This window comes from Maribacter sp. 4G9 (genome assembly GCF_002742265.1).
Taxonomy (GTDB): Bacteria; Bacteroidota; Bacteroidia; order Flavobacteriales; family Flavobacteriaceae; genus Maribacter.
In genome coordinates, this window is record NZ_MDGL01000035.1 from 1 (window position 1) to 57671 (window position 57671).

Consider the following 57671-nt stretch of genomic DNA (forward strand, 5'->3'; position numbering starts at 1 on the left):
CGATGCGGTGATGAAATCCGTATATTTGGCAACAAGGGAGGCCACCAAGAAGTGGTCCATGCCCATCAGGAACTGGGGCATAATTTTAAACCAGTTCCTTACAATCTATGAAAAAAGGGTCAGACTTTAGATAAAAGTCCAACCCTCGTTATTTTTAACTTACACACTTGGTGGGATAGTGTCGATGTTTCTTTTTAAGTAAGTCCGGACGTTCAAAAAAATACTCTGAAGCAACCGCAAAGAATTCAGCTTGATTAGTGCCACCATATTTTCTGATATCAGAGTGGTTATCATTTATCGCTTCCATTTCTTTATGGATTAAGTTTAACCAAGGTATGGCATATTGATGTTCCAATAGCCGTTCTGGCACACCGTCTGTTCTATCGTCCAACTTATCTATAAGATGTACGAATTCGTGTATGCCAGTATTACTTTTATCGGTTGTATTTATAAAGCCGTGGTATAATGCTTTTTTGGAAAGTATCATTTGCTTCTCGAACCTTCCATTACCAACTATTCCACCAATATTCCGTGAGTTATCCTTACTGCTAAATTGCATATCCTCATTAAAATTATCTGGATATAACAGGATTCCGCTTAAATTGGTGTAGTGCCATTCTTTGAAGCCAAAAACAGGGATTACTGCACTTGCTGCAATTAAAATCTTGTCCAATTCTTCTAGTTCAAACTGCACAGCATCGATATAGACCTCACTTAAAAATTGCATCATTTTTTGCTGAAAAATAAGCTGCCTATCTTTTGAAAGGTTTCTATAAAACAGCACATTATCCATCAGTAATTTGTGCCAATCCTCTGGAAATGGCTTTACACTATGGCGTTTTGCTTTTCTATAAAAATGAACAGCAAAGAGAACAATAACAACTGAAATTAAAATGTAAGCCATATTAAAAAAACGTATTAGTCTACAGGTTCCGCCTTAAATCCTACTTTTTGCAAAGTCGATTTTACGTCTTCTTCGGTTGCACCATCGCTTTCAATGGTTAGGATTTTATCAGGATTAGAGGTATCTACTTCCCAACTTTCTACACCTTCTTGTTTGTTTAAAAAAGGGGTTACTTTTGATACACACCCACCACAATTGATATTTGTTTTAAATTTTAAAGTTTTCATAGTATTAAATTTATTAATTATTAAAGTTTTACTCGTTTAAGTCTTAAGCTGTTTGCTACTACAGATACACTACTAAATGCCATTGCTGCGCCTGCAATCATCGGGTCCAATAAAAACCCGTTTAGGGGGTACAAAACTCCTGCCGCAATTGGAATACCAATGATGTTGTAAATGAATGCCCAGAAAAGGTTCTGACGTATGCCCAACACGGTTCTTTTTGATAGTTCCAATGCTTTTGGGATGGATTGTAAATCTGATGTTATCAAAGTCATTTTTGCTACATCCATTGCTATATCCGAACCTTTACCCATTGCAATACTAACATTGGCTTGCGCCAATGCGTGCGAATCGTTGATACCATCGCCCACCATTGCTACTATCTTCCCATCCGCCTGTAATTTTTCGACAAAAGCCGCTTTGTCCGAAGGCATTACTTCGCCTTGGTAATTTGTTATTCCTACCTGATTTGCAACAGCTGATGCGGTTTTATTGTTATCTCCCGTGAGCATATAGACCTCGATGCCCCTTTCTTGAAGCATAGCTATAGCTTTTTTTGAAGTTTCTTTAATCTTGTCTGCAATGGCCAGTATCGCGAGCACTTGATTTTCGTTACCAAAGAATATGACTGTTTTTGCTTTTTCTTCGAGACTTTCTGCTGTTTGCATTAAAGTAGCGTCGATTTGAATATCCTTTTCGACCATTAGTTTATGGCTGCCTACATAATATTTTGTACCATTCTCTGATTGCGCCTTTACGCCTTTGCCTGTAATGCTTTCGAAGGAAGTAATTTCTGCTTGTTCAATATTTTCTTCTTTCAAATGATTGACGACCGCTTCTGCCAAAGGATGTTCTGATTGTGCTTCGATAGCCAAAAGAATTTCCTTGTTTTCCTTTTGATTTTGAAGTTTATCCTTCCAGAGTATATCGGTTACCAGTGGTTTTCCTTCTGTAATCGTACCTGTTTTATCAAGGATTACCGCATTCACTTTATGGCCGAGTTCTAAACTTTCGGCATCCTTTATCAGAATATTATTTTCGGCTCCCTTGCCGATACCTACCATTATGGCGGTAGGTGTTGCCAAACCCAAGGCACAGGGGCAAGCGATAACCAACACTGCTACAGAGGTCAATAGGGCTTGTGAAAAGGCGTTATCGCCTCCTACCAGCATCCAGACGATGAAGGTGACAATGGAAATACCCAATACCACCGGAACAAAAATACCTGCAATCTTATCGACCAGTTTTTGAACGGGTGCCTTACTCCCTTGCGCTTGCTGAACCATTTTAATGATTTGGGAAAGCAGGGTTTCCCCGCCCACTTTTTCAGCGGTAAACTGAAAGCTTCCTTTTTGATTAACGGTGCCAGCGAACACCTTTTCCCCTTGGGATTTCTGAACTGGAACGGGTTCTCCCGTAATCATACTTTCATCTACATACGAGCTTCCCTTGGAAACTTCGCCATCCACGGGAATCTTTTCTCCGGGACGTACCAAAATGGTCTGACCAACCTGTACGGATGAGATAGGGATTTCCCTCTCTTCCCCATTCTCAATAATTTTAAGGGTTTTAGGCTGAAGCCCCATTAGTTTTTTAATGGCTGAAGATGTATTTGATTTTGCCTTTTCTTCCAATAGTTTCCCCAAGGAAATAAAGGTGATAATCACAGTTGCCGCTTCGTAATATACGTGAGGCTCGATGCCACGACTTAACCAAAATTCAGGAAAAAAGGTATTGAAAACACTAAAGAGGAAGGCAATTCCGGTACTCAACGCCACCAAGGTATCCATATTGGCTTTACCGTGTTTGGCCTGCTTTAATGCATTGATGAAAAAGCTACGCCCAAACCAAAAAAGAATTGGAAAGGCCAATACCAATGAAATCCATTTGCCTGGTTCCCATTGCATATAGAACATTCCCAACACAAAAATGGGTAGCGTAAGTATAGCCGACCAAATGGTACGGCTTTTTATGTCCTGATAATACTTTTGCTGAAGTTCTTGCTGTACTTCCGAAGGGTCTTCGGCATCAATTATAATATCGTAACCGACCTCACGAAGCGCGTTTTGAAGTTGAGTAGTGCTCAACCCCTCATCATACTCTACCAGAACAGAGCTACTCGCGAAATTGACACTTGCATCAAACACACCTTCTGTGTGTTTTAATACAGATTCGACACTTGCTGCACAAGAGGCGCAAGTCATGCCCGTAACAGGAAATGATTCCTTTATTCCTTTTTTAGTATTCCTTTCTTTAGTTTCAAATATGTTGATTGTCTCCATAAATCCATTCTTATTTGTATGTTACAAATTTCAGGATTAAAAGACTTTAATGTGTTATGTTATATGCTGAATGATTTGTAGAATTTACTCTTCACGAATTATTACTACCAATTGGAATAGTTTATGTCTCTTATAATCATAATGGGGACGTGTCTATCGGTCTTTAGTATTTGTAATCAAATACCCTTTTGATTGGATGACCTTTTTTATCTCATCGATATTCGTTTTAGTGGTATCAAATTCTATAATTGAAGTCCCTTCTTCAAAAGACGTAGATACATTTGTAACCCCGTCAATTTTATTTACAGAATGATTGATATTTTCTTCACAACCAGAGCATACCATCCCTTCAATATTCAACTTTACAGTTTGAATATGTGTATTGTTTGTTGCAACAATTCCTTTTGTGGCCATTGGGTGAAATATTTGCGGATAATAAGAAACCAATGTCATTACAACAACAAACACTGTAACCAACCACAAATAGAATTTTGATTTAAAAAATGATGGTTTAGCAGTATCACAGCTGCCACAATCAACCTTCTTCTTTTTATAAACTTGATAAAAAGCAAAGCCCAATGACAAAAAGGCAATTCCTAACAAATAAGGTTTTAGGACAATGAGCCAAGAGAAATAGACAGAACTCCCACTAATACCAACTACACTTGTAAGTAGTAAAGGACCCCAGCAGCATAGTTTAAGGGAAACTGCTGAAAATACAGCAGTACCCATAGATGCTTTTTTGTTCAATTTGGTAAGTGCCATACCTAACAACTTCCTATTCCAGCATTTACCAAATCATCTTTTGTGATTTCGATTTTGGTGCAGCAATTCAGTAGTTTTCCGTTAACAGCAATGGCAGGAACTCTTGTAACCCCATATTCCTTCATTTTTGAAACACATATTTTACTTTCGCATTGCTCAGACAGATTATGAAGTGTGATTTCGCAGTCCTTTCCTGCTGTCTCTTTTACTAATTGCACCACAGGCTCGCATACTGGGCAACCTGCTGTAAAAATCTCGATTTGTCGTTTCATCTTATTTAAGTTTAAATTAATAATGGAACAAAGATGAGAACGTGAGGTAGGGGGTCACCAAAATTTTTTAACCTTTTTTTTCGTTGTAGTTTTTTAATCTGGTTTCAATAGTTTGGATTTCTTTTAAGCGATTGGTCAAATCGGATAATTCCAAATTGGGGAATTCACTTTTTAAATATTCAATTTTATCTTCATTGCCACAATTTCCTGGGCAAGAGTCCACGGCCTTTACAATTCCAATAGCAAGTGCTTTTCGATAGACTTCATCCAGCAGTAAGTAATGTGCTTTTTGAATCCCCTTATCAATGGATCTGAACTGTATGTTTATTTGTTCGGGGTCCTTTCCTTCATCAAGCATTTTAACAATGCCGTTTATTTGACCACTCAAAGTTTTTAATCTGGATTTAATATCCAAGATTAAATCAGTAGGTAATTTGTACTGTTCTCCTTTCATAACTCAAACTTAACTCGCGCAGCAACTTAATTTGGAAACATCTTTCCCAAAGGTAATCGCTGCCAGTTTAACAGATTCTCCTAAAGTTAAATATGGATAAAAGCTTTCTGCTAAATCTTTTACAGTGATTCCAAATTTAATAGCCATACTTAATTGTTGGATGAGTTCTCCACCTTCTGGCGCAACTACTCTTGCGCCAATGAGTTTATCGGTTTCAGTGTTACGTATCAGTTTTATAAACCCTCTGGTATCTTGAGCTGCCAAGGCTCTTGGAACGTGAACTAAATCCAGTTTACTGACCTCAAAAGGGATTCCCTTTTTTTCTGCTTCTATTTCATCTATCCCTGCTCCCGCAATTTGAGGGTCCGTAAAAACCACCCAAGGCAATGAAGCGTAATCCATACTCTGTTTTGATAAAGAAAATGCATTGTTTACCGCAGAATTCCCTTCAGTTGCCGCTGTATATACAAATACTGGTGTAATGGTAACATCTTTGGTTTTCTTTTTAAATATATTTTTCAACTGTTTGAAATTTTATAGTTCACTGAAAATGAAGAAACTAAAAATTTCTACACATTACTCACGTAATGCTATTTGAAGCAATCTATGTTCGTGAATCTTCGATTTCAGTAATTCGCATAAAAAATTTAATCATGTCGTTCCGATAACTATCGGGAGGTATGCAATGATGAAATTTGTTTATGCTCATTTCATAAGTTTTGTTTTTAAAGTACTTTACTTTTAATTACCATTAATTTTTCTCTTGTCATTTCGCGCATGGAATATTGGATTCCTCCCATTCCAATTCCAGAGGTATCTCTTCCACCAAAAGGCATCCAATCTACCCTAAAAGCGGTATGGTCATTTACCATTACTGCCGTTGCGTTTAACTTCTTTACACAATCCAACGCTACATCTAAATTTTTAGTAAAAACAGCTGCTTGAAAATGAACGTCTAAACTATTGGCAATTTCAATGGCTTTTTCTCTTTCAGAATATGAATATATACAAACAACAGGGCCAAATATTTCTAAAGTAGAAACTTTTGCATTTGCTGGTGGATTTAATAAAACCGTTGGCTGGTAACATGTATCAGAAATTCGTTTTCCTCCTGTTAGTAATTTTGCGCCTCCTTCTACAGCCTCATCCACCCATTGTTCTACGCGATCTACTTCTCGAGGTAAAATAAGTGGGCCTACTTCTGTTTTTTCATCCATTTGATTACCTACAACTAGTTTATTTGCCATTGCTGCCAATTGATCAGCAACATCATCGCAAATGCTTTCATGAACAAAAACTCTTTGTACCGAAACACACACCTGTCCTGCATGATAAAAACCACCTTTTAATAAAGAAGGAAGCATTTTAGTGAAATCTGCATCTTTTTCAACAATAACTGCAGCTGATCCTCCATGTTCTAATGCACATCGTGTACCTGGAGATAGTTTAGATTTTAAATACCAACCTACTTTAGATGAGCCTATAAACGAAAAATAATTAACTCTGCTATCAGTAACCAATTGTTCAGCAGCTTCGTTTTCGCAAATAATTGCTTGACACCAACCCTCTGGTAAGCCTGCTTCTTTTAAAATGTCAACTAATGCCAAACATGATAAAGGTGTTGTTAGCGCAGGTTTAACAATTACTGGACAACCAGCAGCAACAGCTGTAATCACTTGGTGTACAATTAAATTTAATGGATGATTAAATGCACTTATAGAACTTACTACACCGATGGGTTCACGAGTAGTAAATCCTAATCGGTTTTCTGATGCTTTGGTTAATCCCATCGGGATTTGCTCGCCTTTTAATTGCCCAATATGCTCTGTTGCTATTTTAACACCGTTTATAGCACGCAAAACTTCAACTTTAGAATCGATATAAGGTTTGCCGCCTTCTTGCGCTGCTGTAAGTGTTAACTCTTCAATTTGAGAATTCATTATGGCAGTTGTTCGCTCTAAAATGGCTATGCGTTCATGGGCTGATATCCATTTGGATTGATTTTGAAATAAGTCATGAGCGATAGTCAGTGCTTTTTCGACTTCTTTTTCTCCAACCAATGGTAGCTCTTTGATTAAACTTTGGTCGTAGGGTGATTTTACTTGTAACATATAATTGCTTGTTTTGAAAACGAAGTGCCTGTATTCCGGATTTGGCAGCCTACGCTTATAGTTTGCATGTTTTTTCTTTTAATAGAACATTGAGTATGGGATGGTTAAGCGAGTAATCAACAGCCAAATCTATAACGTGAACGCCATCCATTTTTAAACATTTTGATAATATGTCTTTAAAGTTTTCATCACTTGTTGGTCTGTGTCCTTTGGCTCCATAACTTTCTGCATATTTTACAAAATCAGGATTGTTATAATCCAAACCAAAATTATCAAAACCCATGCCTTCTTGTTTCCATTTTATCATTCCATAAGCACTATCATTTAAAATGACAACAATCATATTTAAACTTAACCTAACTGCTGTTTCTAATTCTTGAGAATTCATCATAAATCCACCATCACCACTAACTGAAATTACTTTTTTAGTTGGGTTAATCAATTTAGCACATATTGCAGATGCTAATCCTGCTCCCATTGTTGCTAATGCGTTATCTAATAACAAAGTATTTGATTGATAACATTTGTAATTTCTTGCAAACCAAATTTTATACATACCATTATCTAAAGTTACAATGGCATCATCTGGTAATTCTTCTCTAACAATGTGTACTAACCGCTGCGGTAAAATTGGAAAACGATTATCTTGTGAATATTTGGTTAAATGAGCTTCTACCTCTTTTTTAATTCTTGAGTAATATGATAAGTCCCAATTACTTTTGTTTTCAATATGTTTTGCAATATGAATAATTGAAGTAGAAATATCTCCAATAACATTTAACTGTGGAAAATAAACCTCATCTATTTGTGCTGGAAAAAAGTTAATGTGGATGACTTTTGTTCCGTCTTCTTCCATAAAAAATGGTGGTTTTTCAATTACATCATGACCAACATTAATAATTAAATCGGCTTTACCAATAGCACAGTGAATAAAATCGTGAGAAGAAAGAGCAGCAGTACCTAAAAAATTAGGATGACGTTCATCAACAACACCTTTTCCCATTTGTGTATTAAAAAACGGAATTCCAGTTTTATTAATAAACGTAGCTAAAGCTTTACTTGTCCTTTTTCGGTTTGCTCCCGCACCAATCAATACTAATGGCATTTTTGCTTCTTCAATCATTTTCACTGCCTCTTGAATAGCCATTTCATCTGCATCTGGTCTTCTATGTCCAACAACCTCAAATATTCTTTCCTCACATTCTTCTGCTGCAATATCTTCTGGCAATTCTAAATGAACTGCTCCGGGCCTTTCTTCCATAGCCAATCTAAAAGATTCTCTAACCATAGCCGGAATGTTATTTCCATTTACAATTTGGCGCGTATATTTTGTGATGGGATTCATCAATTCGACAATATCTACAATTTGAAAACGACCTTGTTTTGATTTTTTAATGGGTTTTTGACCAGTAATCATCATCATTGGCATTGCTCCTAATTGTGCATAAGCTGCAGGTGTGGTAAAGTTAGTTGCTCCCGGTCCGAGGGTTGATAGACAAACACCTGGTTTTCCTGTTAATCGTCCATATGTAGCAGCCATGAAACCCGCTCCTTGTTCATGACGCTTTAGAATTAGCTTAATTTTTGAGTCTTTTATAGAATCTAAAAAATCAAGATTCTCTTCTCCTGGAATTCCGAAAATGTATTCAACACCTTCGTTTTCTAATGCTTTAATAAATAAATCGGATGCTTTCAAATTTTTTGTTATTCCAATAAATAAAATAAGAATGTGCGTTTTATTTCACCATATTCTAATGGCTATGCCTGTATTTGTGCCATGAGCAAATATAAGAAACTTAGTCATGTTATATATAAATACGATTATCATATAGTTTGGGCTCCGAAAGATAGATTACGCATATTGAAAGGGGAGATAAAATCTCAAGAAGGTGTGACTTTTACCTATTTAAGCATTTTATAATATATATTGTTTTGTTGGGACTGAAAAATAAATATGTTAATTTTAAAAGTGTATGTGATTTTTCTATAGATAAACCTAAGAAGTTGACAATTATTACTATAATAATCAACTCGCACAACAACTCAATTTAGACACATCCTTCCCAAAGGTAATCGCTGCCAGTTTAACAGCTTCACCTAATGTTAAATAGGGATAAAAACTTTCGGCTAAATCTTTTACTGTAATACCAAACTTAATGGCCATACTCAATTGTTGTATCAGTTCTCCACCTTCTTGTGCGACTACCCTTGCACCAATGAGTTTATCGGTTTCTGTGTTACGTATCAGTTTTATAAACCCTCTGGTATCTTGAGCTGCCAATGCTCTTGGAACGTGAATTAAATCCAGTTTACTGACCTCAAAAGGGATTCCCTTTTTTTCTGCTTCTATTTCATCTATACCTGCTCCTGCGATTTGAGGGTCTGTAAATACTACCCAAGGTAATGATGAATAATCAATACTTGTTTTTGTTGATGAAAACGCATTGTTCACTGCTGTACTACCTTCGGTTGCTGCTGTATAAACAAATGCCGGTGTAATGGTGACATCTCCTGCTGCATAAATATTGGAAATATTGGTTTCCATTTTTTCATTTACAATAATATGGCCGCTTACTGTTAACTTTAGGCCGATATTCTCAAGCCCTAATTTAGAGGTGTTAGGCTTCGTCCCTGTAGCCACCACAATATGTCCTTTTTCAACAATTTGAGTTGTGGAACCATCAGGACAATTACAATGAATAATTGTATCGTTACCTTTCTTTTCAAATTTAAACGCTCTAAAGTTTGGAAGGATTTCAATCCCTTCACTTTTCATTTGTTCTACCAAAACATCTGTAATATCTTTTGTTTGACTGCGTAATGGCCTGTCGGTAAATTCAATGATACGTACTTTTACACCCAATCTGTTGTAAGCCATCGCAATTTCCAAACCAATATAACCAGCTCCCATAATGGTCAAACTTTCAGGTTTTTCCTCTAAATCGAACAAGGTCACATTGGTTAAATAACCAACCTCATTCAGTCCTTCAATATTTGGAATATTGGTAGTTGCTCCTGTGGCAATTATCATGTTTGCTGCAGTATAAGTATCTTTTCCATCTACAATAATAGAATTGGTATCTACAAATTCAGCCCATCCTTTTAACATGGTTAAATTTTCAAAATCGCTTACCACATCCAGATATTTTTGTTGTTGCAACGAAGCCACGAGGACTTTTTTATCTTTTATGATTTGTGCAAAATCAATGTCTACACCTTTAAGTTTTATGCCTTTAAAATTGGAATGTGTAGCATGATATACTGTTTCGGCAGCTCTAATTAGGTTTTTAGAAGGCACACAACCTACGTTTACACAGGTACCGCCAAAATCCAGTCCATCATTTACCATAAGTGTGGTAAGCCCTAAACCTTCCGCTTTTATGGCTGCAGAAAATGCCGCCGAACCACCACCAATAATGATTAGATCGAATTGATTTTTGTTCTTGGAATCTGCAGTATCCGAATTTACAGCGGGTACCTCTTCGTCATCAACATTATTTACAACCGAATAATCACCAACGTTGTTGACGGCATTTATGACATTTGCCTTACTTATCTTATCAGCATCAAAAGTAAATTCGCCTTTTCCGGTTTCGTGGTTTACTTTGGAACTTAAAACACCTTCAGTTGCGTTCATATCCTTTTCGATATGCGTTGCACAACCTTCACAGGTCATACCCTCAATTTCCAATGTAATGGTTTCTCTATTTTGAGGCATTTTGATTTTCATTTTAGCTGTATTTTTCATTGAAATCGGTACTGTTTACTTATTAAAAATTAGACCTTCCCTTTAATTACTTCGGCCTTAAACCCTTTCTTTTCTATGATAAGTTTTAGGGCTTTGATACTTGTTTTTGAACCATCAAACTCAATAACAGCAATATCTCCAGGGTATTCAACCGAATGTTCCAAAACACCATCTACTTCCTTTAATGCATTATAAATAGCATTGGAACAACCAGCACAAGTAATGCCTGTAATTTTAAATTTCACCGTGGTTGCATTGTGTTTCTTTGAAGCTACTTCCACAACTTGATTTGTAACCTCCTTGCTTTGTGATTTGGCCTGAAAAGAAAACAGCATTAAAGCCAAAATAGGCACTATTGATAGTTTTTTCATAATGGGTAATTTTGCGTTTATTTATCTTTTATAACTTTGTATCCTGTTGAATTAATTGCCTTTTCAATAGCTGTTTTAGAGGTTTTAGACTTATCAAACTCTACGATGGCATTTCCCTTTTCATACGAAGGGGTTACATTTATAATACCGTCCAATTCATTTACAGCGTGTTTTATGCTTTCTTCACAGCCAGCACAAGTCATTCCTTGAACATTAAAGTTTACAGTTTGAATATTTGATTGGTTTACAATGACCACTTCTTTTTTATTATCCGGATAAAAAATGGATGAATAATATGGAAATGCCAGCATTATAATTGCAAATGCTGTTACTATTCCCAAAAAGGTTTTTGACTGTATAAATTTTGATTTTCCTTCCTTACCGGCAGGCAGGTCGTCCGTATCGCATTCACAATCGATTTCCTTATGGGGTTTTAGTTTTTGATACCAAGCAAAGCCGAGCACTAAAATTGTTAGCCCGATTAGATAAGGTCTAAAAGGCTCAAGCCAAGAAAATGTTGAGGCAATTCCACTTGTTCCCGCGATTAAAGCCAAAACGGGTGTAATACAACATAAAGAGGCTGTAATTGCAGTTAACAAACCTGCACCAATTAATTTGTTCTCACGTTTCATATCGTTTCTAAAACTTTGTTTTTATCGAGTATTTCAAAAAACGGATTTAATAATGTTGAATATTCAGGGGTTAGTGAGTAAAAAATGGTCTGAGCATCTCTTTCGGTTTCCAATAAATTTCTGTCCTTCATTTTTCTCAAATGTTGAGAGACGGCAGAAATATTCATTCCGAGAATGTCGCTTAAGTCGCAAACGCAAAGTCGTTTCTCCTCAAAGAGTAAGTAAAGTATCTTAAGTCTTACACTGTTTCCAACCAATGAAAGTCCATTTGCTAAATAATCAAATGTTTCGTTTAATTCTGAAACTGTTTCTTTACAACGGTTTATCTGTTTAATATCCGCTTGCTGTCTTATACAAGAATTATTTTCCATAAGTCAAAATTACAATAATTTCTTATTTAAGCAAATACTTAAATATAAAAATAAAATGAAAAATAAATTTTAGTCATTATGTTCCTTTTGTTTTGATTTGTGTTTTTGTAAAAACTTAAAGTGCCAAAATGTGTATCTGTTTTTTTAGCTTGCAGGTAAAGGTATTAGTGGCTTAACAGTTAATTGTCTTTTAAAACTACAAAACAGAAAATTCTGTACGGTGTTGGATGGTGTTAAGTGGTCCTCTGTTACACATTGAATTTTGTCAAATCCTTTTTTTAATTCCGACGTTAACCCCTCTTCATTGTATTGTATTATTTCAAGTCCGCTACATTTTTTTGGTCCGTTTTGTGAAAAGGTTCCTATTATTAAATAACCACTTACAAATTTTGTCGCTATCTTAATATATTTTTTAATCTGATCATCTGTTGTAAGAAAATGAAAAGTTGCTCTGTCGTGCCAGACATCATAAGACGAATGAGGTTCAAATTCAGTAATGTCGCTCACAATCCAATTTACTTTACTCGCCTTTTCTCCCAGTCTTTTTTTAGCTTTTGCAATTGCTTTTTCTGAAATATCAAGTACAGTAATATTATTATACCCTTCCTTGAGTAAATAGTCAACAAGTTTACTGTCGCCACCACCAATGTCTATAATTCTTGCATCCTTATTTAGTTTGAACGAATGTATAAACTCCAGCGAAGTTTTTGGTATTTCTTGTGTCCAACTTACTTGGTCTGGATTTTTAGTTTCGTAAACTGTTTCCCAATGTTTCTTTCTGTCTAATTTCATTTTGATATCTCAATTCAGTTTATTGGTAACTCGTTATATAATCCATTGATTTAAAAAATTCCACTAAATATTAGTAAAAACATTTAAATCTCATCCAAGGATTTTCGGTTTTTATCCACGGACTTCTTGAACTGCGTGGGTGTCATTCCTGTTACTTTTTTAAACTGATTACTCAAATAGGCTACACTACTATAATGTAGTTGAAAAGCTATCTCACTCAAGGTCAATTCATCGTAGACAATGAGTTCTTTAACACGTTCAATTTTTTGATTGATAATGTATTGCTCAAACGTTATACTTTCAACTGACGAGAAAAGGGAACTTAAATATTTGTAATCAAGATTGAGCTTGTCACTGATAAAATCGGGCCATTTTATATCCAGTTCTTCATCGGAGTGATGGATTTTTTGCACCACCAGACTTTTCATTTGCTCGATGAGTTGGCTTTTTCGGTCGTTTATTAAACTGAAACCGGCATCCTGAAGTTCTATGGACAAGGATAATTTTTTTTTCAAGTCAAGTGCTGAAACCAATTCCACTTCTCCCAATTTAATCGAAGTGTAGGGAATGTCCAATTTCTGCAAAATGGTTGAAACCGCCTTTATACATCTCGGGCAGACCATGTTCTTAATATGAATAGTATTGCTCATTTGATTCTACCTTCAATTTTTTTATCATCTTCTTGGGCTAAGAAAAAGCTCGTACAAGAACCAATATTGTTGCTATCAAGAACAATAGTACTATGGCAATTATACCATAAACTCTGTCTTTCTTACTAATACCATCCTTTGGCGGTTTTCTTTCCTTTTTTCTTCTTTCCCTTCGATAATGGCTCACCGTCATCTTCTTTTAAAAGTTCAAAATTGGGTTAGTACCTACATTCTCTATGGCCATTTTTACTACAATGCTGGTTTATCATCGAAAAGAGATGTTGGTTTTATTAAGTGTTCTTTGCATTATTCTGTTTACTTATAAAGAGCTAGGATTAATTGTGTTATTAAAGCATGTATCACGAATAAAATCAAAATTGAAATTATTATGTAAAGTCCCTCTTTCTCTGCCCTATTATCCTCTGAGGACTTTTGGTTTTTGTCCTTTCCTCCATTCTTACGATTTTCAACCACGACCTTTCTCTATTTCAAGTTATAAAAGGTTTTAATTACTCCCCTTTTTTATTTTCCTCATTGTTGGTGAGGATATGTACCAAAGTAAAAAACCGCTCAAAACAGTTATTAGTCCTAAAAGCGAAAAGGCTCTGAGGACTATGGTATTAAAATTGTCCCTTCCCTCATAATCCATGGTATGGGTCATCCAAAGAAAATCGAACCATCGCCAATTGCGATGCCTTATTGTTTGGAAAGAACCATCTTTTATGGAAACATAAGCCTTAATATTTTCAGGTGTTTCATATGATATGGCATAGGCTGGAATGGGCCTGCCTCGATATTCGCTATGGCTCCCTACTTCCTCGATGCGTTCTATATTTTTCACTTTGAGTTCAGGCAGCATATTTCTCCTCGCAACCTGAAGGGCGTCCTGTTCGGATATTTGAGCTTTTAATGCACCTGTTTTTGCATTGACCAATTGACTTTGATTAATCCAATAATAAGGCTCTCCTGCTATTTCTCTTAGTTCCAAAGAAGTTATGGCATCAGCTTTAATCTCGGTTGGACTGATTAGATTGGTAAATATGGTTTTTTCAACAGGTTCCTGTCGATATTGGTCGCCGTGTATCTCATCGATATCCGTCCAACTGAAATACATGCCGCTGATGGTCCACATTAAGAACTGAATTCCTAAAAAGATACCCAGATAGCGATGTGCCTTTCTTATTTTTAAAGCTGTTTGTCTTTTTACCATCTTATTTTACTTTAAAAGAAAATTCAATCGTGACTTTTTCCCAACTCATTGAGATTGTTCCGGAAGTCTCTGTTGTTTTGCTTACTTTATACTCTAAGTGTTCTTTGATTTCTTCAGAAACTTTAGGGGTGACTTTAAATCTTAATACATCATCATTTTCAGTATAGTCGTCCTTACCGTGTTGGTTCCAATTACTGTTGAAAATGATTGTCCATTCTTCCTGATTCGGAATTACAAAAAATCCATATTTCCCAGCTTTCAATTCCTTGCCATCAATTTTTAAATCCTTATTCGTTTCCAGCCAAGTAGCCATATGAGCACCTGCCTGCCAAACAGCATCATAGGGAAGTAAACCACCAAAAATGATACGGTTTCGAACTCCTGGCGAAGAATAATCAATATGAATGTGCGCATCGCCCATCATTGCCATACTACTGGTATGTGGACTTAAATTTTTCTTGGGAGTAGAAACCTTTTCTGCCTCCATATGGTTATGTTCAGGTTCCGTATTTTTTTTATCTTCTTTACAAGCTACCATTATTAGGAAACTTAAAATAATCAGTAACGGTTTTCGATTTTTCATGGCTTTCGTTTATAGGTTATTTGTTTTTGATATTCCTAGAGGAAGAATGAGTTTTAATGATTTTCCATTGGCCATCCATCTTCTTTAAAATGGAAGTTGCTACCCCTTTTTTCATTATCGTTCTGCTTTCGCCTTTCTCATCTGGGTTGAGCACGATAGTGTATATATAGGTTTCGGTCGTAAATGCATAGGGCAGATCTACTTTCGCGTCAATTTTATAATCTGAAAATTCAAATTTCTTGAAATGCCCTAATTCTGGTCCTAAGTGATGTTTTATATAGTGTGCATAGGAACCCTCGACACCGCCAGATTCAAATACTTCAGAGTCTTTTGTAAATAACTCGAATGTACCTTTGGTCGTTAGGTTTTGCAGTGCATCCTTATACGATTTGATAACAGTGATTACTTCCTCTCTTTCGCTAGCCATATTTTCTTGACCTATTGCTATGTTTACGAATATAATGGACAAGGCAGTTATTAGTTTTAGTGATTTCATAGTTTGATTTATTTGATTATTTATTATTAACGTGTATTCTATTAATGTTCGCGATGCCAAATACCAATACGAAAAATCGTAATGCCACTTCCAGCATTACCAAGGTTTTTGAATAAGCATTCATAGGAACAATATCGCCATATCCTACCGATGAAAATGTAATGGTACTAAAGTATAGGTACTCAAAAATTATCTCGATTGCAGAACTTCCTTCGTTCAAATCTGTTTTAAAACTAATGGAACCAAGATTGTGCAATGCCCAAAAATCTATTGCAAATGAAAAAATGATAAGGCCGATAAGTAGGGCAAAAAGGACAAGTATATGACTTAGCAAATGGCTATTTCCTATTATCTTGACCAATTGATCAAAAGAAAACCGGACAAGAAAGTAAATTTTAATGAGGGCGAATAACAATATCAAGAATCGGGCAATACCCATCTCTCTGAAAATGGGTAGCAGCCATAGATCGATGATGCCAACAACGATAATTACCGCTATGGTTTTCCATGCCTTCGAAAATAGCTGGGTATAGAAAGCATCGGTATGTTCTAAATCTTTCGTATCACTCATTTTTTCTTAAAATTACTGGTGATTACTATTTGTATTAATCAAAAATCTATTTTTCCTTAAGCAACGCATCAACTTTCAGGTCGTGTTTGTCATCGACTTTCACAAATAGAAAGCTCGGACGTTCCAAATTGTAATCCGTAATCAATAGCGACCATAAAGCTGTCATCTTAAGGCCTTTTTCAACGGGTCTCAAGTTTATATTTATCGTAACCGGCAGAGATGTACTGGCAAGGGTAAAATCGCCCTTGACCTCAACTGTCTGTTCCATTTGTTTATCCAAATCAAAATCGCCTATAAGTTTTCCCTCAAAATTAACGTGGGGGTTTTTTTCTGCTTCCAACAATTCGTACATGTGTTCGTCACGTTTTTCTTTGCCCGTCTTTATTGATTTGACGGGAACCTTGAACGCAACATCCTTTGTTCCTAAGTCGATATTTCCGTTCAACTGTTCCGTTTCGCCCATATAGGAGTTGAGTGGCATTTTTGCCTCGAAGGAAGCGTAGCCGTTTTCAGTGCCATAAACCTGTGCGATTGAATGATGAATACCCGTGAATAAGAGTGTTATCAACAAATAAAAAATTATACTCCTGTACATAATTATGTTTTTATTACTAATTATTTCAAACTGTTGTAAATTTCATCGTAAGTCTTTGTCTCGGTTTCGTTTATACGTCTAACAATGTATTTTCTATGTACGCCCGTTCTATTTTCAAGTCCCATTGAACCCAGCAACTCTCTAAAGGCTTCCATTGTATTTTTATGGTAATTGGCCACTTTGGTCTTCTTGTCTTCTACGACCAATGATTCTACCCTTGACGGCACCATTGTGGTAATGCCCGTGGGACAGGTATCAAGATTACATTTTAGGGATTGTACACAGCCCAGGGCAAACATCATTCCTCTGGCACTATAGCAGGCATCTGCGCCAAGTGCAAGCATTCGATAGATGTCAAAAGCCGAAATGATTTTCCCTGCTGCCATCAACTTTATTTCATCACGCAGCTTATGTTTTGTTAAAGTGGAATGAGCAAAATGAACAGCCTCCACTATGGCAAGACCTGCCCAATGTAGCGACTCCATATGGGCAGCGCCCGTACCTCCTTCTGCACCGTCAATGGCAATGAAATCGGGATAATTTTGTTTTTCGGCGAAAGTTTGGACCATTCTTTCAAATTCATCTTTTTGCCCGACACATAGTTTAATGCCTACTGGTTTACCATTGGAAAGCTTTCTCAATTTTCCAATGAAAGAAATCATTTCTTCATCGTTTCCAAATGCTGAATGATGCGGTGGCGAAAGAATTTCGGTGCCCTTTTCAACATCCCTGAATTTTGCGATTTCCTTTGTGTTTTTCTTTGCAGGCAGTATGGCACCAAACCCAGGTTTGGCACCTTGCGAAATTTTTATTTCAATCATTTTGACCACCTCGTGCAAGGCAATTTCCTGAAACTTTTCGGGGTCGAAATTACCTTCTTCAGTACGGCATCCGAAGTAACCGGTTCCGATTTGAAATATGATATCGGCTCCATATTCCTGATGATATGGCGTAAAACCACCTTCGCCCGTATTCTGGGCAAAACCAGCTATTTTGGCACCACCATTAAAGGCCAAGGTCGCATTTTTGCTTATCGAGCCGTAGCTCATTCCAGCTAGATTTAGTATGCTTGAAGAATAGGGCTGTGAGCACAAAGAACTACCCACCGTTACCCTGAAATCATCGATTACTTCTTTTGCCGGATAGATGGAATGTGTAAACCATTCACGACCGACTTCATCGTACGGTATTTGTGTGCCAAAAGGTTGACTTTTATTAGCATTCGCAGCACGTTTATAGACTATTTCTTTTTGTATCCAGTTAAAGGGCTTTCCTTCCGTCCTATTAAGCAAAACGGTTTCTTGGACAACGTGTCGTTGTTTTTCCAGAAAATTGGTAATTCTACCAAATAATGGATAGGTACGCCTAATGTTATCTGATTTTTGAAAATAATCGATCAGTCCTAAAACCAAGAAAGGAAGTAACACGAATGCGAGCCACCATAAAAATGGATACAAAAAGGTTATGACCGCCAATGCCAAAACCAACATGATACTCGTTATGATAAATCCTTTTCTCATTGTCCTTGTTTAATGTGAATGCCCATCACTTTCATTGTGACCTTCTTCGCTTTCGGTTTCAATAAAATTTCCTTGTGGACCGACTCCCTCTATATATACCAACTGTGAACCATAATGACCTGCCTAGGACACTGAATATGCCGAAAAGGCCATAACTACAAAAACTGCTATTTCAAAACCACGCTTTAGTTTGACCCAAAACAGGCTTACTATTTTCAGAATAGCTGCAATAGCACTCGACCAAAGGGTCCAATCGGCATATTTGTCGTGTTGTTCCAGTACGCTTTTTGCCATTTCGGTAAGTCCTTCTGTGTGCGGGTGCACAAATGTTCCAGCGACATACGCCCCAATAAACCCAGACCCTGCCATTAAGAGGATTACCCAGTCCATTGTCCGGTTCAAGGTAAACAACTGTATCAATTGTAAAACCACCGCTAACAGCAATAGTACAATGGGAAAATGTACGACCATAGGGTGCAGGTTGGGAAACGCATCAAAATCTGCTTTTACGGAATCTGATTGTACAGCTGATGCTATGCTGACCGATAATTCAGTTGCATCAAGGCTATTTCGTTCTTCATTCAAGGCAAAGGTTTTGGTCAAACTACCCAAGAAAGCAATGACCAAAATGATTAAAAAAAAATGTTTTGTATTCATCTTTTATGGTTTTTAATTAGTCCCCCATCAGTTGCAGCACCAAAGCCCCAAGAACTATGGTGGCTATGATAGCGTACACTATATAATTGAACCACTTCTTTAGCGGGTTTTTGGTTTGCTGTTTGCTATTGCCCGTATCGCAACAATCCTTCATGCTATTCATTCTTTGTGCCTGTCAAGGGAAGGGCATTGAACACTAACCATTAACTACATATTCCCTTCCCATAACAGGACTTTGACCATTAATACTATTGTCTGGACAGAAATGGGAAACACTAAATAACTAACCAATTAAAAACACTGCCCAATCCCACCCAGAACTTTACCTTTGTATCTTAATTTCCTTTTTTATATTTATCACCAATCATAAAAATCAGCCATGGTAAAATTGTAAACTGTATTACCGGCGAAATCCCCACATCCACTACCGGTAGTAACGGCATTGTGTAAGCGTATGACCAATCGCCCCGAAGGGTATGTAAAACTTCTGCCAGTATGGCCCCAGAAAATCCGACAAACATTAAAAGCAATACTTTGTTCACATCCATACTTTTGATCCAAAACACGTTTTTATAAATCAGTCCGAAGGCAAAAAGCAGTATGAACACCATTAACATATCGGCAATGGATGCCAAAGCACAAAAGGAAATATGTTTTAAATCATATTCGAACCCTTCGTATAATTGGCCTTGCACCAGCTCCCATACAAAATTCAATACAAAAGACGTAACTGCCACTGCAAACACAAACCTCCTATATTCCCCTCTGTCTTTTACCCGTTTCGCAAAGTACAAATAGCCCAAAATGACCAAAGTCAACGCTATGGTAGGGACAACGAAAATACCGGGGCTTAATTCTTCCATTTATTTTCTACTTAGACTACTTTTTTAAGATCACTAAAATTGGCCTTCAATTCTTTGGTCAACACCAATTGCATATTACCTGAAAGGGAAGGGGTTAACCAACTAACCAAACTAAATCGCCCCTTCCCATAACAGGCTTTTATTATTCGATTACCTCCGTCACTTTTCCGCAACTGAGCATTTGGGCGCCGTAATAAGGATTACGGATATCCTCAATTGACGATAACCAATAGGCGCCCCCATTCAAGGCCATGGGACAAAAATCCTTATACAGTTTACCCGACGTTATTTTTCCTCTTAAAAGAGCTTCCATTTCAGTGCTCAGTTCTGAAAATGCTTTTCGCTGTACCTTTAAATTATCCGTAGTGGCTATCTTTTGTGATGCCGATAAAGCGGCATCGGCACCTTCAACTTTACCAAGTGCTTCGTTCAACATCTCCGCTCCCTTTTGGGCATCTCCCGGATTTGAACCGACCAGATCATTTTTTACGTGCTCATAATGTTCGTAGGCATTGGCCACATTTTCATTGCTGAACTCAAGTGGGGTTTGCTTCATTTCCATTTTGCTATGGTCATGGTTCAACTTTATCTTTTCCTGTGCGTAAGAAAAAGTAAGGGTCAGTAACAGTAGGGCTGTAACCCCGTTTTTCAAATTCCTCATTGTTATCCTTTTTAAAATATTTTTATAGACTGTCCTTTAATTTTGATACCCAATCCAAAACGATTTTCTTTTCGTTGTCCGAAAGTCTTGCATCCCTATGGATGAGGGTGTATGATTTAAGGGGCATTTCATCATCCTCGATTTGACTTATAATGGATTTTAACTTGCTATTCTTTCTTCGTGATGAATAGGAATCCCATTCATTGAAATTCAATTCGGCCTTGCCTTCTTTTATATGGTCTTCCAAAAACCAAGCCACGGGTTGAACTTTATTATACCAAGGGTATTGCGTATTATTGCTGTGACAATCATAGCAGGATACCTGTAACTTTTTTTGAATGTTCTCTGGAACATTATTGACCAACATAAAATCGGTGGAAGGCACAGAATCACTTTGGTTGCGTTCTGTGGGAATAAATTGTATTCCCACAAACGCCACCAATAATACAAGGGCTATTTTTTTAACAACCTTCATTTTAATTTATCTGCTTTTGTATTGTGCCACACGTTGGCATTTTGATTCCCATATAAGGGTTCTTGATTTCTTCAACCTCACTCAACCAGATGGCTCCTTTACCATTATTTGCCATTGGACAAGAATCTTGGTACAATGTTTTTTCAGTTCCTAATAAAGCTACCAAATCATTTATATCTGTGCTCAATACTTCAAAATGTTCCCTTTGATGATCTATTGGGCTTTTTACAATATGCTCGGCATGCTCTTTGGCACTTTCTAAAATTTCCATGTATTCTTTGTGCGTTTCTCCAGTTAAATTGCTCATATCAAACTTTGAAAAGGCTGCAACTAACGCTGTTCCTCCTTTTGCAGCTTCGTTTTTATTGTCTGTTGTTAAAGCGTTTTTAATTTGAATATAGGCATCTATAATTGGTGTAGTTGCCGTATTTTTTTGAGTATTTGCTTCTATATCTCTTGTATGGTCCGTAGAAGAATCGCTATCTTCATCATGATGTCCGTCACTATTATCGTGCATGGCTTCTTTATCATGGTGTCCGTCACTGTTATCGTGACTGGCTTCCATTTGAGACCCCTCTTCATTCGTGTTTTCTTTTTTTGCATCTTTACAGGATATTGCTGTTAGACCTATAAAAGACATTACCAGAATTACTGTTGTTACTTTTAAGTTTTTCATTGTTTTAGTGTTTTTAATGTTAATATTAATTTGAATTATTTTTTGTTTTGATTATTAAGATAATGTTATCTGCCTAAAGTTTTTCAATTACGTTTTCCAACTTTAGGGTTATCTCTTGGGCGATTCCCTTTAACGCATCATTATCTACTGCTTGCATTGAAGCCATAGGGTTAACAGCTGCAACTTCAATGACTCTTGCTGCAACTTCTTGCACTATTACATTGCAAGGCAGCATGGTGCCAATTTTATCTTCTGCAAGCAAAGCTTTATGAGCATAAGGCGGATTACACGCTCCTAAAATTCTATACTTCTTGAAATCTACATCCAGTTTCTTTTTCAGGGTCTCCTTGACATCGATTTCGGTAAGAATGCCGAAACCTACTTTTTTCAGTTCGTCTGTCACCTTGTCGATTACCTGGTCAAAATCTCCTTTTAGGATTTTATTGAAATAATAGCTCATCTTCTTAATTTTTTGAATTAATAATTCGTTTTTGTTCTTCGTATTCTTGCTTGGTAATTTCTCCCTTGGCATATCTTTCTTTTAGAATATCCAAAGGATTTTCATGCTTCGGTTGTACTCTCCCTGATGAAAAATACCAAAGCCCAATAATTATTGCAATTACTAAAATTATCCAAGCGTACATCATACCATTCTGTTTTTATTGTTAAAATCGTATTGAAAGTCCGCCACCACCACCAAAACGGTTGTCATAACTTCCCACTAACGATACATTTCTGGAAAGGAAATATTCGGCTCCTGCACTCCAAACGGTTTCAGATTCACTATTAATGCCTGTAGGTAAGGAATTTACCCAACCAAAATCCAGTTGGTATTCATAGTATCCAAACACCGAGAATTTAGGAAACAACATCAAGTTTCTTCCAATTCCTACCCTTGGTCTTAAGTCGCTATCAATCCTTGCATCAAGGTTAAACAAATAGGGCGTCAAAAACCTTATACCAGCAACGGCAACCGTTTTAAATTCATTAAAGCTATCCTCAATTTCATTTTCAATATTCACACCACCAAACACTCTTAAATAATCGTGTAAATATCTTTCATAGGTAAATTCTGCCTCCAGGTTTTCGTTATAGCCATATTCCACCGTTGCATTGAATTGGTTTCTCAAGTTAGACGCCACCAGATTCATGGTCGTATTTTGGGACGAAGCATCTACCATACCCCAAGAATAAAAAAGATCGGTTTCTGCCACGGCTATGGATGCCGGAAATTCTTTCATACGAGCATCGGGTGGCGTGTCGTAGCTCATCACGCGTGCCATTCCTCCCATTAAATGATATAAAATATGGCAATGGAAAAACCAATCGCCGTATTCATTGCCATAAAATTCAATGGTTACGGCCTGCATTGGTGGTACATTTACCGTATGCTTTAATGGAGAATATTCACCATTCTCATTCAATACCCTAAAAAAGTGACCGTGCAAATGCATGGGATGGTGCATCATTGTCAGGTTATTGAGTGTTATTCTGGTAACTTGGTCGCCTTCAATTTTTATGTTATCGGTTTCAGATAACGGTACACCGTTCATACTCCAGATGTACCTTTGCATATTTCCTGTGAGGTTTAGTAAAATTTCCTTTACGGGAACATCTTTGCCATAGGCTGTCTTTTCTGGTGATTTCAAGAAGTCATAATTGTATTCTGAAAACAAATCCATACCACCCATTTCATTCGTGTCACCTATTTTTTGGTCTTCCGTTTTCATGTTATTCATCTTCATTTTTGAATGATCCATTTTAGGATCTTGCATTTTCATGCCATCCATCTTCATTTTTGAGTGATCCATTTTAGGGTCTTGCATTTTCATGTTATCCATTTTCATTTTTGAATGGACCATTTTGGAACCCTCCTGCTTCATAGCTCCCATAGCGTCGCCTTTCATCTGCATGCCATACTCATCCTTCATTTGAAAACGCTCATCTTTACTTGGACGATACTTTAGGGCGTGCGCTCCCATTTTCATGTCCATTTTAGCCATTTCTTTCATCATGCCGATCTTATCAGGTCTTGGAAGGGTTTTGGCAGCAAGTATTTTTCCATTACCAAAAAATGCCGAAGCCGTTCCAGAACCATCTTGTGCCATGATTTTAAACTCCACTTTACCTTCTTGAGGAATAGTGACTATATAATCGTAAGTTTCTGCAATACCAATAAAGGTTTTGTTCTTTTTAACAGGTTCTACATCGATGCCATCTGCCGATATCAATAGTGGGTCTTTACCACCAAAGGTCATCCAAAACGAGGTGGAAGCACCACCATTGATAATACGTAATCGTACTTTTTCTCCTGGTTTAAATTCAGGATATTCAATTGATTCTTCACCGTTGACTAAAAAGGCTGGATAATATACGTCGGCAATATCGGCGCCCTCCATACGCTGTCGCCAAAAATTGAGTTGTGCTCCAAATGCGCCACGTGAAATGACTTGGTTTAATGGTGTAGCTGTTCCTTTTCTAATACCATACCATTCGTTCCCTCGCTTTAAATTGCGTAGTACATGCATTGGATCTTCATTGGTCCAATCGGACAACATCAATACCAGTTCTTTATCATACTCCAATGTTTTTTTCTTTGGATGGATAATAAAAGATCCGAAAACACCACTTTGCTCTTGTAAGAGCGTGTGTGAATGATACCAATAGGTACCGGATTGCTTTAATGCAAATTCATATTTAAGTGTATGACCAGGCTCAATAGGTGGCGTGTTTAAATAGGGTACACCATCATAAAAATTAGGTAATAAGAGTCCGTGCCAGTGGATGGATGTCTCCACACTCATCTCATTTTTTACGTAAATAACTGCATATTCGCCTTCGGTGAATTCAAGGACAGGTCCTGGGATACTGCCATTGATGGTCATGCCCTTAACTTCTTTTCCGGCTTTGTTTACAATAGCTTCATTGATTGTAATGGTGTATTCTCTAACCGGAAGGTTATCAACATTTCCTTCAACAGATTTTTCTGTTTGAGCCAGAACATTTGCACCTACAAAGCACAAAATAACCATGTAGATCAGGTTTTTCATTGTGTTACTATTTTATGATTTCTTTTTATAGTTCTGATAATTTTCTTCTGATTCAAAATAAGCCACTTGCCCTTCTTTTTTCATCAATACAATGTAGGCTTCTGTTTTGTCAATAGGTTTATTACTATAAGGATCTATTGCTGTTCTGGCAGTTTCTTCGTTATTCAACTTACCTACACACATGTCACAACAACCATAATACGTTTTACCATTCACTGGCACTGCTATTTGAGGCATACCCATATACGCATTATTTACCATACACACCAACTCATTGGGAACTTGTGAACCGACTTGGTAATTTTGTTGTGTATCTTCGACTTTAACTTCGGTAGTGGCAACAGCTTGTTCCTTAACTTCTTTTTTTTCTGTTTTTGAATTACAGGCAACCAAACTGATTGCCAATACAGCAATTATGGATAATTGCTTTGTTTTGTTTTTTATTGTTTTCATCTTTGTTTTTTTTATTTTTTTGTATTTAGAGCTCTTCCGTTAATTCACACCAATTATTAAAAGCCTTTTTCAACTCAAAAGAATTGAATAGATAATGATATCACATTAGTAACTTTTAGGGTATTCCAGAAATATATTGACTAGCAAGTAAGATGTCTTATCAAACATACCTTTTCTGATTTTTTACTTCCGTTAAACTCACAATACGTTTTAATTTTTTAAACCAAAATGGTGCATTTACATAGACTTAAAGGTGTCTTTAACACTACCACAGCTTACCATGGCTTTATCCATATAAGGGTTTACAATGTTACTGGAATTGGAAAACCAGTATGAACCTTCTCCACTATTAGCCATTGGGCAAAAATTCTTGTAAATTTCACCTTCAACTATGTTATCTTTTAATAAAGGCTCAAATGCTGTTGTAAGCTTAGAAAAGACAATACGCTGATGTATAATATTGGATTTTGACGCCATGTCTTCCGCCACTTTTTGCGCATCATTTGCTTTACCATATTTCTTTAAAACTCCAACAAGCATTTTAGACGCTTTTTGTGCCTTTTCAGAATTAGCTTCAACTAAAGCGTTGTTTATCATGGCGTAATGCATGTATGCTTTGGTAAGGTTTTTATCGTTCAACTTTACCATAGATTTATCATGATTCATCATATTATGGTCGTCCTGTTTCATGTTCATTTTGCTATGATCGTGCTGTGCAGTAACTACATTTGTTACACTCATTATTAGAGCAATTATTACTGCTGATTTTAAATTTTTCATTTGTTTTTGTTTTTGTAGTTCAAATAATTTTCTTTAGATTCGAAATAAGCTACTTCCCCTTCTTCTTTCATCAGTACAATGTAGGCCTCCGTTTTATCTACTGGTCTATTACTGAAAGGATCAATACCAGTTCTGGCAGATTCCTTTTCATTTAAAGTACCTACACACATTTTGCAGCAACCGTAATACGTTTTGCCATCAACAGGAACAGGAATTTGGGGTTTGCCCATATAGGCGTCGTTTACCATACAAACCAATTCGTTTGGTACTTGTGAACCTATAACATAATTCTGTTGTTCGGTTTTATTTTCTGTATGTTTCATATCCTGTTTGCTGTGATCATGTTGCGCATAAGTAAAATTTGATACGCTTACCATGAAAGCAATTATGACTATTGATTTTAACTTTAAATTTTTCATATGTTTTTATTATTTTATAATGACTGTTTTATTGTCTCCACAGGTTAACATTTTGGCTCCTAAATATGGGTTTTTAATAGCTTCATCAAGGCTTAACCAATAGGCTCCATTATTGTTGTCGGCCATTGGGCAAAATTGTTCATAGACCTTTTGGTTAACTCCAAATAATTTTACGCCTTTTGATAAATGCGCTGATAAATGCTTAAAGTGGCTACGTTGTTCTTCTATATCTGAAATTTCTGAAATGGAACTAGCCGATCCTGAAACTTCTTTTGAAATGGTCATCCAGTGGTTATGTGCTTCATGGTCTGTCAATTGTTTCATATCCACCTTTTTCATGGCATTCAATAAGGTTTTAGCCGATGTACTGGCTGTACTGCTATTATCACCTACAAAAGCATCTTTTAGTTTAATGTAAGCGTTGAACACTTGTTCTAATTGACCTTTAAACGCGTCGGTTGTTGTAATACGCTGGTTCATATCTGTGTGGTCAGAATCATTTTCCATTTTGGTATGATCTGTTTCACCTTCCATTGTTGTGTTACTCATATCCATTTTAGAATGATCGACACCATCTGCATTTGCATCATCTCCCATAGGCATGCCACCATGATTATGGCCTGTACTTACCTTACCACCTTCAGGGTTCATCATGCTTTTTTGGCCCAACAATTGTGCTGAGGCATCAATCCTGAACACGCCATTTGTGGCAACAACTTCGCCTTCTTCCAAACCATCCTGAACAATGTAAAACTGCCCCATATCCTGTCCAAGTTCTATTTCCCTATAAACAAATGAAATGGTTTTTTCATGTGGTACTTTTACATAAACCACAGCGCGTTTTCCGGTCCAGAGTACAGCCGATTTTGGTATAACAATGGTATTCTCCATACCTTTCATTTTTGCCTGAATGATACCGCTGGCATACATTTCCGGAAGGAGTTTGTTACCAGGATTATTTACTTCAACACGTACTTTGGCAACTCGTGTATTGGATGATACAAAAGGATCGACATAGGTGATTTTACCTTCAAAGGTTTTACCAGAGATAGCTTGTATGTTAAAACTTACCTTATCGTTAATGTGTATCCATGGAATATCGGCTTCATAGGCTTCAAACATCACCCAAACAGAGCTTAGATTGGCAATATCAAATAAGTTACCTCCAGCCTTGATATAGTCTCCAAGCTCAACATTTCTATTCATGACATAGCCTGTATGATCGGATAGAATATCGATTTGTTCCTGTACCTTTCCGGTTGCTTCGATGGCATCGATTTGTTTATCGGACAGTTTCCATAATTTTAATTTATTCCGTGATGCAGTATAAAGTTGCGGATAAATATCTTTAGACTTAATCGCTTCAAACAATTCTTTTTGCGCAGAAATCAGTTCTGGGGAATAAATACGTACTATTTTTTGACCAGTATATACTTTTTCACCTGTAAAATTAACGTACAATCGTTCTATACGACCCGGAATATGAGACACTTGAGAATACAATCTACGTTCATCCGGTTTTACACGACCTAACAATCGTATCTCTTTGTCGGCACTTGCCTTTTCAACTATTGTAGTCTGTATATTTGCTAATTGATAGGCTTCTTCATTCATTACAATTTCATTGGCTGCAATGTTTTCTGAAGAATCATCAGATGATTCCATTGGAATAAGTTCCATACCACAAATTGGGCAATTCCCAGGTTCTTCCATCTTTATTTGTGGATGCATAGAGCAAGTCCATAATTGTGTTACAGGGTCTTGAACATAATTGTGTTCCCCTTCCGCATGTGTAGTTTCTGAGTCTCCACCAGAAAACACATTTCCTAAAATAATTCCGAGTATTAAAATACCGGCTGCTATGATATAATTTTTATATTTTTCCATGATATTCATTTTATTGTCCTATTAAGTAATCCATAAATGCTGCTGCGGCATTTTTATCGGTTAATGCTTTTTGATGTTCTAATTCGTATTTAAGTAATTGCCGTTCTATTCGTAATACCTCTTCAAAATCTTTGGCGTTTGTAGAGTACGATATAATTAATATGTCCAATACTTTTTTGGCAATTTCCGACTGTGTTAGGTTTAATGCAATACGACGGTCGCCATCGTTAAAATCCTTATACGTGTTTTCATACAACGAACTCAAGGTGTTCTTTTTGTCCTCTTTTCTGGAAATTTCGGCTTCTTGCCTAAACTGTGCTTCCTTAATCAAGGCTTTATATTTTTTTCGATATAAAGGAATAGTAACACCTACCGATGGAAACAAAAACACGTCTTTACCATTATCTGATGCCGTTGACATAGGATTGTCACCAACTATGGTATAATTTACACCAACAGTAAACTTTGGCAATCCTTCTTTTTTAGCTACAATTTCCTGATTTAAAAAGGCATTCAATTTATGTTCTATGCTTTTTATTTGATGGTTTGACGCATAAATTTCATCGAGCATACTTAATTGATCTAAAGGAATTTCTTCCTGCCACAAGACTTCCGGAACGATAATTTCAGAACTATCATCTATATCCAATAGGTTATTGAATTTTACCTGTAAGGCATCCTTGGTGTCCAGAAACAGTGCTAATTGATTTTCCAGATCGTTCAACTCCAATTCCACACGCAACTCATCAACAATAGAGGCTGTTCCAGCTTCAATTTTAACTAATGATAGGCGTTTAAAAACCTCGAGTATCTCGATATTCTCTTTTGTTATTTCAATAGCCTTTTCAATAAAATAATAATTATAATAAGCTGTTTTTACTTCAAAGAAAATATTGGATTTTGTGTTTTCAAAGTCTTCATATTTAGCTTTTGCCAATTCGGTGGCAACATCTTCCTGTGCACTCAAGAGGCCAAACCAAGGAAAGCTTTGTGCTAAATTAAAAGTTGCTCTTTGCGGTCCAACCCTTGTTTCTACTGGCTGGATAAAATATCCAAAAGCAAAAGTAGGATCTGGTAAAGTACCAACTTGAGGTACTTTTTCCATAGCAGCCATATAATCATAAAACTTTGCCTTTAAAGCAGGGTTATTATTGGCTGCTATTTCTAAATAGTTATTTAAATTTTCTTGACTGAAAATACTTGTTGTAAACAGTACAACTAGGCTCAAGAAAAGGTATGTTTTAGTATTCGCTGTCATCATTATAAATTTAAGCATTACTTGATTTTAATTGTTTTTTTAACCCTTTCTCTTTCCACATACTGTAAAGTACAGGTACTACAAACATGGTCATGACCTGTAACAGCATACCACCAAATGAAGGGATTGCCATGGGGATAACCACATCGGAACCTTTACCACTAGATGTAAGTACAGGGATTAAAGCAATGATAGCAGTCGCTGCGGTCATCATTGCGGGACGAACCCTTTTTGAACCTGCTTCAATTACCGAAGCCCGAATTTCTTTAACGGTTTCTGGATGTCTCTTATCAAATACTTGGGTTAAATAAGTTCCCATAATTACCCCATCATCAGTTGCAATCCCGAACAAGGCAATAAAACCTACCCAAACGGCGACGCTCAGGTTTATGGTGTGCATCTGAAACAAATCACGCATATATACCCCAAATACATCAAAATTCAAGAACCATTCCTGTCCATATAACCAAATCATGATAAAACCACCAGCGAAAGCTACAAAGATACCAGAGAAAACCATCAGTGAAGGAATCATTGATTTAAACTGAAAATATAGAATTAACAGAATTACAATCAGAGAAATTGGCACCACGATCATTAAACGTTTTGATGCTCTTATCTGGTTTTCGTAATTTCCCGTAAAACGATAGGTTACACCTGCTGGTAATGTAAATTCGCCACTATCCATTTTCTGTTTGATAAGGGCTTGTGCATCTTCAACCACATTGGTTTCAGCATAGCCTTCTTTCATATCAAATATAACATAGCCTGTTAAAAAGGTATCTTCACTTTTTATGACTTGTGGTCCTCTAACATAAGTAACATCAGCTAATTCACCCAATTCTACTTGAACTCCTGCGGGTGTGGGGATCAATATCTTTTTAATATCATCTGGATTGTCCCTAAACTCCCTGGCATAACGTACACGTACTGGAAAGCGCTCTCTACCTTCTACTGTTGTAGTTAGTTGTTTTCCACCTATGGCTACCGAGAGTTGCATTTGCATATCTTTTACGGATAGTCCATATCTAGACATGGCCTGACGGTTTAACTTCATTTCTAAATAAGGTTTACCAACAACTCTATCTGCAAACACGGTTGGTGGATTAACACTTGGTACTTCCTTTAGAATGTTTTCTAATTCAAACCCAACTTTTTCAATCGACTCCAAGGTGGGTCCAAATACTTTGATCCCCATTGGTGCTCGCATACCTGTTGCCAACATAATCAATCGTGTTTGGATAGGTTGCAGTTTTGGAGCTGATGTTAACCCCGGGAATTTGGCGTGCTTAACAATTTCATTCCAAATATCATCTGGTTTTTGGATATGCTCTCGCCATTGCCTAAAGTTTTCACCGTCATCATCTGGAATAAGTTCTTCTTCTGTTATTTTACGAAACTCGTCAGTACCATATGTATAGGTGGTACCATCTTTTAAAACAAAAGCGTTGTTTTTATTAACTTTAAAACGCTCTCTGTGTCCATCTTCATCAAGAATATATTCTGGAATGTAATTTATGGTGTTTTCATACATGGATGTAGGTGCAGGATCAAGAGCAGAGTTTACACGTCCCCATTTACCTGCCGCAGACCCGATTTCAGGGATGGTCATGACGTGTTTATCAATACTTGCAATAACTTCCATATTTTCAGAAATACTAGAGTGTGGCATGGTAGTGGGCATTAGCAAGAATGACCCTTCATTTAAGGCTGGCATAAACTCTTTACCCAACCCAGGGAGAACTTTGTCCAGTTTTTCCCAAACCACATTGTTTTTAGTGAATTCCGGCATAAAACCAAGGACTTTGCCAAACCCTAACCAAATGGTCATTCCGAAGAAAACCAAGAGAATGGGGATTAATAAAAATTTCCATTTATTATCTAAACACCAGGTTAAAATGCTTTTGTAAAAATACACTACAGCCATTAATGCCCCCAAAACAACACCTATTACTATTATCACAAAAATAAAATTGACAAATGTAGAGTTAGCAACTCCTAAAGGCATCCATTCTATAGTCAGTAAGTAGACTAAAATTACAATTGCGATGGCTATATTGACATAATTGGCTGTTTTTTCGGAATAAGGAAGCTTTAATTTTCCTTTTAAAAAGGTTTTTTCCGGTACTTGTGTCAATAGATTATTTATACCAATGGCAATTAGGGCTATGGCAATAATGCTTCCGTAAGCGATTAGGAAAACAAATCCAAAACTTATTAAGATTGCATTAAATATTCGACTCGTTCGCTTTGAATCAATTCTAATGGAAAACAGAACCTTTGCCAAGGCTGGAATAAACATAATACCAATGAACAGTGCTGAAATCAACGCAAATGTTTTGGTCCACGCCAAAGGACTAAATAACTTCCCTTCTGCGGCTTGCATTGCAAATACTGGTAAGAAACTCACAACAGTGGTAGCAAGAGCCGTAATTACAGCTCCTGCAACCTCCACCGTGGCAATATAAATGACCTGCACCAATTTTTTACCTCTTACGCCTTCATTTTCGGGCATTTCCAGATGCCTGACTATATTTTCGGTAAAAACTATCCCCACATCGATCATTACACCAATAGCAATGGCTATACCCGAAAGGGCAACAATATTGGCATCTACGCCAAAATATTTCATTAGTATAAAGGTCATCAATACGCCAACGGGCAATATACTCGAAATTAATATGGAAGCCCTAAGATTAAGAACCAATACGATTACCACCAAAATACTAATCAGTATTTCATGAGAGAGCGCTAGTTCTAGAGTTCCAATGGTTTCCTGAATTAAACCAGAACGGTCATAAAATGGTACAATAGTTACTTTGGAAACTGTGCCATCTTCTAGTGTTTTAGACGGTAATCCTGGAGCAACTTCATCTATTTTAGCCTTTAGGTTTTTAATTACAGCTTGCGGGTTGGCACCATAGCGTGCAACAGCTACTCCACCTACAGCTTCCACACCACTTTTGTCAAGGCCTCCTCTACGACCTGCTGGACCAAACTGTATTTTGGCTACATCTTTTAATCGTATGGGAACATTATCCCTAACGGTAACAACACTCTCCTCTAAATCAGATAAATTTTTAATATACCCTAGACCGCGAACTAAATATTCTACTTTATTAAATTCTAAAGTTCTGGCACCAATATCTAGGTTACTGTTTTGAACAGCGTTCATTATCATTTTAACGTCCACGTTGTTGGCCTTCATAGCATCAGGATCTATTTCGATCTGGTACTCTTTTAAAAAGCCTCCAATGGAAGCTACTTCGGCAACACCACTGGCAGCGGTTAAATAATAACGCACATAAAAATCTTGAATGGTTCGCAATTCTTGGGGGTCCCAACCTCCAGTTGGTTTGCCCGTTTTAGCATCTCTACCTTCAAGAGTATACCAATATACTTGCCCTAATGCTGTGGCGTCAGGTCCAAGTGCTGGTGTTACCTCGTTAGGTACTGTACCAGGTGGTAAAGAATTTAGTTTTTCTAGAATTCTAGTTCTACTCCAGTAAAAATCAACGTCATCTTCAAATATGATGTAAATACTAGAAAGTCCAAATATTGAATTACTACGTATGGTTTTCACGTTTGGAATACCAAGTAATGCTGTTGTTAATGGATAGGTTATTTGATCCTCTATATCCTGAGGAGATTGCCCCATCCACTCGGTAAATACAATTTGTTGATTTTCGCCAATATCAGGAATGGCGTCAACAGGTACTGGGTTTCTCTCTATTAAAGAGCTTTCCCAATTAAACGGAGCAGTTACATAACCTCCAACAATAAATGCGGCGAGTAATATAAATGTTATTAACTTATTTTCGAGAAAATAACGGATCGTTTTATTTAGCATGGTAATGGATTATTAAATAATTGAAACTTGTGTTGAAAAATTCAACAAAAAACGGATTTAGCCCAAAGCGATCGCTCGCAGGGCTATGAATTCAATTATTTAAAAATCAAATAAGGAAAGTCTGATCTAGAACTTGAACGTCCCGTATCAGCGGAGGGGGGAGATAATCTTTAAAAGGAACGATTTTCTTATCGAATCCTTCGTAAAGGTTTATATAGGAATATATAAATGAAACAACAAAGAGTTGTTTCTCCGTGCTTAGTTTTTCAAATGAAACCTTTAAATCATCTTGGCCCGAAATGGCCAAGGTTTGATCCTCGCAAAAACCTTTTTCATCGAGACTGTCGTCATGTGATTCACTGGCTTGTTCCATTTCCATACCACAGGATTCCGCTTTACCGAAAAAGGAAAAATCCACCAAAACATCGCCACAATAATGTTGCTCGACCGCAAAGGAAAAGGTGGAGAACAGCATTGTAAGTGTCATCGCAAAGGATGTTATTTTGTGAAAAATGCTTTTCATCTTAGCTGCAAAGCTACAAAAAATTTAACATAGGGCTTTAGTTTAACAAAAAATTAGAGTTGAGGAATTCCTTTATTAGAATGACAAACCTAGTTGATTTTGATTTTTTATGACATGATAAATATCATCTTTTTAGAAAAGGGTATCCCTAGATTAAAATATAGGGCTTCACATAAAATTTATTTAGAATCTTTCTTAATAGTATTGTAAGATATACACAAAAAAGCTACGTTTGTATTTTATTTATATTAAATCTAAATAAATATAAAATGTGGAAGCCGTTTTTAGTATTCTTCTTTCTCCTCTTTCATATCCATGTACTGAGCCAAAAAAATCCCGATGGGCAAGATTCTACGGCCCTTAAAACCGAAATGTTGAACGAGGTCATTGTGAACGGTAACGCCATACTAGGTAGTACGTTCGAGGCAAAGAACAGAACAGGTTCTGCGGTCTACATATCGGAAAAAGAGCTCCTAAAATTTAGTTATAACGATATTAACAGAACGCTAAAAAGTGTACCCGGGGTCAATATATATGAAGAAGATGGGTTTGGTCTTCGACCAAATATTAGTTTACGGGGTACCTCACCTGAGCGGAGTGCGAAGATTAACCTTATGGAAGATGGTGTCTTAATTGCCCCGGCCCCATATAGCGCCCCGGCAGCTTATTATTTTCCGACCATTGGCCGAATGCAAGCTATGGAAATATTAAAAGGAAGCAGTCAAATTCAGTATGGCCCAAATACGACAGGCGGAGCGATCAACATGATTTCAACTCGCATTCCCGACCAACTTTCGGGAAGGGTCGTGTTGTCTGCCGGTAATTTCAACTCAAGAAATACACAGGTCGTTGTAGGTGATAACTATCAGAATTTTGGGTTTGTTAGTGAATACTACAACTATAATTCTGATGGTTTCAAAAACTTGGACGGCGGTGGCAATACAGGTTTTGATAAATCGGATTATTTGGCAAAGTTCCGCATAAGTACTGATGAAGATGCCAGATTCTATCAGTCCCTTCAATTTAAAATTCAGTATTCCGAAGAAAAGGCCAATGAAACGTATTTGGGACTTACAGATATAGATTTCAAGGAAAATCCATACCGCAGGTATCGGGCTTCGTCAAAAGATGTGATGGATTCAGAACACCAACAGTACCAATTGACCCATTTTTTAAAACTTTCCCCGGCACTGAGCATACATACCACAGGATACCTTAATAAGTCCAACCGCAATTGGTATAAACTGGATGACGTTAATCTGGGGGAGCGTGTCGGAATTAACAATGTGCTCGCAGACCCTAAGAGTTATGTCATGGAATACAATGCATTATTGGGAAATACCGATACGGCCGAAGACGTGTTCGGTATAAAGGCAAACAACAGAACATACACCTCAAATGGTGTTCAATCCATAGCCAAATTACGATGGGGCTCTGATTGGTCGCAAAATCTAGAGTTGGGAATCAGATACCATGAGGATGACGAGGACAGGTTTCAATGGGTAGATAGGTACGGATTTCAAAATAGCGAACTCATACGCACAACGGTCGGTACTAAGGGAGCCGATGCCAACCGTATTGGTTATGCGAAAGCCGTCGCCGTGCATTTTTTATATAAATTAAGTATTAACGGACTGACAGTTACTCCAGGCCTGCGCTATGAGAATATAACGTTGGGTAGAACGGATTATGGAAGCAACGATGCCGCGAGGTCGGGCATTGACCTTTCCGAAAGGGAGAACAGGGTAGATGTTTGGATACCGGGATTGGGTGCCAATTATAGCTTTGCCAATAATTTGTCCGTTTTTGGTGGAATTCACAAAGGGTTTTCTCCTCCAGGAAATACTGACGGCCAAAATCCGGAACAAAGCATAAATTACGAACTGGGCACACGTTTCAACCACAGTGGTCTAAAAGGCGAAATAATAGCGTACTATAATGATTATCAAAACCTACTGGGCAGCGACCTTGCCGCCACTGGCGGTACGGGCAGCCTTGACCAATTCAATGCGGGCGAGGTACGGGTAGGCGGGGTAGAGGTATTGTTGAACTACGATTTTTTAAAGAACAGCTCCGAAAAGTTAAGACTTCCCGTATCGGTATCCTATACCTTGACCGACACCAAGTTCCTCAGTTCCTTTGAAAGTGATACCGATATATTCGGAGAGGTTACAGAAGGGGATGAAATTCCTTACATCGCCAAAAATCAGTTTAATTTGAATCTTGGATTGGAGCATGAAAAATTTGCACTAGATATAGGTTTGCGCTATACCGACGCCTTTAGGACGCAAGCGGGAACGGGCACAATACCGGAAAACCAAAAAGTAGATTCCAATTATGTTATTGACCTGTCGGGTCGATATTTTTACAATAAACACCTTACCTTTTCTACGAACATTATCAATTTATTGGATGAAACCTATGCGGTATCCAGGGTTCCGGCAGGGCTAAGACCGGGGCATCCTTTTGGCATCAACTTTTCACTAGCCTATGGTTTTTGAAATAAAAATCGAAGATTACATATTGTTGTACCTAATGGTATAAAGGTATTTTTGGTTCTATTCCGTATAGCGAAGAATCACGAATAAAACGTGGATCTTATCCTTCAATTTCTTCCTTAAAATTTTAAGGGCCTTAGTAAGATGACCTTCTACCGTTTTTATGGATAAACCTAGGTAATCTGCGATTTCATTATTGGTCAATCCTTCCTTTTTACTCAACAAAAATACTTTACTACATTTTTTTGGAAGATTTTGAATTTCCCTTTCAACAATTTCCATTTTGTAACGTAACTCCTCTTCATTTTCTGTTTGGATGGTATTATCCAATGCATCGGCATAAGCCATTTCCAACAATTGGGTCTCTTTGTTATACTTCTTTATATGGTCCAGGAACGTATTCCGAACCGATTTATATAGCCATCCCCTAATTAAGACCCCCTCCTTTAAAATGCCCCTTTTTTTCCATAGTTTAAAAAATGCTTCTTGGGTAAGGTCCTTTGCCAAAGTCTCATCACGGCTTAAGCTTTTGGCATACCAATAGACTTCTTTGTAATACAAATCAATGACCGTCTTGAATGCCGATTTATCTCCATTTCGGATTGCACTGACATCAAGATTCCCGTTACGATCCTTTGAATTCATAAACTATTTTAACAAAAAATCTTCAAAACTAAAGGTAAATATAAATAAAAAGCAAGGGTATTGTAAAGTTCAGTCGTTTGGTAAGTATTCATTGGCATTATCTTAATATTTCATAATGAAAAAAAGGAATATCAAAATCATCGTTCATAAATTCCTGTGCAATACCGCCACTACTGAGGAAATTGAATTTTTGACAAAATGGGTTCAGAAAAATAAGTTGAGTTTTCAAGAAGATGTTCAATTGAACCATCTCGTTACAGGGCTTTTTGAGGAAGAAAAAGCGGAACGCCTGAAAAGAGACTTGTTGGAGAATTTTGAACAATTCGAAATTAGGGAAAGAAGAAATCAAATGTTTAATTTACTAAAATATGCCGCTTTCTTCATTGGTATTATTGTGGTCGGCACTTTATTTTATTTGAGGGGAAGTACGGAGAAAGATTTACCCCAAAAGCAAATCACCATTACTTTGGGAGACGGATCAACCAAGGAAATCTTGAATGTTGAATCCTCTGAACTCATATCAAGCTCCGGTACTTATGCGGCCGAGCAGGAAGGAAGCAAAATCATTTACAAAAAAAAATCGGGAAAAACCTTGAAAAACTCTGGGCCATTGGTGTACAATACTCTGGAAGTCCCTTATGGTAAAAAATTCGAGATAGTATTGTCTGACGGTACCGAGGTATACTTAAACACTGGGTCGTCCTTGACATATCCCGTGGCTTTTTACGATGAAGGACCTCGCAACGTAGTTTTAAGGGGGGAGGCCTACTTTTACGTCAAGTCAGACTCCCTGAGACCTTTCTCTGTGGACGCAGGTTTGTTGGACACAAGGGTTTTGGGCACAGAATTCAATATCTCCAATTACCCGGATGACCAATACACCAAAGTCGTCTTAGTAGAAGGTAGTGTATCTATAAATAAAGGGGAGGATCCTGCAAGTCAGGCTATTTTTTTGAAGCCATACCAAATGGCATCTTACTACGTCTCCAGCGCAAATTTAGCAGTGTCCGATGTTGATGTAAGCAGCCATATTGCATGGAAGGATGGGATATTACTTTTTAAAAACGAGGATTTTTATCGGATCACCAAAAAGCTTGAAAGACATTATGATATCGAAATCAATATTTAAGGACGTAGAGGTGAGCCAAGAAAGATATACCGGAAGATTTAAAACGGAAACCATCGATGAGGTACTACGGGCGTTCCAGCGAATAAAGGAATTCGAATATTCGAATGACGAAGATAAAATAGAGATAAACCCTAAAAAGTAGACGTATGATATAAACAAAAGAATCAGGGACTGCTCTAACAATCCCTGGATTCCAAATGAATTTAAAAACTAATTAGCCAATTTCTAAACTCTCTCAAAAGTATGAAAAACACTCTATGTAGAAGCTATTTTACGATTAAAATGGACCTAAAAATGAAGATAACCGCATTGTTATTATTGGTTGCCCTATTCCAACTTAGTGCCAAGAATGCGTATTCCCAAAAGGGAAAAATTTCGATGAATATGGAGGATGCTACCATTGAGTCCATATTTAATGAAATAGAAAGACAGACGGATTTCAACATCCTGTACAAAAATTCCACCCTGGACACAAGCAGAAAAGTAACGATAAAGGCGGATAAAGTTAAAATTGAAGATTTAATGGACCTTGTTTTAAAGGAAACCAATGTTTCTTTTGAAATAAGGAGAAAACTTATTGTTCTTCTGGAAAAGAAGATAGTTCCGAGAATGAAAATCAAGACATCATCCTTGGATACTCCCAAGATAATGCAGCAGACAATGACGGTAACCGGCTTGGTAACCGATCAAGACAATGTGCCCTTGGGCGGGGTAAGTATAGTGGTCAAAGGCTCCACAAAAGGGGTTTCCACCAATTTTGACGGGGAATATGAAATCGAAGTCTCGGAAGGTGATATTCTTGTATTCTCATACATTGGCTTCGCTTCACGTGAAGTTACTGTTAAACAAGAAAAAAGTATTAACGTGACCCTGCAGCCAGATCTTATGGACCTTAATGAGGTAATCGTTACCGCAACTGGGGTACGCCGTAAAGTTGAGATGGGCAATTCCATTGCCAATCTCAATGTTGCAGATGACGTAAAACAACGCCCAATAAGCAATGTTTCAGATCTGCTTCAGGGCCAGGCGACCGGTGTTCAAATTTCCAGTAGTGGGGGTTCTACCGGCATGGGCTCCCGTATTAGGGTAAGGGGTTCCAATAGTGCATCCCTCTCCAACGAGCCGGTAATATATGTTGACGGAGTTCTTATCAACAACGAGGCCAATTCCATCTCGTTTGAAACAGGTGGGCAGTCTCCTTCGAGGTTAAACGATATCAACCCAGAGGATATTGAATCTATCGAAATCATCAAGGGGCCTTCAGCAGCGACCTTGTACGGGTCAATTGCGGCGAACGGTGTGATTCGTATTACTACTAAAAAAGGGAAGCAAGGGGAACCGAGATGGTCCGCTTTTATGGAGAGCGGTATTGTAGAGAATGTGACGACCTATCCTTTAAATTATCAGGCACTTGATGCCCAAGGTAATCCTGGTTTCAATTTTGAAGCGGCCGACGGCACTTTTGTCCCCAGTACGGTCAATTCCTTTCAGGCCTTGAACGACCCGCGCACCTCGCCCTTTAGAACAGGGCAGTCTTATGGTGCCGGATTAAGCGTATCGGGAGGTTCGGAAGTACTTACCTATTTTCTGTCAGGTAGTCTTACCGACGGTGAAGGTGTACTACCTGTAAACAATATAAAAAGGACGAATTTCAGAGGAAATTTTGGGGCCAAAATTACCGATGACCTAAAAGTTAATTTAACCACGGGCTACACTAACAGTAATCTAGAATTACCCTTGAACGATAATTTTGCCTTGGGGCTGATGGGCCAAGGCCTTAATGGTACACCCTCGATAGACTTAAATAACGGTTGGGGCGAATTTACTCCTGATGAATTGTTCACAATCGATACCCGACAAAAAATCAACCGTTTTACTTCGGGTCTCGAGATTTTATGGCAACCTACCGAGAAACTGAATGTTAGGGCTTCTGGTGGACTTGATTTTACTTCACGTTGGGACAGTCAATTTTTCCCAACGGGAGAAGCGCCGGCTTTTCTCAACTATGACCAAGGTGCCCGATTTTCCAATAGGTTTAACGACTTTGTCTATACCCTCGATATGGTGGGGTCTTACAAAACGGATTTATGGAAAGGGATAAATTCACGTACCTCCCTTGGGTTTCAGTATTTACAGAATTTATCGCAGGGTACATTTGCAACCGGGCTTCTGTTGGTTGCCGGCAGCAACTCCATTGCCGGGGCCGCTGTTACACAAAGTAACGAACAGACCATCGAATCACGTACCGTTGGTGTCTTTTTGGAGGAACAGATAGGCTTTAATGATAAACTATTCGTAACTGGTGCTGTACGGGCAGATCGTGGAAGTTCTTTCGGTGCCTCATTCAATTCTGTATTTTACCCAAAGGTGAGTGCCTCTTGGCTCATTTCGGAGGAAGATTTCTTTAATGATTCCGATAAATACGGAATAAACTCCTTACGGCTCAGGGGGGCTTGGGGCTCCTCTGGGGTTCAGCCAGGTACAAATGACGCATTAAGGTTTTTCAATCCTATCGCGGCTACCTTGGACGGGCAAAGTGTAACCGGGGTAACCATTGGAAGTGTAGGAAATACCGGTTTAAGTCCAGAGATATCCTCAGAAGTTGAATTTGGTTTTGATGCCAAACTATTATCCGATAGAATCGGCCTTGAAATGACGTATTTCAATAAACGTACGGAGGATGCCCTAATTTTCAGGCAATTACCATTATCTCTCGGAGTGGGTGAAGGCCGTTTTGAAAATTTGGGTTCCGTAAAAAACTCGGGGATCGAAATAGCGTTGAATACTAGAATCATCGAGACCGACAAGTTTTTCTTTGGACTGGATTTCGTAGGTTCTTTTATCGATAACGAGCTGATTGAACTTGGTGAGGGCATCCAGCCGGTCATATTTGGTCAGCAACGTCATGTTGAAGGATACCCTCTTGGTGGGTATTGGGACGAAACCTATACCTTTAACGATGCCAATGGTGATGGTTTCATTGGGCAAGATGAAATTCAAGTAGGAGAAACAGGTTATTTGGGTGCCCCGTTTGCAACCACCGATATTACTTTTACCCCCACCCTAAGTTTTTTCGAAAATCAATTTGTGCTGAAAGGACTTCTTAACTATAGAGGCGGTCAAAAGCTGTATAACAATACCGGTGCATGGAGAAATGGGAACAGTAATAACCAAGAACTAAACGACCCCAATGCCTCGCTTGAAGATCAGGCCAGGGCCGTTGCTTCAAAATTTTTGGGAACAAATGCAGGTTATATCGAAGATGCTTCTTTTTGGAGGCTTCGTGAAATCTCATTGACCTATAACGCACCGGGCACCTTTTCAAGCAAACTTGGTTTTGACCGTATAAGCCTTACACTTTCTGGACAGAATTTGGGAGTATGGACAGATTACTCCGGACTAGATCCCGAAATAAGTTCTGAGGGACAAGCCAATTTTACCACCGAAGAATTTCTCAGTCAACCACCTATACGTTCTTGGAAAGCAAGACTGAATCTATCTTTTTAACATAAAAATTCAAGAAAATGAAAAAGTCAATTAATGTAAAAAAAAACTATTCCAAATTTATTTTTAGCGCCATTGTCTTGATGGCATTGACATCGTTGTGCATATCATGCGATTCGGTGGTAGAAGTCACAGATCCCGATATCGTTACCCCGGAATCACTGAACAGTGAGGCCGGTATACAAACCCTTCGCGCGGGTTCCTTAGGAGATCTAGCAGTGGCCATGAGCGGTTCCGCTGCAGGTCATGGTGCCACTACGGGTCTAATTGTTATGAGCGGCCTTATGGCTGATGAGTATGCCTATTCAGGAACCTTTCCCACCAGACGCGAGGCCGATACCCGTAATCTTCAAGATATCAACAGTGACGTAAATACAATTTATGGCAACCTGCATAGATCGCGAACGGGCGCCGAAACTACGGTTGACCTTCTTGCCGATTTCGGTGGAAACCCAGAAATTGAAAGTGAGATGCAAAGCGTTACTGGCTACGCTTATGTCATGTTCGCGGAAACCTTTTGCGGTGGGGTGCCGTTCAGCAAGGCCCCTGCCGATGGTGGAGAATTGATCTATGGCGAGCCTTTGACCACCGAACAAATGTTCAACCAGGCGATAAGTTGGTTCGATCAAGCTATCGCCAACGCTGGCAGCAATGATAAATTGGCGAACCTAGGGCGGGTAGGCAAGGCTCGCTCCCTTTTGGGTCTAGGGCAAATGGATGCGGCAGCCGCTGAAGTAGCTGCTATTCCAACAGATTTTGTTTATAATATTGAGCAATCCGACAACAGTCGAAGACAAGAAAACGGTATTTACATTATGAGTACCGTTCGCCGCCAGTTTTCTATCGCCGACGGAAAGGGAGGAAACGGCTTAATGTTCCGCTCTTCCATGGATCCCAGGACGCCTTGGGACGGCGGTACGGAATTTGGGCAGGATGATATTACCTTGTATTACAATCAGCTAAAATATGATTCTTCCAATGTGCCCGTAGTCTTGGCTTCTGGAACGGAGGCAAGATTGATCGAGGCCGAGGCCGCCGCCAATGCGGATGATGCTACCACCGTGGAGGACATACATAATGCACTTAGGGCTACTATAGGTCTGTCAGATTTAGACCTCTCAGGAATTAGCGGTGACGACCTATTGCTGGCCCATTTTTCGGAGCGTGCATTTTGGCTCTTCAGTACCGGTCATCGACTAGGCGACCTTAGAAGACTTGTGGACGTTTACGGCATGATGCCCTCGAATGTCTTTCCGTGGGGGCCTTATTTCAAGGGAGGGGAATATAGTACAAACCTTAAATTTCTAGTTCCACAGTCAGAATCGAACAACCCTAATTATGTAGGCTGTTTAGATTAAATTGATCACTAAAAAATAGATGGAAAAGAGGCTGCTAAAAAAGCCTCTTTTCTTTTTATGTTTGTATAATACCACATTATCAACGACCATTTTTTATGAAAGGTAAGTTTATGTCTCCACAATTTGAACGTTCGGGAAACTTCACTTTTTTATATGCTTTGTTTTTTCTGTCCGGTACCGCCGGTCTAATTTTTCAGGTGGTCTGGATGTACCGCTTAGGCTTGGTATTCGGAAACGCCGCGTACGCAACGGCGGCAACACTCTCCGTTTTTTTTCTTGGGCTCGCACTTGGGGGAAGGTTTTTTGGCAATATCGGCGCTCGTTTGAAGAGACCGTTTCGTGTATATGGGCTTATGGAGCTGGGCATTGCATTAACTGCCTTTTTGATACTACCAGGTCTTGATTTATATGAAATGTATTATGCCGAGATAGTATCCTTTTTGGGCGGTTCAAAAAGTGCCCTTTTACTGGCGAAATTCTTTTTTGGTGCTTTATTGCTTTTGCCTCCAACGTTTCTTATGGGCGGTACTTTTCCAATATTGGCACAGTACATCGGTAAAAATCGCAGGTACCTCGAAAGGCGCGGAACCATTCTATATGCAGTGAATACATTGGGAGCAGCACTTGGAGCTTTTTTTACAGGGTTTTACCTGATCAGGGAATACGGGGTAAGCTCAACCTATGGCCTTGCATTGATACTGGCAGCTTCCGTAGGTGTTCTTGCAATTGTTCTTGATAAATTCCTGGTGTCTTATTCCGTTGCGCCCACGGTGGCCAAGGTAAAGCCAAAACCCAAAAAAAATACCGAACGTTCGACCAAGTTAAGTTATACCCAGTTTGCCGTGGTGGCTTTTTTTTCAGGAGTATTGGCACTATCGGCCGAAACCTTATGGACCAGGATGTTCGCTCAAGTACTACAAAATTCAGTGTATTCGTTCTCCGCTATTTTGGTGGTATTTCTTTTGGCTTTGGCATTTGGAGGGTTCGTCGCACATCTACTTGTTAGGTCAAGGATGCCCTCAAAAAGAGCCTTGGCCCTACTCTTGTCCGTATCGGCCATTTTAATAGGGGTTTCCCCGAATGTTTTCAATATCGCTACAAACGGTCTTGGGTATTTGGCAATGGGCGCATCTTGGTACGCCTATATATGGGCCGTTTTTAAACTGGCCTTTTTAGTGGTCTTGCCGCCAACGGTTGTTCTGGGCGCAGTGTTTCCATTCTTGCTCAAAGTAGCTCCCATGATAGATAAGCCGTCCGGACGGATTGTTGGCAGGTTGGTACTTTTCAATTCCACAGGTAGCTTTGTAGGCCCCGTACTATCAGGTTTCGTTCTGCTCGACACTTTAGGACTCTGGGGCAGTATAAAAATCGTTGCTGTTTCTTACGGAATCTTGGCCATTCTGGCCTCACTATCGCTTTATGGGCGAAAGAAAATTGGATGGGCCTTGATACCCTTTACCGTAATTTTAGGGATACTTGTTCTGAAAAATCCACCTATAGTGCGCTTGGATGCTGATGAAACCTTATTGGATTCCCGGCAATCGAGCGATGGTGTAGTTTCCATCGTGCAATTACCAAAGAATATTCAGATGCGCTTGGATAACTTTTATGTACTCGGGGATTCCGGCTCGCTGTTGGTCGAACAAATGCAGGCCCACATTCCGTTACTTATCCATCCAGCACCAAAAAAAGTAGTTTTCTTGGGCATGGGAACCGGTATTACTGCGGGGGCTGCCCTCCAGCATGAGGTAGAAAAGGTTGTGGCGGTAGAGTTGGTATCCAATGTAATTCCGGCCGCACAGCGCTATTTTGCCCCTTGGACCAACGGACTTTTCAATGACGAACGCGTAACCATTGTTGCCGATGATGCCCGAAACTATCTTTTGGGTACGCGCGAGCAATTCGATGTTATTGTTGGTGATCTTTTTACCCCATGGCACGCAGGTACCGGAAGCCTTTACACCCTTGAACATTTTAAAGAGGCGAAAAAGCGGTTATCTCCCGGCGGCATTTTTGCACAGTGGTTGCCAATGTACCAGCTTACTTCTGAAAACTTCGATATCATTGCCGCCACGTTCGCTTTGGTTTTCCCCCAAGTGACCCTATGGAGGGCCGATTTTTCCGGAACACGGGCAAGTATCGTGCTTATTGGCCAAGAGACAGGTAAACCGTTAGACGAAAACACCCTTAGGCAAAATAGTGTCAATGTCGTTGGCGGGCAAGGCAGTTCGACCAAAGACGATCATATGGCAGGCCTGTTCTATTTAGGAAACTTGGATGCCGTACGAAATCGTTTATCTGGAATTCGCCCGAACACCGACGACAAAAGATTGGTCGAATTCGAAGCCCCGATTTTATCGCAACAAGCCAATGCCGGGCGTGCAAATTATCTTATAGGAACAGAATTGGATAACTTTCTCAAAGAACTGGCCGGCAATCTCCCTCCGGAAGAGGATCCCTATCTTTCGAACCTGCCACCTGATGAAATTCGGTACGTAAAAATAGGTTCGCTTTATCATCGTTATATTCAGCTTATAAATGTGGGGAAAGACAAAGAAGCAAAAATAGTACTTGAGCGGATACAGCTTCTGGCGCCCGACTTCTTGAAAAAGGAATCAGAATCCATTGACGAAACAGAATAACGAAGTGTCTGAAAACATTAAATATTTTAAAAAAACTTTAGAATAATCAAAGAACATATGAAACTATTAAATCACAAACCATTTCCGTTTTCCATCCCGATAATCCTGCTCATATTGCATTTTAATCCCTTAGTAGCGCAAGAAAGCGTCGTAGACAAAGCCATTGAGGTATCGGGTATGGAAAAAATGAAAAATGCGGAGGCTTCCTTTTCCTTCCGTAAACATACCTATAGTTACAAACGGCAAAACGGACAATTTACTTATACAAGAATCGGTAAGAACAAGGACAGCAGTATGGTAAGGGATGTATATACCAATAAAGGGTTTACCCGATATATTGACGATGCCGTGGCATCTATCACGGAGGAAAGAAAAAATGCGTATACAAATTCAGTCAATTCCGTAATGTACTTTGCATTTCTGCCCTTGTGGCTCAAAGACCAAGCTGTTGTTCTTGAGAATAAGGGCACCACCTCTATCAAAGGAAAAGAATACCATAAGATCCGCGTAACCTTTAAAAAGGAGGGCGGTGGCGTTGATTATGAAGATGTGTTCCTTTACTGGTTCGATGTTGAGGATTATAGTATGGACTACTTGGCCTATAAGTACTTTACCGGTAAAGGAGGGATGCGGTTTCGCGAGGCATATAATCAACGTACCGTTAACGGCGTTACCATACAGGATTATCGGAACTTGCAACCGAAAATAAAAGATGCGGTTCCTTTCGAACAAATTGAAAAAGCCTTTGAAAATGGAAAATTGGAAGAGCTTTCCATTATAGAATTAAAAAATGTGAAAATCTCAACACTGCCCAAAATTTAGATTTGGTATGTCTAGCTGTTTTTCCAAAGGTAAAACCTATTACTCACGAAAATGGATCTATCTACTCAAACACGCGCAGTATATTTCCGGTAAGCTCCGTATTGAATATTTTTAGCGGATTGCTTGTGATGCTGTTTAACGGTTTTCCCGTTTGGTCAAACCGTGCACCATGCGTTGAACAGTAATAGATGCCCCCATCATTCGAAATAAATCGCACTTCCTCGGTCTGTTGATGGCTACAGATTTGGCTGGCGGCCACATACTGTCCCTCCAAGTTTTTAGCCACAACCACAAATTCCTTTAGGATAAATCCCCCGTTGTTCTGTAAAGGCGCACCTTCCTGAGCGTCAAGGTCAATGGTAAAATCAATTCCGGTGGGGACCGGAAGACCCGTTTCGGCACTGTCTTTGGAACAACCATGAACACAGGGAAAAACTATAGCGAATGCCGCACCGGCACCCAGACTTCGTAAAAATTGCTTTCTTTCCATAACAGATTTGTTTATAAGAAATGAACGACTTTATTGGAAAAATAGTATTAGTCAATACGTCGCTATTAATTATTAGGTCGTTTTCAACTTTTACAACAATTTCCTACAAACATGACAATGGTCATGTTTTTGTTTAAACCCTTCACTTACATTTGTACAGGTAATTAGCTAAAAAATAATATAACTTATTTGTTTTCAGTATTTTACGTATATAAAATACATATAAGTTGTTTTAAAACTTTAAACATTTTTGACTATCTTAATAACATGAAAAGCTTTTTTCACAAAATATTAGCCTTCACTTTATCTTTCGCGGTACTCTTTTCCACTACCGCGTTTGCAGCTGATATGCACTTCTGTTGTGATAAATTGGTGGATCTTGCTGTTTTCAGTAAAGTAAAATCTTGCGATGAAAAAGTTAAGCAACAAGATAAGAAACCTACCAAAGAGTGTTCCATAGGTCAAAAGGATTGTTGTAGCAACCAAACTTTTATTAAGCAAGGGGAAGACAATGTTAAGAAAGTCGCTTCCGAGTTCAGTTTAGAGAATTTCGTTGTTCTATCTACCTTTATTTACACCTACATAAATCTTTTTGAAGGACTTGAGCTTAAAACAGTTCCCTTTATAAACTATGATCCGCCCTGGATTGAGAAGGACATGCTTGTACTTCACGAAACTTTCTTGATTTGATTTTTATGTAAGCAGATTATTGTAAAAATAATCTGTGCTTCCCCATTGGCCAACAGTACATTGTTGGTTATCTACTGTCGCACCTATTTTCTAGCGACAACCTTTTTCGACCTGTATTTTATCAGAGAATCAATCCTCTGACAGCTTTATTGCTTAGTTAAGAACACTAACATTTTCATACATGGAATCCATTAGAACATATTGGATCATGAATATGGTCTGTAGACGCTGTCTAAAGGTCATAAAACATGAGCTTGAAGAAATCAACATCGAAGTATTTTCCCTTGAATTGGGAAAACTGACCGTACGCGCTATCAATAGTACTGATAAAGAAATTGATAGTAAAGTCTCTGATGTACTTCATACCAATGGGTTTGAAATCGCCAAAAGCGAAGAGGAAAAGTTGGTAGATGAGGTAAAGATCACGCTCATCCATCTTATTAAAGAGCTGCCAATGCAAATAAAGGAAAAGACGTCGGAACATTTGGCATCGACCTTACATCGTGATTATAAGATTTTGAGCAAACTGTTTTCCAAAAAAGAGCATACCACAATTGAAAAGTATTTTATAAAACTAAAGATCGAAAGGGTCAAAGAACTGATACAACTTCAACAATATACCTTTTCGGATATAGCATATATGCTGGACTATAGTAGTGTAAACCATCTGTCGAGGCAGTTTAAGAACATCACGGGTATAAGCATGACGGATTATAAGAATGCCGAAGGCTGGGAGCGCCAATTCTATGACGAAATTATATAGATAAGAAAGAAAATTATGCAGACGAACACTTTCAATAAAAAATAGATTTGTTAACAACTTAATACCAATAATATGAAAAACAAAAAATTCTTACCAAGCATGACCGTACTGGCGGTGATATGTTTCCTGTTCGTGGGATTCAATACCCATGCACAGGAAAAATGGGTGGCACCCGCGAGTGCTGACAAGATTGTAAACCCACTTAAAGGAGATGCCAATGCCGCTGCATCGGGCAAAAGAACCTATAAGATGCTGTGTGTCGTGTGCCACGGTGCCAAGGGCAAAGGCGATGGTGTAGGAGGCGCGGGCCTCACACCTAAACCAACCGATTTTACCAGTGCCGAAGTCCAGGCCCAGACAGATGGGGCCCTGTTCTGGAAATTGGAAGAAGGCCGCTCACCGATGGCCTCTTATAAAACTGCCATCCCTGAGAAAAAACGCTGGGAAATTATTAACTACATAAGAACCCTTAAGTAATGAAAAAGCTACTAGTATTACTAATCGCAGTTGTTTTTGGCGGTCAGATGTACGGCCAAACATACAACACTTTTGAACCGAGCAAGACCCAGTTTATGATAAGGGGCTACGGCCATACTGGATTTGAATATATGGACTCTGGGGATGAAACCGAATCTACATTCTTAGGCTTAGCCTATGCCCCAATTTTTCTTTATAAACATTCGGACAGGCTGATGTTCGAGGCCGAACTTGAGTTTGTGCTTGAAGGAAATCAACTGGAGACCGGTTTAGAGTATGCCGATGTCATGTACGTACTCAATAAGAACATCACGGCACGGGCAGGGAAGTTTCTATTGCCCTTCGGTACTTTTATGGAGCGATTGCATCCCGCTTGGATCAACCGTCTGCCCAATGCTCCTTTAGGGTACGGGCATGATGGCATTGCACCCTCTTCAGGAATCGGAGTAGAGCTTAGGGGAGCCTTCGACTTGGGCGGTCCAACATTGAATTATTCGGTCTATGCCACCAACGGCCCAAGGCTAAATGACGGAAGCGATGAACCAGAGGAAGCTGGCATGCTTAGGTTTGAAAATTATGAAGATACCAACCTCGCCAAAGCTTATGGAGGTCGCTTGGGATTATTACCCTTTTCCGATTCTTCCACGGAGATTGGTTTTTCTGCCTATTCTACAAGTGACACGGGGGAACAGGACTCGGAATACGAGGATGTCGGGGCATTTTTGTTCGCCTTGGATTTTTCTTTCGTAAAGCAGATATCGGGGCTTGGTGGAGTAATTGACGTAAAGGCACAATACAACAATTCAAACGTGGATACGGCCACTTATTTTGAGCTGGAGGATGATATACTGGAGGAATACTCTTTTGACAACCAAAGCAACTCCTTTTATGGGCAGCTGAGTTACCGGCCTACTATGGCAAGCAGCGATTTTGTCAAAAAACTGGAGTTTGTGGGCAGATACTCGGACTTTAATGCTCCGGAAGGCGCGGAATGGGAAGAAAAATCGGTCCAGTACGCCTTCGGTCTAAATTATTGGCTGAGCTGGCGTTCCGTAATCAAACTTAGTTATCAGACCACTGAAACGGAAGGTGGTCATGACGGAGATGGTCTAACCAACACGGATGGCCTCTTTGTACACTGGGCCATCGGATTCTAATAACAGTATTAAAAAAATAGAAAACATGAAAATAGTGAATCAGTTAATAGTCATAGCGTTTTTTGTCCTGGCCATCTGCTATGGAATCGTAATGAAATTATTTAAAATCGAATAACATGAAAACAATACACAAAATCGTAGTAGGCGTCATAGTAATGACAATTGTGGGAATTACGGCTGTTGCCTGTTCTTCCACAAAGAAGGGCTATACCGATGTTCCGGATACGGCCACCGCAGCGGCGGAGGAAGAATTCAAGATCGAAAAATCGGGAGCCCAAATGTGGGGAGAAACCTGCAATCGATGCCATATCGCACCATCCCCTGCGGATTATAACGATACGGATTGGGAGACCATAAGTTTACATATGAGAGTTAGGGCAAATTTAACAGAAAAGGAAAGTAACAAGATATTGGAATTTCTAAAATCTGCCAATTAAAATGGCCAAAAACACTCCAATAGTTGCTTCGATAATACAGCGATAGTGGCAAAATAATGCTCGAATCCGTCAATGGAAAAAGGCAAAACAGTATTAATTTAAACTATAATGAATATGGAAAAATTACCAAAAATTGCGTTACCAGCAATAATTATTTTTATTGTACTGGTTGTTTTAATCGCAAAATCTGCAGTAACTATTGGATCCGGGGAAGCCGGGGTACTCTACAAAACCTTTGGGGGCGGAGTGGTTACGGATCAGCCGCCTTTGGGCGAGGGTTTTCATATCGTGGCACCATGGAACAAAGTTTTTATATATGAGGTTAGACAGCAAGAAGTCTTTGAAAAAATGCAGGTACTTTCTTCCAACGGATTGGAGATAAAACTGGATGCCTCCGCTTGGTTCGAACCAAAGAGGGAATTTTTAGGAAAGCTTCACCAAGAAAAAGGTACGGAATATGTTAACCGTGTACTACTGCCCACAATAAGATCTGCAGCAAGAAGCGTTGTGGGACGCTATACCCCAGAGCAATTGTATTCCAGTAAACGAGATGCAATACAGGCAGAGATTTATGAAGAGACCAAAAAAATCGTTGACGGACAGTACATTCAGCTCAATGAGATACTAGTACGAGATGTTACTTTACCAGGCACCATAAAGGAGGCTATAGAGCGTAAGCTTAAACAAGAACAAGAGTCGTTGGAATATGAATTTCGTTTGGTTACCGCCAAAAAGGAAGCGGAAAAAGTAACCATTGAAGCGCAAGGAAAGGCGGATGCGAATAAAATTTTAAGCGCTTCCCTGACCGATAAGATATTACAGGACAAGGGTATCGATGCTACATTGGAACTAGCCAAATCGCCTAACTCAAAAGTAGTGGTAGTCGGTAGTGGCGATTCTGGACTACCGCTGATATTGGGCAATAATTGATTTTTTGTTCAGAACGATGGGACAAAAAGTTGAAGCGAACCCATTTAAACTTTTGGATTGAAGCAAAAATTAAGGTACGAAATGTGTCTGTTAAACTTCGGAAGTAAATAAAGGAAAAAGTTAAAACGAATCGAGTAAACCTTAAATCAAATACAATGAAAACAGCAACACTAATTTTTTTGACGATCGGGTTGTTTGCCTTAACCGGTTGCAACCAGAAAACTGACGTTAACGCAATGCTCGACAACTCCGAAACAAGGAGTGAGATTTTTGGTGCCATTGCGAACAATCACACATACATGACCGGCTTTATGGAAAACATGCAAGAGAGCGATCATGCAATGCAAATGATGCAGGGCAACCATAAAATGATGGGCGGCATGATGAAAGGCGATGGCATGCAAATGATGATGAAAGACAGTACTATGATGAAGAACATGATGCAATCCATGATGAAAGATGGAAAGATGATGGGCAACATGATGAAAATGATGCATGAAAAAGGCATGATGAGCGAGGATTGTATGGAGTCTTGCAAAAACATGATGGCCGAGGAAGGATTGGACATTATCGAGCAGGGCGAAATGGAATTGAGCAAGAGCCAAAGTCATGGTGATCATCATTAACACAATAAAGTTTAACGCAAATACAGGAAAACATGAAAAGTCATTGGATATGGATGGTTATCGGTTGTGGGCTGCCCCTACTACTGATATTTTTCGCCCCGGCGTTGGGGATCACAGGGTATAACGGGCTTTTTGCCTTTATCATCCTGATGTTCGTATTGCATCTATTTATGCCTCATGGCTCACATGGTCGCAATAGGCATAACCATGGCGGCCATAGCGATAAAAAGCACGGAGAAAGTAAAGAGGAAGTGCTAGATGTTGAGGACAAAAAAGGGCATGAAGGCCATCGACACCATTAAATAACACTAAAAGTTGGACAATGAAACGCAAATTTCAAATCGAAGGAATAAGCTGTGGCGGATGTGTGACAAGGGTCAAAAGAGCTTTGGAGGAACATCCGGCGGTAGAGAAAACACAGATTTTCTTGCAGCCAAAAGGTGCAACGATTATCAGCATGAAGGAAGAACTTTCAGTAGATGAGTTACAAGAACAACTCAACGAACTTGAAGGCTATACCATAACAGAAATCAATTAAAATTACAATAATCTTAAATCTAACAGTATGTTTTATAGAGACGGAGTTTTTTGGGGCATGCACCTTATATGGTGGGCCATATGGTTTGTATTGCTGGGCTGGATTTTCTTTGCCCCGTCCAGTTCATCCTATGATGAAATTGAAGACGATGACCCACTCACATCACTCAAAAGGCGGTTTGCCAAAGGAGAGATTACCAAGAGTGAATATGAAGAATCAAAGAAGCTTTTAAAAATGTAAAGAACAAGAAAATGAAAAAACATATAATTATGAGCCTTGTATTCCTGACAGGAATTCTGCTCGCATCACAATCTGTATCTGCACAGGCAAGCGATAAGACTAAACGACAGTTGTATATCAACGCGCAAGGGGAAGTCTCTGACCGTGGTATGAAGCTCGGCTATATAAGCAAGGAGGATATTATCTTTAATAACAAGGGAAAGAAGCTCGGCTTCATTAAAAACGGGAAAGTATATGATGCGGAGGGCAATTCAATGGGAAAGGCAAAAAAGGAAGGTCGATATTATAACGATAGCGGTGAGTTCGTGCTATATGTTGAAGGGAACGATGAAAAATGTAAAATTCTTGATCCCAAAGGCCATTCCTTGGGCTATATACATAAAAACTACAAACTCCATGCCTGCGCGGTACACTGTTTTTTCAAGGAGAATAAGATTGAAGAGGACACGGATGCAATATTGGCCGGGTATATGAACATCGAAAATGCCCTGGTCGATGATAACAGTGGGTCCGCAAGCGAAGCGGCAGCACAACTTTTAAATGACGCTACTGCCTTGAACGAGACCCATATGAAAAAGACTTTGGAGGAGTTGTCCAAGGCCTCTGATCTTAACGAACAGCGAGAGCACTTTGCGACTTTGTCCAAAGAACTGTACACAATTTTCAAGGAAATCAGTTTAGGGGGGGAAACACTGTATTGGAACCATTGTCCCATGGCCATGGAAGGGAAAGGGGCAAATTGGCTAAGCTTGAGCGAAAAAATCAACAATCCCTATATGGGCCAAAGGATGCCCAGTTGCGGTTCGGTAAAAGAGACCTTAAAATAGGCCTATATCAAACAGGACTAATATCACGGCATCCATTAAAAAATCAATTTGGGATGAAGTCGATACATCAACAGAATTTTTTTAAACAAATAAGTCTAATCTTTTAAAACTGAAAACTATGCATTTTTTTGACGGACATTACGGCGGTATGCACTTCATCTGGTGGATCGTATGGTTCATCCTATTGATCTGGATCTTTTTTGTGCCCTACGACCTTCCCTATGCCAAAAACAGAAAAGAAGACCCACTACGCATTCTTAAAAAGCGATTTGCAAAAGGAGAGATCACGAAAGAAGAATACGAGGAATCAAAGAAACTTTTAAAATCTGAATAAGGAGTAAACTACTTCGCGGCAAGCCCACGGGGCATTAAATGGAAAAAAATGGATTCGAGGCAAGCCTTGGAACATCTAAATCTCGATTATCGAGTAAAATTTTAACACTTAAAGCAAAATGAAATGAAAACAACGATCAAAATGGCAGTAGGTCTGGTACTGGCCACTTTTATACTATCGGCCTGTTCACAAAAATAAGAGAGCGCCATAAAGGACAGACTCAAGAATCCGTCCCAACAAGAGTAGGTTTTGACTTTGATGACCGAAGACCATGAACTAGGCAAAAAATACATCACAAAAATGATGGATAGCGACCATGCCACGGGGATGATGGTAGATGAATTGGTCAAAGCAGCGGCAAACGATACCATACTTGCCGGGAAACTTAGCGATATGATAACAAGATACCCGGACCTGATGTTGCTTACCACCCACCATTTTATGCCGGTCATTGCCGCTGACGGACATTTGAGCGACACTTTTTGCGACCATACTTTGGAGCATGAAAATTTGGCTAAGGCCATGCATGAAAAGATGGAGTACAAAAAGAGCTTAGAGTTAAACCACTAGTTACAATCCTAGTTCGGTACGGAATGAATTTACAAGAATAATTAACGTAAAAAAAACAATCATGAATCGATTAAATGTAAAAAAATTTGGATTTGCCATGGGCCTAACAGGAGCTATAATCTATGCAGGCTGCATGATTGTATTGGCCACTGCGGGTCAGGAAGGAAGTATAACGTTTTTCAACAGTCTATTGCACGGTCTGGACACTACTAGTATAATAAGGATGGACGTGCCTGTTTGGGAAGCCCTAATCGGCATTGTACAGACCTTTATAATCGCATGGCTTACAGGTGCCCTGATCGCGGCATTTTACAATGCGCAACTAAAAAGAAGATAGACGAAAACTATGGATAGAAGAGATTTTTTGGGAACCGGAGCAGTTTCAACAGCAGGAATGTTATTTTTCCCCGGTAATTTGCTGGCGAGCGAAGCCAAAATAGATAATCAGACAAGGCTTGTGCAGCCTTTGCGATATAAAAGAGATGGTGAATGGAAAGAATTTGAACTATACATAGATCTTCATACACACGAGCCTGCACCAGGATATAAATACCACACCTTGGCTTTTAATGATATGATTCCTGGACCAGAAATCAGAGTCAATGCTGGTGATAAAGTAAGGGTAAAATTCATTAACAAAACAGATTTAAATCATACGATTCATTGGCACGGTATTTTTGTGCCATGGCGTATGGATGGTGTCCCCTTTGTTACACAACTTCCTGTAATGCCAAAAAATGAATTTATTTATGAATTTGTGGCAGAACCCGAAGGGACACATTTTTACCATTGCCATTGGGGAACACTAATGCATATGCAAGCTGGTATGTTTGGTAGTTTAATAGTAGAAAACCCAAAAGACCCTATAAAAGAAAAGTTTCCATATGAAAGAGAATACACCTTGGTTTATTCGGCTCACGATACCAATTACATCCGTGAAGAAATGAACGGAATGTTAGAAAGAATGAAGCAACGGAGTTATTTAATGAAGCAAGGTCGGTTTACTAGTGAACAGTGGGGTGTTTTTGATAACAAAGAACAGTTTCTCGCGAGTATGGAGAATGGGTATCAACCACCTTATGTTACGAATAGAAGGTCTAATGCAGAGCTGCCACAAGCCAACTGGTTTACTGTAAATGGAAAATCATACCCTTCAACACCATACTTGTTTATAAAGTCAGGTGAAAATATTAGGGTTAGGCTAATCAATGCAGGGGCAGAAACACATCATTTGCATTTACACGGACACGATTTTTGGATGGTAGCTGATGATGGAGTCCCACTTGAGCATCCTTGGAAAAGAAATACTGTGCCGCTTACACCAGGAAAAACTTTCGATGTCATAATAGAAGGTAGTAATAGAGGTATCTGGACATTCCACGACCACGACACGCGTAAAGTGACCAATAACGGTTTGTATCCAGGCGGAAATCTGTTGGCATTAGTATATGAAGACTTACCAGCTGATGAGTTGATTATTTCAAAACATTCAGGAAATCCAATGTACAATCCAAATGCAGGTATGGGAGATATGAAAGGAATGGAAAATGAAAAAATGGGTAATATGAACAAAATGATGTTTGGAGAAGATAAACTTCCAAAAATCGCTCTTGATGAATAATTCATAAAACAGTTAAAATGAAAAAACTCATATATCTAACCCTATTCATTACAGGGCTTGTTAATGCACAAATAACACCAGAATTTGAAATCGGAGCCAAAGGCGTTTTCTCTGGGAATTTAAACTTTAATTCCGAAGAGTCCAATGCAGTTACAGATTTCTCTGATACCCAATTGTTAATGGGGCTTAGTCAAAAGCTTTATAACAACTGGAGAGCACAATTTGTTTTGGGACTTCAATTTCCTGATGCCAATTCAAATTTGGGCGAGGTCTTTTACAATAATATTTTTATGAAATTGGAAGACCAAACCAATGTTATTAAAGTAGGACGTACACTTGCACAGACCAATTTAAATGAATTTCCAACCCTACGTGACGATGATGCACAACAGTTTGTCTATGCGCTTAATCCTTTCTCTAATGGAGTAAATACAGAACGTGACCAATATGCCAATGTGTTGGATTATACACATATATTCAAACAACGCTTTTTTGTTTCAATACACGGTGAAAACTTCTACGATAGTTTAGAGCCTGACGATTTTAGGTTAAACTCTATGGGGTTATCGTTGGTATACAGAGTACCAGAAAGTCAAAGGTGGAATAGAAATATCGTGCAACAAATTGGGTTGAGTTACAACAATTATTTCACTGATAGACCAGGCTATTCTAATGATTTTGATTCTTCGGTCAAAAACTTACTCTTTAGTACGATACTAAATTTAAAGCCAGACCCAATAGATTTTGTGGATTTTAAATTTCAAGCTATTCAAAACTTTGGATGGGACGAAATAACGGAGCTTAATGACTATTTCGACTATACAAGAACGCAGTCAACATCTCTCTTTGGCACCTTTAGATTTTTGAAACAAAAACTAGAACGCCCGCATTATCAAATTTCTATTGGCGGTGGATATAAATCTTTGGGCAATCTGTCTACTGATTCAGACCAATTAATATTTATAACAAACGGGTTTTATCGAATGGGCCAGAATTTTGATATTGGATTTCAGTATCGCTATACTGAAAATGCAGGTTTTACCCAAAACTTATTTGGGAAGAATGAGCACCGTTTTCAATTGGCATTGGTTTATTCTTTTAGTCAAATATTCAATAAGCAGTTTGGTGACCGTGAAGACTTATTAAACCTAGAACACAATTATATCAAATAAAAGTTAGTGACCTATACCACGCAACATATTAAAACAATAATTGTTCAAATAGTGATTTGGGCAGGCATTTTCTATTTCTTGGTACACCCTTTTACAAT

The 57671-nt window shown here is 38.6% G+C and carries 61 protein-coding genes and 2 pseudogenes; 24 read left to right on the forward strand and 39 right to left on the reverse strand.

Annotated features, from left to right (window positions below):
- Positions 1–130, forward strand: a pseudogene (locus tag BFP75_RS22265) (IS256 family transposase); the annotation flags it as partial.
- A 24-nt stretch (positions 131–154) separates the two neighbouring features.
- On the opposite strand, the gene BFP75_RS04050 reads toward BFP75_RS22265, so the two are convergent.
- The 37 genes and pseudogenes from BFP75_RS04050 to BFP75_RS04225 form a co-directional block, all read right to left on the reverse strand.
- Positions 155–904, reverse strand: coding sequence for a zinc-dependent peptidase (locus BFP75_RS04050; RefSeq protein WP_099543524.1), 750 nt, complete (start codon positions 902–904; stop codon positions 155–157).
- A gap of 14 nt (positions 905–918) precedes the next feature.
- On the reverse strand, positions 919–1131 hold the full coding sequence (locus BFP75_RS04055) for a heavy-metal-associated domain-containing protein (RefSeq protein WP_009778930.1): 213 nt from the start codon (positions 1129–1131) through the stop codon (positions 919–921).
- A gap of 20 nt (positions 1132–1151) precedes the next feature.
- A complete protein-coding gene (locus tag BFP75_RS04060) occupies positions 1152–3410 on the reverse strand; it encodes a heavy metal translocating P-type ATPase (protein ID WP_099543526.1) in 2259 nt (752 codons plus the stop codon).
- Between the two features lie 153 nt (positions 3411–3563).
- Complete coding sequence (gene merTP, locus BFP75_RS04065) at positions 3564–4175, reverse strand: mercuric transport protein MerTP (protein ID WP_099543529.1); 612 nt, start codon at positions 4173–4175, stop codon at positions 3564–3566.
- Positions 4176–4177: 2 nt separating this feature from the next.
- Positions 4178–4447 (reverse strand): thioredoxin family protein, encoded by a 270-nt coding sequence (locus tag BFP75_RS04070; RefSeq protein WP_099543532.1) that lies wholly within the window; start codon positions 4445–4447, stop codon positions 4178–4180.
- A gap of 67 nt (positions 4448–4514) precedes the next feature.
- Positions 4515–4901: a metal-sensing transcriptional repressor gene (locus BFP75_RS04075; protein WP_008992792.1), complete on the reverse strand. Its 387-nt coding sequence runs from the start codon at positions 4899–4901 to the stop codon at positions 4515–4517.
- A 9-nt stretch (positions 4902–4910) separates the two neighbouring features.
- A pseudogene (locus tag BFP75_RS04080) lies at positions 4911–5393 on the reverse strand (mercury(II) reductase); the annotation flags it as partial.
- Between the two features lie 233 nt (positions 5394–5626).
- Positions 5627–7012 carry an aldehyde dehydrogenase family protein gene (locus tag BFP75_RS04085; protein WP_099543534.1) on the reverse strand — a complete coding sequence of 462 codons (1386 nt, stop codon included), beginning with the start codon at positions 7010–7012 and terminating at the stop codon, positions 5627–5629.
- 55 nt (positions 7013–7067) lie between these two features.
- The gene (locus BFP75_RS04090) at positions 7068–8708 is read right to left on the reverse strand and encodes an acetolactate synthase large subunit (protein ID WP_099543536.1); all 1641 of its coding nucleotides are present in this window, start codon (positions 8706–8708) and stop codon (positions 7068–7070) included.
- A 330-nt stretch (positions 8709–9038) separates the two neighbouring features.
- Positions 9039–10760, reverse strand: coding sequence for a mercury(II) reductase (gene merA / locus BFP75_RS04095; protein ID WP_206073481.1), 1722 nt, complete (start codon positions 10758–10760; stop codon positions 9039–9041).
- A 29-nt stretch (positions 10761–10789) separates the two neighbouring features.
- Positions 10790–11131: a heavy-metal-associated domain-containing protein gene (locus BFP75_RS04100; RefSeq protein WP_099543538.1), complete on the reverse strand. Its 342-nt coding sequence runs from the start codon at positions 11129–11131 to the stop codon at positions 10790–10792.
- Positions 11132–11148: 17 nt separating this feature from the next.
- Positions 11149–11763, reverse strand: coding sequence for a mercuric transport protein MerTP (gene merTP / locus BFP75_RS04105; RefSeq protein WP_099543541.1), 615 nt, complete (start codon positions 11761–11763; stop codon positions 11149–11151).
- Positions 11760–12134, reverse strand: coding sequence for an ArsR/SmtB family transcription factor (locus BFP75_RS04110; protein ID WP_099543543.1), 375 nt, complete (start codon positions 12132–12134; stop codon positions 11760–11762). Before BFP75_RS04110 ends, merTP (BFP75_RS04105) begins: the two co-directional genes overlap by 4 nt.
- 144 nt (positions 12135–12278) lie before the next feature.
- Entirely contained in the window at positions 12279–12926 is a 648-nt protein-coding gene (locus BFP75_RS04115; RefSeq protein ID WP_099543545.1) for a class I SAM-dependent methyltransferase, read from the reverse strand.
- Positions 12927–13009: 83 nt separating this feature from the next.
- Positions 13010–13576, reverse strand: a complete 567-nt coding sequence (locus tag BFP75_RS04120) for a helix-turn-helix domain-containing protein (RefSeq protein WP_099543548.1) — start codon at positions 13574–13576, stop codon at positions 13010–13012.
- A 505-nt stretch (positions 13577–14081) separates the two neighbouring features.
- Positions 14082–14786, reverse strand: a complete 705-nt coding sequence (locus BFP75_RS04125; RefSeq protein WP_099543550.1) for a PepSY domain-containing protein — start codon at positions 14784–14786, stop codon at positions 14082–14084.
- 1 nt (position 14787) lies between these two features.
- Positions 14788–15369 (reverse strand): DUF2911 domain-containing protein, encoded by a 582-nt coding sequence (locus BFP75_RS04130; RefSeq protein WP_099543552.1) that lies wholly within the window; start codon positions 15367–15369, stop codon positions 14788–14790.
- A 16-nt stretch (positions 15370–15385) separates the two neighbouring features.
- The gene (locus tag BFP75_RS04135; RefSeq protein ID WP_099543554.1) at positions 15386–15865 is read right to left on the reverse strand and encodes a nuclear transport factor 2 family protein; all 480 of its coding nucleotides are present in this window, start codon (positions 15863–15865) and stop codon (positions 15386–15388) included.
- 16 nt (positions 15866–15881) lie between these two features.
- Positions 15882–16436, reverse strand: a complete 555-nt coding sequence (locus BFP75_RS04140) for an ion channel (RefSeq protein ID WP_099543556.1) — start codon at positions 16434–16436, stop codon at positions 15882–15884.
- A 46-nt stretch (positions 16437–16482) separates the two neighbouring features.
- Positions 16483–17031: a YceI family protein gene (locus BFP75_RS04145; RefSeq protein ID WP_099543559.1), complete on the reverse strand. Its 549-nt coding sequence runs from the start codon at positions 17029–17031 to the stop codon at positions 16483–16485.
- Positions 17032–17051: 20 nt separating this feature from the next.
- Positions 17052–18551: an FMN-binding glutamate synthase family protein gene (locus tag BFP75_RS04150; RefSeq protein WP_099543561.1), complete on the reverse strand. Its 1500-nt coding sequence runs from the start codon at positions 18549–18551 to the stop codon at positions 17052–17054.
- A gap of 123 nt (positions 18552–18674) precedes the next feature.
- Positions 18675–19208: a DUF2231 domain-containing protein gene (locus BFP75_RS04155; RefSeq protein WP_240531694.1), complete on the reverse strand. Its 534-nt coding sequence runs from the start codon at positions 19206–19208 to the stop codon at positions 18675–18677.
- A 16-nt stretch (positions 19209–19224) separates the two neighbouring features.
- Complete coding sequence (locus BFP75_RS21705; protein ID WP_206073490.1) at positions 19225–19371, reverse strand: hypothetical protein; 147 nt, start codon at positions 19369–19371, stop codon at positions 19225–19227.
- A gap of 172 nt (positions 19372–19543) precedes the next feature.
- Positions 19544–20071 (reverse strand): hypothetical protein, encoded by a 528-nt coding sequence (locus BFP75_RS04160; protein WP_099543564.1) that lies wholly within the window; start codon positions 20069–20071, stop codon positions 19544–19546.
- 142 nt (positions 20072–20213) lie between these two features.
- Positions 20214–20732, reverse strand: coding sequence for a DUF3347 domain-containing protein (locus BFP75_RS04165; RefSeq protein ID WP_099543566.1), 519 nt, complete (start codon positions 20730–20732; stop codon positions 20214–20216).
- Between the two features lie 22 nt (positions 20733–20754).
- Positions 20755–21207, reverse strand: coding sequence for a heme-binding domain-containing protein (locus BFP75_RS04170; RefSeq protein WP_099543569.1), 453 nt, complete (start codon positions 21205–21207; stop codon positions 20755–20757).
- A gap of 1 nt (position 21208) precedes the next feature.
- Complete coding sequence (locus tag BFP75_RS04175) at positions 21209–21883, reverse strand: DUF3347 domain-containing protein (RefSeq protein ID WP_099543572.1); 675 nt, start codon at positions 21881–21883, stop codon at positions 21209–21211.
- Positions 21884–21956: 73 nt separating this feature from the next.
- Entirely contained in the window at positions 21957–22343 is a 387-nt protein-coding gene (locus BFP75_RS04180; RefSeq protein WP_099543574.1) for a DUF302 domain-containing protein, read from the reverse strand.
- A gap of 4 nt (positions 22344–22347) precedes the next feature.
- A complete protein-coding gene (locus BFP75_RS04185; protein WP_099543576.1) occupies positions 22348–22530 on the reverse strand; it encodes an SHOCT domain-containing protein in 183 nt (60 codons plus the stop codon).
- Between the two features lie 18 nt (positions 22531–22548).
- On the reverse strand, positions 22549–24933 hold the full coding sequence (locus tag BFP75_RS04190) for a multicopper oxidase domain-containing protein (RefSeq protein ID WP_099543578.1): 2385 nt from the start codon (positions 24931–24933) through the stop codon (positions 22549–22551).
- 12 nt (positions 24934–24945) lie between these two features.
- The gene (locus tag BFP75_RS04195) at positions 24946–25386 is read right to left on the reverse strand and encodes a hypothetical protein (RefSeq protein WP_165776536.1); all 441 of its coding nucleotides are present in this window, start codon (positions 25384–25386) and stop codon (positions 24946–24948) included.
- Between the two features lie 237 nt (positions 25387–25623).
- A complete protein-coding gene (locus BFP75_RS04200; RefSeq protein WP_099543580.1) occupies positions 25624–26166 on the reverse strand; it encodes a DUF3347 domain-containing protein in 543 nt (180 codons plus the stop codon).
- A complete protein-coding gene (locus BFP75_RS04205; RefSeq protein WP_099543585.1) occupies positions 26163–26585 on the reverse strand; it encodes a hypothetical protein in 423 nt (140 codons plus the stop codon). The genes BFP75_RS04200 and BFP75_RS04205 overlap by 4 nt, the downstream gene beginning before the upstream one ends.
- 9 nt (positions 26586–26594) lie before the next feature.
- Positions 26595–28472, reverse strand: coding sequence for an efflux RND transporter periplasmic adaptor subunit (locus BFP75_RS04210; RefSeq protein ID WP_099543969.1), 1878 nt, complete (start codon positions 28470–28472; stop codon positions 26595–26597).
- 10 nt (positions 28473–28482) lie between these two features.
- Complete coding sequence (locus BFP75_RS04215) at positions 28483–29748, reverse strand: TolC family protein (protein WP_099543587.1); 1266 nt, start codon at positions 29746–29748, stop codon at positions 28483–28485.
- Positions 29741–33580, reverse strand: a complete 3840-nt coding sequence (locus BFP75_RS04220) for an efflux RND transporter permease subunit (RefSeq protein ID WP_099543590.1) — start codon at positions 33578–33580, stop codon at positions 29741–29743. The genes BFP75_RS04215 and BFP75_RS04220 overlap by 8 nt, the downstream gene beginning before the upstream one ends.
- Before the next feature lie 106 nt (positions 33581–33686).
- Complete coding sequence (locus BFP75_RS04225) at positions 33687–34103, reverse strand: HYC_CC_PP family protein (RefSeq protein ID WP_099543592.1); 417 nt, start codon at positions 34101–34103, stop codon at positions 33687–33689.
- Between the two features lie 269 nt (positions 34104–34372).
- Between BFP75_RS04225 and BFP75_RS04230 the strand changes: the two genes are divergently transcribed.
- A complete protein-coding gene (locus tag BFP75_RS04230) occupies positions 34373–36604 on the forward strand; it encodes a TonB-dependent receptor family protein (protein ID WP_099543594.1) in 2232 nt (743 codons plus the stop codon).
- Between the two features lie 57 nt (positions 36605–36661).
- On the opposite strand, the gene BFP75_RS04235 is transcribed toward BFP75_RS04230, so the two are convergent.
- Complete coding sequence (locus tag BFP75_RS04235) at positions 36662–37246, reverse strand: RNA polymerase sigma factor (RefSeq protein ID WP_099543596.1); 585 nt, start codon at positions 37244–37246, stop codon at positions 36662–36664.
- 115 nt (positions 37247–37361) lie between these two features.
- Here BFP75_RS04235 and BFP75_RS04240 point away from each other — a divergent pair, with 115 nt between their 5' ends.
- From BFP75_RS04240 to BFP75_RS04260, 6 genes are all read left to right on the forward strand, one after another.
- Positions 37362–38375, forward strand: coding sequence for a FecR family protein (locus BFP75_RS04240; RefSeq protein WP_099543598.1), 1014 nt, complete (start codon positions 37362–37364; stop codon positions 38373–38375).
- Entirely contained in the window at positions 38353–38517 is a 165-nt protein-coding gene (locus tag BFP75_RS21710; protein WP_165776537.1) for a FecR domain-containing protein, read from the forward strand. Before BFP75_RS04240 ends, BFP75_RS21710 begins: the two co-directional genes overlap by 23 nt.
- A gap of 101 nt (positions 38518–38618) precedes the next feature.
- A complete protein-coding gene (locus BFP75_RS04245; protein ID WP_099543600.1) occupies positions 38619–41882 on the forward strand; it encodes a SusC/RagA family TonB-linked outer membrane protein in 3264 nt (1087 codons plus the stop codon).
- Between the two features lie 17 nt (positions 41883–41899).
- Positions 41900–43237 (forward strand): hypothetical protein, encoded by a 1338-nt coding sequence (locus tag BFP75_RS04250; RefSeq protein WP_099543602.1) that lies wholly within the window; start codon positions 41900–41902, stop codon positions 43235–43237.
- A gap of 110 nt (positions 43238–43347) precedes the next feature.
- The gene (locus BFP75_RS04255; RefSeq protein ID WP_165776538.1) at positions 43348–45879 is read left to right on the forward strand and encodes a fused MFS/spermidine synthase; all 2532 of its coding nucleotides are present in this window, start codon (positions 43348–43350) and stop codon (positions 45877–45879) included.
- A gap of 57 nt (positions 45880–45936) precedes the next feature.
- Complete coding sequence (locus tag BFP75_RS04260) at positions 45937–46701, forward strand: DUF6503 family protein (RefSeq protein WP_099543607.1); 765 nt, start codon at positions 45937–45939, stop codon at positions 46699–46701.
- 61 nt (positions 46702–46762) lie between these two features.
- On the opposite strand, the gene BFP75_RS04265 is transcribed toward BFP75_RS04260, so the two are convergent.
- A complete protein-coding gene (locus BFP75_RS04265; RefSeq protein ID WP_093978468.1) occupies positions 46763–47191 on the reverse strand; it encodes a ubiquinol-cytochrome c reductase iron-sulfur subunit in 429 nt (142 codons plus the stop codon).
- A 267-nt stretch (positions 47192–47458) separates the two neighbouring features.
- Here BFP75_RS04265 and BFP75_RS04270 point away from each other — a divergent pair, with 267 nt between their 5' ends.
- The 16 genes from BFP75_RS04270 to BFP75_RS04345 all read left to right on the forward strand — a co-directional run bounded on the left by BFP75_RS04270 (position 47459) and on the right by BFP75_RS04345 (position 57573).
- Positions 47459–47881: an HYC_CC_PP family protein gene (locus tag BFP75_RS04270; RefSeq protein ID WP_099543609.1), complete on the forward strand. Its 423-nt coding sequence runs from the start codon at positions 47459–47461 to the stop codon at positions 47879–47881.
- A gap of 181 nt (positions 47882–48062) precedes the next feature.
- Positions 48063–48644: a helix-turn-helix domain-containing protein gene (locus BFP75_RS04275; RefSeq protein ID WP_099543612.1), complete on the forward strand. Its 582-nt coding sequence runs from the start codon at positions 48063–48065 to the stop codon at positions 48642–48644.
- Between the two features lie 99 nt (positions 48645–48743).
- The gene (locus BFP75_RS04280) at positions 48744–49121 is read left to right on the forward strand and encodes a c-type cytochrome (protein WP_240531695.1); all 378 of its coding nucleotides are present in this window, start codon (positions 48744–48746) and stop codon (positions 49119–49121) included.
- Positions 49121–50278: a hypothetical protein gene (locus BFP75_RS04285; protein ID WP_099543616.1), complete on the forward strand. Its 1158-nt coding sequence runs from the start codon at positions 49121–49123 to the stop codon at positions 50276–50278. The genes BFP75_RS04280 and BFP75_RS04285 overlap by 1 nt, the downstream gene beginning before the upstream one ends.
- 116 nt (positions 50279–50394) lie before the next feature.
- Positions 50395–50715, forward strand: a complete 321-nt coding sequence (locus BFP75_RS04290; protein WP_099543619.1) for a hypothetical protein — start codon at positions 50395–50397, stop codon at positions 50713–50715.
- A gap of 114 nt (positions 50716–50829) precedes the next feature.
- Positions 50830–51645, forward strand: a complete 816-nt coding sequence (locus tag BFP75_RS04295) for a prohibitin family protein (RefSeq protein WP_099543971.1) — start codon at positions 50830–50832, stop codon at positions 51643–51645.
- Between the two features lie 236 nt (positions 51646–51881).
- Positions 51882–52271: a hypothetical protein gene (locus BFP75_RS04300; RefSeq protein WP_240531696.1), complete on the forward strand. Its 390-nt coding sequence runs from the start codon at positions 51882–51884 to the stop codon at positions 52269–52271.
- 32 nt (positions 52272–52303) lie between these two features.
- Positions 52304–52573 (forward strand): hypothetical protein, encoded by a 270-nt coding sequence (locus BFP75_RS04305; RefSeq protein ID WP_099543623.1) that lies wholly within the window; start codon positions 52304–52306, stop codon positions 52571–52573.
- 20 nt (positions 52574–52593) lie between these two features.
- The gene (locus BFP75_RS04310; RefSeq protein WP_099543626.1) at positions 52594–52809 is read left to right on the forward strand and encodes a heavy-metal-associated domain-containing protein; all 216 of its coding nucleotides are present in this window, start codon (positions 52594–52596) and stop codon (positions 52807–52809) included.
- 27 nt (positions 52810–52836) lie between these two features.
- Positions 52837–53049 (forward strand): SHOCT domain-containing protein, encoded by a 213-nt coding sequence (locus tag BFP75_RS04315; protein ID WP_099543628.1) that lies wholly within the window; start codon positions 52837–52839, stop codon positions 53047–53049.
- 11 nt (positions 53050–53060) lie between these two features.
- Positions 53061–53876: a DUF3347 domain-containing protein gene (locus BFP75_RS04320; RefSeq protein WP_099543630.1), complete on the forward strand. Its 816-nt coding sequence runs from the start codon at positions 53061–53063 to the stop codon at positions 53874–53876.
- Positions 53877–53994: 118 nt separating this feature from the next.
- The gene (locus BFP75_RS04325; protein WP_099543632.1) at positions 53995–54210 is read left to right on the forward strand and encodes an SHOCT domain-containing protein; all 216 of its coding nucleotides are present in this window, start codon (positions 53995–53997) and stop codon (positions 54208–54210) included.
- A 249-nt stretch (positions 54211–54459) separates the two neighbouring features.
- Positions 54460–54780 carry a hypothetical protein gene (locus tag BFP75_RS04330; RefSeq protein WP_123803318.1) on the forward strand — a complete coding sequence of 107 codons (321 nt, stop codon included), beginning with the start codon at positions 54460–54462 and terminating at the stop codon, positions 54778–54780.
- Positions 54781–54841: 61 nt separating this feature from the next.
- On the forward strand, positions 54842–55117 hold the full coding sequence (locus tag BFP75_RS04335; protein WP_099543636.1) for a DUF5676 family membrane protein: 276 nt from the start codon (positions 54842–54844) through the stop codon (positions 55115–55117).
- Positions 55118–55126: 9 nt separating this feature from the next.
- The gene (locus tag BFP75_RS04340; RefSeq protein ID WP_099543638.1) at positions 55127–56401 is read left to right on the forward strand and encodes a multicopper oxidase family protein; all 1275 of its coding nucleotides are present in this window, start codon (positions 55127–55129) and stop codon (positions 56399–56401) included.
- Positions 56402–56418: 17 nt separating this feature from the next.
- Complete coding sequence (locus BFP75_RS04345) at positions 56419–57573, forward strand: hypothetical protein (protein ID WP_099543640.1); 1155 nt, start codon at positions 56419–56421, stop codon at positions 57571–57573.
- Positions 57574–57671 lie beyond the last annotated feature (98 nt).

Excerpts from the sequence above, each read along its gene's own strand:
- BFP75_RS04085 (WP_099543534.1), bottom strand. The coding sequence starts at position 7,012 with ATGTTACAAGTAAAATCACCCTACGACCAAAGTTTAATCAAAGAGCTA.
- BFP75_RS04160 (WP_099543564.1), bottom strand. The coding sequence starts at position 20,071 with ATGGAAGAATTAAGCCCCGGTATTTTCGTTGTCCCTACCATAGCGTTG.
- BFP75_RS04055 (WP_009778930.1), bottom strand. The coding sequence starts at position 1,131 with ATGAAAACTTTAAAATTTAAAACAAATATCAATTGTGGTGGGTGTGTA.
- BFP75_RS04100 (WP_099543538.1), bottom strand. The coding sequence starts at position 11,131 with ATGAAAAAACTATCAATAGTGCCTATTTTGGCTTTAATGCTGTTTTCT.
- merTP (WP_099543541.1), bottom strand. The coding sequence starts at position 11,763 with ATGAAACGTGAGAACAAATTAATTGGTGCAGGTTTGTTAACTGCAATT.
- merTP (WP_099543529.1), bottom strand. The coding sequence starts at position 4,175 with ATGGCACTTACCAAATTGAACAAAAAAGCATCTATGGGTACTGCTGTA.
- BFP75_RS04195 (WP_165776536.1), bottom strand. The coding sequence starts at position 25,386 with ATGAAAACAATAAAAAACAAAACAAAGCAATTATCCATAATTGCTGTA.
- BFP75_RS04175 (WP_099543572.1), bottom strand. The coding sequence starts at position 21,883 with ATGAAAAACTTAAAAGTAACAACAGTAATTCTGGTAATGTCTTTTATA.
- BFP75_RS04145 (WP_099543559.1), bottom strand. The coding sequence starts at position 17,031 with ATGTACAGGAGTATAATTTTTTATTTGTTGATAACACTCTTATTCACG.
- BFP75_RS04165 (WP_099543566.1), bottom strand. The coding sequence starts at position 20,732 with ATGAGGAATTTGAAAAACGGGGTTACAGCCCTACTGTTACTGACCCTT.
- BFP75_RS04070 (WP_099543532.1), bottom strand. The coding sequence starts at position 4,447 with ATGAAACGACAAATCGAGATTTTTACAGCAGGTTGCCCAGTATGCGAG.
- BFP75_RS21705 (WP_206073490.1), bottom strand. The coding sequence starts at position 19,371 with ATGAATAGCATGAAGGATTGTTGCGATACGGGCAATAGCAAACAGCAA.
- BFP75_RS04050 (WP_099543524.1), bottom strand. The coding sequence starts at position 904 with ATGGCTTACATTTTAATTTCAGTTGTTATTGTTCTCTTTGCTGTTCAT.
- BFP75_RS04240 (WP_099543598.1), top strand. The coding sequence starts at position 37,362 with ATGAAAAAAAGGAATATCAAAATCATCGTTCATAAATTCCTGTGCAAT.
- BFP75_RS04110 (WP_099543543.1), bottom strand. The coding sequence starts at position 12,134 with ATGGAAAATAATTCTTGTATAAGACAGCAAGCGGATATTAAACAGATA.
- BFP75_RS04125 (WP_099543550.1), bottom strand. The coding sequence starts at position 14,786 with ATGGTAAAAAGACAAACAGCTTTAAAAATAAGAAAGGCACATCGCTAT.
- BFP75_RS04245 (WP_099543600.1), top strand. The coding sequence starts at position 38,619 with ATGAAAAACACTCTATGTAGAAGCTATTTTACGATTAAAATGGACCTA.
- BFP75_RS04200 (WP_099543580.1), bottom strand. The coding sequence starts at position 26,166 with ATGAAAAATTTAAAATCAGCAGTAATAATTGCTCTAATAATGAGTGTA.
- BFP75_RS04130 (WP_099543552.1), bottom strand. The coding sequence starts at position 15,369 with ATGAAAAATCGAAAACCGTTACTGATTATTTTAAGTTTCCTAATAATG.
- BFP75_RS04215 (WP_099543587.1), bottom strand. The coding sequence starts at position 29,748 with ATGCTTAAATTTATAATGATGACAGCGAATACTAAAACATACCTTTTC.
- BFP75_RS04325 (WP_099543632.1), top strand. The coding sequence starts at position 53,995 with ATGCATTTTTTTGACGGACATTACGGCGGTATGCACTTCATCTGGTGG.
- BFP75_RS04255 (WP_165776538.1), top strand. The coding sequence starts at position 43,348 with ATGTCTCCACAATTTGAACGTTCGGGAAACTTCACTTTTTTATATGCT.
- BFP75_RS04290 (WP_099543619.1), top strand. The coding sequence starts at position 50,395 with ATGAAAACAATACACAAAATCGTAGTAGGCGTCATAGTAATGACAATT.
- BFP75_RS04060 (WP_099543526.1), bottom strand. The coding sequence starts at position 3,410 with ATGGAGACAATCAACATATTTGAAACTAAAGAAAGGAATACTAAAAAA.
- BFP75_RS04265 (WP_093978468.1), bottom strand. The coding sequence starts at position 47,191 with ATGGAAAGAAAGCAATTTTTACGAAGTCTGGGTGCCGGTGCGGCATTC.
- BFP75_RS04275 (WP_099543612.1), top strand. The coding sequence starts at position 48,063 with ATGGAATCCATTAGAACATATTGGATCATGAATATGGTCTGTAGACGC.
- BFP75_RS04120 (WP_099543548.1), bottom strand. The coding sequence starts at position 13,576 with ATGAGCAATACTATTCATATTAAGAACATGGTCTGCCCGAGATGTATA.
- BFP75_RS04345 (WP_099543640.1), top strand. The coding sequence starts at position 56,419 with ATGAAAAAACTCATATATCTAACCCTATTCATTACAGGGCTTGTTAAT.
- BFP75_RS04075 (WP_008992792.1), bottom strand. The coding sequence starts at position 4,901 with ATGAAAGGAGAACAGTACAAATTACCTACTGATTTAATCTTGGATATT.
- BFP75_RS04225 (WP_099543592.1), bottom strand. The coding sequence starts at position 34,103 with ATGAAAAGCATTTTTCACAAAATAACATCCTTTGCGATGACACTTACA.
- BFP75_RS04230 (WP_099543594.1), top strand. The coding sequence starts at position 34,373 with ATGTGGAAGCCGTTTTTAGTATTCTTCTTTCTCCTCTTTCATATCCAT.
- BFP75_RS04190 (WP_099543578.1), bottom strand. The coding sequence starts at position 24,933 with ATGAAAAACCTGATCTACATGGTTATTTTGTGCTTTGTAGGTGCAAAT.
- merA (WP_206073481.1), bottom strand. The coding sequence starts at position 10,760 with ATGAAAAATACAGCTAAAATGAAAATCAAAATGCCTCAAAATAGAGAA.
- BFP75_RS04320 (WP_099543630.1), top strand. The coding sequence starts at position 53,061 with ATGAAAAAACATATAATTATGAGCCTTGTATTCCTGACAGGAATTCTG.
- BFP75_RS04140 (WP_099543556.1), bottom strand. The coding sequence starts at position 16,436 with ATGAGTGATACGAAAGATTTAGAACATACCGATGCTTTCTATACCCAG.
- BFP75_RS04315 (WP_099543628.1), top strand. The coding sequence starts at position 52,837 with ATGTTTTATAGAGACGGAGTTTTTTGGGGCATGCACCTTATATGGTGG.
- BFP75_RS21710 (WP_165776537.1), top strand. The coding sequence starts at position 38,353 with ATGATATCGAAATCAATATTTAAGGACGTAGAGGTGAGCCAAGAAAGA.
- BFP75_RS04220 (WP_099543590.1), bottom strand. The coding sequence starts at position 33,580 with ATGCTAAATAAAACGATCCGTTATTTTCTCGAAAATAAGTTAATAACA.
- BFP75_RS04185 (WP_099543576.1), bottom strand. The coding sequence starts at position 22,530 with ATGATGTACGCTTGGATAATTTTAGTAATTGCAATAATTATTGGGCTT.
- BFP75_RS04170 (WP_099543569.1), bottom strand. The coding sequence starts at position 21,207 with ATGAAGGTTGTTAAAAAAATAGCCCTTGTATTATTGGTGGCGTTTGTG.
- BFP75_RS04305 (WP_099543623.1), top strand. The coding sequence starts at position 52,304 with ATGAAAAGTCATTGGATATGGATGGTTATCGGTTGTGGGCTGCCCCTA.
- BFP75_RS04260 (WP_099543607.1), top strand. The coding sequence starts at position 45,937 with ATGAAACTATTAAATCACAAACCATTTCCGTTTTCCATCCCGATAATC.
- BFP75_RS04155 (WP_240531694.1), bottom strand. The coding sequence starts at position 19,208 with ATGAATACAAAACATTTTTTTTTAATCATTTTGGTCATTGCTTTCTTG.
- BFP75_RS04210 (WP_099543969.1), bottom strand. The coding sequence starts at position 28,472 with ATGGAAAAATATAAAAATTATATCATAGCAGCCGGTATTTTAATACTC.
- BFP75_RS04340 (WP_099543638.1), top strand. The coding sequence starts at position 55,127 with ATGGATAGAAGAGATTTTTTGGGAACCGGAGCAGTTTCAACAGCAGGA.
- BFP75_RS04250 (WP_099543602.1), top strand. The coding sequence starts at position 41,900 with ATGAAAAAGTCAATTAATGTAAAAAAAAACTATTCCAAATTTATTTTT.
- BFP75_RS04335 (WP_099543636.1), top strand. The coding sequence starts at position 54,842 with ATGAATCGATTAAATGTAAAAAAATTTGGATTTGCCATGGGCCTAACA.
- BFP75_RS04115 (WP_099543545.1), bottom strand. The coding sequence starts at position 12,926 with ATGAAATTAGACAGAAAGAAACATTGGGAAACAGTTTACGAAACTAAA.
- BFP75_RS04235 (WP_099543596.1), bottom strand. The coding sequence starts at position 37,246 with ATGAATTCAAAGGATCGTAACGGGAATCTTGATGTCAGTGCAATCCGA.
- BFP75_RS04180 (WP_099543574.1), bottom strand. The coding sequence starts at position 22,343 with ATGAGCTATTATTTCAATAAAATCCTAAAAGGAGATTTTGACCAGGTA.
- BFP75_RS04285 (WP_099543616.1), top strand. The coding sequence starts at position 49,121 with ATGAAAAAGCTACTAGTATTACTAATCGCAGTTGTTTTTGGCGGTCAG.
- BFP75_RS04150 (WP_099543561.1), bottom strand. The coding sequence starts at position 18,551 with ATGAGAAAAGGATTTATCATAACGAGTATCATGTTGGTTTTGGCATTG.
- BFP75_RS04300 (WP_240531696.1), top strand. The coding sequence starts at position 51,882 with ATGCTCGACAACTCCGAAACAAGGAGTGAGATTTTTGGTGCCATTGCG.
- BFP75_RS04280 (WP_240531695.1), top strand. The coding sequence starts at position 48,744 with ATGACCGTACTGGCGGTGATATGTTTCCTGTTCGTGGGATTCAATACC.
- BFP75_RS04135 (WP_099543554.1), bottom strand. The coding sequence starts at position 15,865 with ATGAAATCACTAAAACTAATAACTGCCTTGTCCATTATATTCGTAAAC.
- BFP75_RS04205 (WP_099543585.1), bottom strand. The coding sequence starts at position 26,585 with ATGAAAAATTTAAAGTTAAAATCAATAGTCATAATTGCTTTCATGGTA.
- BFP75_RS04270 (WP_099543609.1), top strand. The coding sequence starts at position 47,459 with ATGAAAAGCTTTTTTCACAAAATATTAGCCTTCACTTTATCTTTCGCG.
- BFP75_RS04310 (WP_099543626.1), top strand. The coding sequence starts at position 52,594 with ATGAAACGCAAATTTCAAATCGAAGGAATAAGCTGTGGCGGATGTGTG.
- BFP75_RS04295 (WP_099543971.1), top strand. The coding sequence starts at position 50,830 with ATGGAAAAATTACCAAAAATTGCGTTACCAGCAATAATTATTTTTATT.